The organism is Streptomyces sp. NPDC043952, assembly GCF_056435325.1.
Genome location: NZ_JBWKES010000030.1, coordinates 1 through 57,271, shown reverse-complemented (window position 1 = coordinate 57,271; position 57,271 = coordinate 1). Strand labels below are relative to the sequence as shown.

At 72.7% G+C, this 57,271-nt stretch carries 47 protein-coding genes, 2 tRNA genes and 3 pseudogenes (1 of these 52 cut by a window edge); 16 read left to right on the top strand and 36 right to left on the bottom strand.

From position 1 onward, the window contains the following. From AC069R_RS26825 to AC069R_RS26805, 5 genes are all read right to left on the bottom strand, one after another. Positions 1-291 carry the 5' end (the start) of a tetratricopeptide repeat protein gene (locus AC069R_RS26825; protein ID WP_397984110.1) on the bottom strand. It extends 690 nt beyond the left edge of the window, so the window shows 291 of its 981 coding nt (coding positions 1-291); the start codon lies at positions 289-291; its stop codon lies off the left edge, out of view. A 216-nt stretch (positions 292-507) separates the two neighbouring features. After that, positions 508-810, bottom strand: a complete 303-nt coding sequence (gene rsrA, locus AC069R_RS26820) for a mycothiol system anti-sigma-R factor (RefSeq protein ID WP_478769360.1) — start codon at positions 808-810, stop codon at positions 508-510. Next, entirely contained in the window at positions 807-1,502 is a 696-nt protein-coding gene (gene sigR / locus AC069R_RS26815) for an RNA polymerase sigma factor SigR (protein ID WP_397984112.1), read from the bottom strand. Before sigR ends, rsrA begins: the two co-directional genes overlap by 4 nt. 310 nt (positions 1,503-1,812) lie before the next feature. Next, on the bottom strand, positions 1,813-2,439 hold the full coding sequence (locus AC069R_RS26810) for an alpha/beta hydrolase family protein (protein ID WP_478769359.1): 627 nt from the start codon (positions 2,437-2,439) through the stop codon (positions 1,813-1,815). 1 nt (position 2,440) lies between these two features. Continuing rightward, complete coding sequence (locus AC069R_RS26805) at positions 2,441-3,256, bottom strand: SOS response-associated peptidase (RefSeq protein ID WP_478769358.1); 816 nt, start codon at positions 3,254-3,256, stop codon at positions 2,441-2,443. Positions 3,257-3,306: 50 nt separating this feature from the next. Here AC069R_RS26805 and AC069R_RS26800 point away from each other — a divergent pair, with 50 nt between their 5' ends. The 4 genes from AC069R_RS26800 to AC069R_RS26785 all read left to right on the top strand — a co-directional run bounded on the left by AC069R_RS26800 (position 3,307) and on the right by AC069R_RS26785 (position 6,858). Then, positions 3,307-4,029 (top strand): M50 family metallopeptidase, encoded by a 723-nt coding sequence (locus tag AC069R_RS26800; protein ID WP_478769357.1) that lies wholly within the window; start codon positions 3,307-3,309, stop codon positions 4,027-4,029. 72 nt (positions 4,030-4,101) lie between these two features. Further along, positions 4,102-5,418 (top strand): 3-phosphoshikimate 1-carboxyvinyltransferase, encoded by a 1,317-nt coding sequence (gene aroA, locus AC069R_RS26795; RefSeq protein ID WP_478769356.1) that lies wholly within the window; start codon positions 4,102-4,104, stop codon positions 5,416-5,418. Between the two features lie 8 nt (positions 5,419-5,426). Beyond that, positions 5,427-6,437: a ribosome small subunit-dependent GTPase A gene (gene rsgA, locus AC069R_RS26790; RefSeq protein ID WP_478769355.1), complete on the top strand. Its 1,011-nt coding sequence runs from the start codon at positions 5,427-5,429 to the stop codon at positions 6,435-6,437. A 97-nt stretch (positions 6,438-6,534) separates the two neighbouring features. Further along, on the top strand, positions 6,535-6,858 hold the full coding sequence (locus tag AC069R_RS26785; RefSeq protein ID WP_478769354.1) for a DMT family transporter: 324 nt from the start codon (positions 6,535-6,537) through the stop codon (positions 6,856-6,858). Between the two features lie 105 nt (positions 6,859-6,963). Here AC069R_RS26785 and AC069R_RS26780 read toward each other — a convergent pair whose 3' ends face one another. The 3 genes from AC069R_RS26780 to AC069R_RS26770 are packed head-to-tail and all read right to left on the bottom strand — an operon-like array spanning position 6,964 to position 10,678. Further along, on the bottom strand, positions 6,964-8,754 hold the full coding sequence (locus AC069R_RS26780; RefSeq protein ID WP_478769377.1) for an ABC transporter ATP-binding protein: 1,791 nt from the start codon (positions 8,752-8,754) through the stop codon (positions 6,964-6,966). A 5-nt stretch (positions 8,755-8,759) separates the two neighbouring features. After that, positions 8,760-9,692 (bottom strand): ABC transporter permease, encoded by a 933-nt coding sequence (locus AC069R_RS26775; RefSeq protein ID WP_478769353.1) that lies wholly within the window; start codon positions 9,690-9,692, stop codon positions 8,760-8,762. After that, entirely contained in the window at positions 9,689-10,678 is a 990-nt protein-coding gene (locus AC069R_RS26770) for an ABC transporter permease (RefSeq protein ID WP_478769352.1), read from the bottom strand. The genes AC069R_RS26775 and AC069R_RS26770 overlap by 4 nt, the downstream gene beginning before the upstream one ends. A gap of 133 nt (positions 10,679-10,811) precedes the next feature. On the opposite strand from AC069R_RS26770, the gene AC069R_RS26765 reads away from it, so the two are divergent. Continuing rightward, the gene (locus AC069R_RS26765; protein WP_478769351.1) at positions 10,812-12,500 is read left to right on the top strand and encodes an ABC transporter family substrate-binding protein; all 1,689 of its coding nucleotides are present in this window, start codon (positions 10,812-10,814) and stop codon (positions 12,498-12,500) included. Positions 12,501-12,509: 9 nt separating this feature from the next. On the opposite strand, the gene AC069R_RS26760 is transcribed toward AC069R_RS26765, so the two are convergent. Continuing rightward, complete coding sequence (locus AC069R_RS26760) at positions 12,510-13,103, bottom strand: TetR/AcrR family transcriptional regulator (protein WP_478769350.1); 594 nt, start codon at positions 13,101-13,103, stop codon at positions 12,510-12,512. 299 nt (positions 13,104-13,402) lie between these two features. Between AC069R_RS26760 and hisN the strand changes: the two genes are divergently transcribed. Continuing rightward, on the top strand, positions 13,403-14,203 hold the full coding sequence (hisN, locus tag AC069R_RS26755) for a histidinol-phosphatase (RefSeq protein ID WP_478769349.1): 801 nt from the start codon (positions 13,403-13,405) through the stop codon (positions 14,201-14,203). 150 nt (positions 14,204-14,353) lie between these two features. Then, positions 14,354-14,761: a cyclic nucleotide-binding/CBS domain-containing protein gene (locus AC069R_RS26750; protein WP_397984124.1), complete on the top strand. Its 408-nt coding sequence runs from the start codon at positions 14,354-14,356 to the stop codon at positions 14,759-14,761. A gap of 107 nt (positions 14,762-14,868) precedes the next feature. On the opposite strand, the gene AC069R_RS26745 is transcribed toward AC069R_RS26750, so the two are convergent. Then, a complete protein-coding gene (locus tag AC069R_RS26745; RefSeq protein ID WP_478769348.1) occupies positions 14,869-16,323 on the bottom strand; it encodes a catalase in 1,455 nt (484 codons plus the stop codon). Between the two features lie 145 nt (positions 16,324-16,468). On the opposite strand from AC069R_RS26745, the gene AC069R_RS26740 reads away from it, so the two are divergent. Further along, positions 16,469-16,885, top strand: a complete 417-nt coding sequence (locus AC069R_RS26740; protein WP_085566460.1) for a Fur family transcriptional regulator — start codon at positions 16,469-16,471, stop codon at positions 16,883-16,885. Positions 16,886-17,061: 176 nt separating this feature from the next. On the opposite strand, the gene AC069R_RS26735 is transcribed toward AC069R_RS26740, so the two are convergent. The 4 genes from AC069R_RS26735 to AC069R_RS26720 all read right to left on the bottom strand — a co-directional run bounded on the left by AC069R_RS26735 (position 17,062) and on the right by AC069R_RS26720 (position 22,282). Then, a tRNA-Met gene (locus AC069R_RS26735) sits at positions 17,062-17,135 on the bottom strand. A gap of 72 nt (positions 17,136-17,207) precedes the next feature. Continuing rightward, positions 17,208-19,019, bottom strand: a complete 1,812-nt coding sequence (locus AC069R_RS26730) for a tetratricopeptide repeat protein (RefSeq protein WP_478769347.1) — start codon at positions 19,017-19,019, stop codon at positions 17,208-17,210. Between the two features lie 220 nt (positions 19,020-19,239). Beyond that, positions 19,240-19,313, bottom strand: a tRNA-Met gene (locus tag AC069R_RS26725). 41 nt (positions 19,314-19,354) lie between these two features. Further along, on the bottom strand, positions 19,355-22,282 hold the full coding sequence (locus AC069R_RS26720) for a UPF0182 family membrane protein (protein ID WP_478769376.1): 2,928 nt from the start codon (positions 22,280-22,282) through the stop codon (positions 19,355-19,357). Between the two features lie 164 nt (positions 22,283-22,446). On the opposite strand from AC069R_RS26720, the gene AC069R_RS26715 reads away from it, so the two are divergent. Next, positions 22,447-22,989, top strand: coding sequence for a PPA1309 family protein (locus AC069R_RS26715; RefSeq protein WP_478769346.1), 543 nt, complete (start codon positions 22,447-22,449; stop codon positions 22,987-22,989). 223 nt (positions 22,990-23,212) lie between these two features. On the opposite strand, the gene AC069R_RS26710 is transcribed toward AC069R_RS26715, so the two are convergent. The 4 genes from AC069R_RS26710 to AC069R_RS26695 all read right to left on the bottom strand — a co-directional run bounded on the left by AC069R_RS26710 (position 23,213) and on the right by AC069R_RS26695 (position 26,551). Continuing rightward, positions 23,213-24,310, bottom strand: coding sequence for a YlbL family protein (locus tag AC069R_RS26710; RefSeq protein WP_478769345.1), 1,098 nt, complete (start codon positions 24,308-24,310; stop codon positions 23,213-23,215). A gap of 50 nt (positions 24,311-24,360) precedes the next feature. Then, complete coding sequence (locus tag AC069R_RS26705) at positions 24,361-24,534, bottom strand: hypothetical protein (protein WP_397984129.1); 174 nt, start codon at positions 24,532-24,534, stop codon at positions 24,361-24,363. A 210-nt stretch (positions 24,535-24,744) separates the two neighbouring features. Further along, positions 24,745-25,206 (bottom strand): molybdenum cofactor biosynthesis protein MoaE, encoded by a 462-nt coding sequence (locus AC069R_RS26700; RefSeq protein ID WP_478769344.1) that lies wholly within the window; start codon positions 25,204-25,206, stop codon positions 24,745-24,747. A gap of 220 nt (positions 25,207-25,426) precedes the next feature. After that, positions 25,427-26,551, bottom strand: coding sequence for an SDR family oxidoreductase (locus AC069R_RS26695; protein WP_478769343.1), 1,125 nt, complete (start codon positions 26,549-26,551; stop codon positions 25,427-25,429). A 190-nt stretch (positions 26,552-26,741) separates the two neighbouring features. On the opposite strand from AC069R_RS26695, the gene AC069R_RS26690 reads away from it, so the two are divergent. Together AC069R_RS26690 and AC069R_RS26685 are read left to right on the top strand one after the other, a co-directional pair. Then, positions 26,742-28,199, top strand: a complete 1,458-nt coding sequence (locus AC069R_RS26690) for a zinc-dependent metalloprotease (protein ID WP_478769342.1) — start codon at positions 26,742-26,744, stop codon at positions 28,197-28,199. Next, complete coding sequence (locus AC069R_RS26685; protein ID WP_478769341.1) at positions 28,196-28,717, top strand: NUDIX hydrolase; 522 nt, start codon at positions 28,196-28,198, stop codon at positions 28,715-28,717. The genes AC069R_RS26690 and AC069R_RS26685 overlap by 4 nt, the downstream gene beginning before the upstream one ends. Positions 28,718-28,810: 93 nt before the next feature. Here the strand turns inward: AC069R_RS26685 and AC069R_RS26680 are convergent, their stop codons facing one another. The 4 genes from AC069R_RS26680 to AC069R_RS26665 form a co-directional block, all read right to left on the bottom strand. Continuing rightward, on the bottom strand, positions 28,811-29,566 hold the full coding sequence (locus AC069R_RS26680) for an AIM24 family protein (protein ID WP_478769340.1): 756 nt from the start codon (positions 29,564-29,566) through the stop codon (positions 28,811-28,813). A gap of 17 nt (positions 29,567-29,583) precedes the next feature. Beyond that, positions 29,584-30,264: an AIM24 family protein gene (locus AC069R_RS26675; protein WP_397984135.1), complete on the bottom strand. Its 681-nt coding sequence runs from the start codon at positions 30,262-30,264 to the stop codon at positions 29,584-29,586. A gap of 11 nt (positions 30,265-30,275) precedes the next feature. Continuing rightward, positions 30,276-32,006 carry a TerD family protein gene (locus AC069R_RS26670; RefSeq protein WP_478769339.1) on the bottom strand — a complete coding sequence of 577 codons (1,731 nt, stop codon included), beginning with the start codon at positions 32,004-32,006 and terminating at the stop codon, positions 30,276-30,278. 141 nt (positions 32,007-32,147) lie between these two features. Further along, on the bottom strand, positions 32,148-32,720 hold the full coding sequence (locus tag AC069R_RS26665) for a M48 family metallopeptidase (RefSeq protein WP_397984137.1): 573 nt from the start codon (positions 32,718-32,720) through the stop codon (positions 32,148-32,150). Between the two features lie 207 nt (positions 32,721-32,927). On the opposite strand from AC069R_RS26665, the gene AC069R_RS26660 reads away from it, so the two are divergent. Together AC069R_RS26660 and AC069R_RS26655 are read left to right on the top strand one after the other, a co-directional pair. Continuing rightward, positions 32,928-34,157: a TOMM precursor leader peptide-binding protein gene (locus tag AC069R_RS26660; protein WP_478769338.1), complete on the top strand. Its 1,230-nt coding sequence runs from the start codon at positions 32,928-32,930 to the stop codon at positions 34,155-34,157. Further along, positions 34,150-35,562, top strand: coding sequence for an ABC1 kinase family protein (locus AC069R_RS26655; RefSeq protein ID WP_478769337.1), 1,413 nt, complete (start codon positions 34,150-34,152; stop codon positions 35,560-35,562). Before AC069R_RS26660 ends, AC069R_RS26655 begins: the two co-directional genes overlap by 8 nt. Positions 35,563-35,575: 13 nt before the next feature. Here AC069R_RS26655 and AC069R_RS26650 read toward each other — a convergent pair. From AC069R_RS26650 to AC069R_RS26630, 5 genes and pseudogenes are all read right to left on the bottom strand, one after another. Beyond that, positions 35,576-35,789, bottom strand: a pseudogene (locus AC069R_RS26650) (hypothetical protein). Between the two features lie 159 nt (positions 35,790-35,948). Beyond that, the gene (locus tag AC069R_RS26645) at positions 35,949-36,269 is read right to left on the bottom strand and encodes a hypothetical protein (RefSeq protein WP_478769336.1); all 321 of its coding nucleotides are present in this window, start codon (positions 36,267-36,269) and stop codon (positions 35,949-35,951) included. Next, positions 36,266-36,634 (bottom strand): WhiB family transcriptional regulator, encoded by a 369-nt coding sequence (locus AC069R_RS26640; protein WP_046421414.1) that lies wholly within the window; start codon positions 36,632-36,634, stop codon positions 36,266-36,268. The genes AC069R_RS26645 and AC069R_RS26640 overlap by 4 nt, the downstream gene beginning before the upstream one ends. A gap of 170 nt (positions 36,635-36,804) precedes the next feature. Beyond that, a complete protein-coding gene (locus tag AC069R_RS26635; protein ID WP_478769335.1) occupies positions 36,805-37,128 on the bottom strand; it encodes a hypothetical protein in 324 nt (107 codons plus the stop codon). A gap of 163 nt (positions 37,129-37,291) precedes the next feature. After that, positions 37,292-39,499, bottom strand: coding sequence for an ATP-dependent DNA helicase UvrD2 (locus AC069R_RS26630; RefSeq protein ID WP_478769334.1), 2,208 nt, complete (start codon positions 39,497-39,499; stop codon positions 37,292-37,294). Between the two features lie 262 nt (positions 39,500-39,761). Between AC069R_RS26630 and AC069R_RS26625 the strand changes: the two genes are divergently transcribed. Then, the gene (locus tag AC069R_RS26625; RefSeq protein WP_478769333.1) at positions 39,762-40,004 is read left to right on the top strand and encodes a mycoredoxin; all 243 of its coding nucleotides are present in this window, start codon (positions 39,762-39,764) and stop codon (positions 40,002-40,004) included. Between the two features lie 43 nt (positions 40,005-40,047). Here the strand turns inward: AC069R_RS26625 and AC069R_RS26620 are convergent, their stop codons facing one another. From AC069R_RS26620 to AC069R_RS26595, 6 genes are all read right to left on the bottom strand, one after another. Then, entirely contained in the window at positions 40,048-40,689 is a 642-nt protein-coding gene (locus tag AC069R_RS26620) for a class I SAM-dependent methyltransferase (protein ID WP_478769332.1), read from the bottom strand. Between the two features lie 10 nt (positions 40,690-40,699). Beyond that, on the bottom strand, positions 40,700-41,644 hold the full coding sequence (gene nudC / locus AC069R_RS26615; protein WP_478769331.1) for an NAD(+) diphosphatase: 945 nt from the start codon (positions 41,642-41,644) through the stop codon (positions 40,700-40,702). 179 nt (positions 41,645-41,823) lie between these two features. Next, positions 41,824-43,227: a dipeptidase gene (locus tag AC069R_RS26610; protein WP_478769330.1), complete on the bottom strand. Its 1,404-nt coding sequence runs from the start codon at positions 43,225-43,227 to the stop codon at positions 41,824-41,826. Positions 43,228-43,274: 47 nt separating this feature from the next. After that, the gene (locus AC069R_RS26605) at positions 43,275-46,772 is read right to left on the bottom strand and encodes a UvrD-helicase domain-containing protein (RefSeq protein WP_478769329.1); all 3,498 of its coding nucleotides are present in this window, start codon (positions 46,770-46,772) and stop codon (positions 43,275-43,277) included. A gap of 107 nt (positions 46,773-46,879) precedes the next feature. Continuing rightward, entirely contained in the window at positions 46,880-50,269 is a 3,390-nt protein-coding gene (locus AC069R_RS26600; RefSeq protein ID WP_478769328.1) for an ATP-dependent helicase, read from the bottom strand. A gap of 206 nt (positions 50,270-50,475) precedes the next feature. Then, positions 50,476-50,859, bottom strand: coding sequence for an MGMT family protein (locus tag AC069R_RS26595; protein WP_478769327.1), 384 nt, complete (start codon positions 50,857-50,859; stop codon positions 50,476-50,478). A 186-nt stretch (positions 50,860-51,045) separates the two neighbouring features. On the opposite strand from AC069R_RS26595, the gene AC069R_RS26590 reads away from it, so the two are divergent. Continuing rightward, positions 51,046-53,931, top strand: a complete 2,886-nt coding sequence (locus AC069R_RS26590) for a lysylphosphatidylglycerol synthase transmembrane domain-containing protein (protein WP_478769326.1) — start codon at positions 51,046-51,048, stop codon at positions 53,929-53,931. A 119-nt stretch (positions 53,932-54,050) separates the two neighbouring features. After that, positions 54,051-55,640, top strand: a complete 1,590-nt coding sequence (locus tag AC069R_RS26585; protein WP_478769325.1) for an alpha/beta hydrolase — start codon at positions 54,051-54,053, stop codon at positions 55,638-55,640. Positions 55,641-55,707: 67 nt separating this feature from the next. Here AC069R_RS26585 and AC069R_RS26580 read toward each other — a convergent pair whose 3' ends face one another. The 3 genes and pseudogenes from AC069R_RS26580 to AC069R_RS26570 all read right to left on the bottom strand — a co-directional run. Continuing rightward, positions 55,708-56,691 (bottom strand): alpha/beta hydrolase, encoded by a 984-nt coding sequence (locus tag AC069R_RS26580; RefSeq protein WP_478769324.1) that lies wholly within the window; start codon positions 56,689-56,691, stop codon positions 55,708-55,710. A gap of 241 nt (positions 56,692-56,932) precedes the next feature. After that, a pseudogene (locus AC069R_RS26575) lies at positions 56,933-57,015 on the bottom strand (SCO3933 family regulatory protein); the annotation flags it as partial. Between the two features lie 167 nt (positions 57,016-57,182). Next, positions 57,183-57,271, bottom strand: a pseudogene (locus AC069R_RS26570) (GntR family transcriptional regulator); the annotation flags it as partial.

Here is a 57,271-nt window from a genome sequence, read left to right as displayed (position 1 = left end):
GGCGGTCGCGGCGATGCCCACGTTCCACCAGTCGGGGGCGCCGCTCTCGCGGTCGAGCAGGGCGACGGCGCGCAGCCCGGCGGCGCGGGCCTGCTCCCAGTCGTGCCGGAACTTGTGCAGCAGCGCGAGGTTGAACCAGGACTCGGACAGCCAGGGTTCCAGGTCGGCGGCGCGGGTCAGCAGTTCGCCCGCGTCCTCGTACCGGCCGTCGCCGATGAGCGTGAACGCGCGGTCGGTGGCCTGCCGCCAGGAGGCGGAGGGCCGGTGCCGTCCCTTGCCGAAGATCCTCACGATTCCCGCCTGCCAGTTCCAGTTCCGCACAGTGGGCTGGCTTGTGCCCCCAGGCGCCCTCTCCCTCGCATCCAACCACGTGCGGTGGGAACGGCGCTCATTACCCATGGGTTACCCGGATGCGGGCGGGATCAGACAGTGCCGTACGTCTCGCCGGTACCGGGGGCTGATCCGGGGGCGCGACGGGAAGGTGCGGGGCGCGGGCGGCGCGCGGGCTCAGTTGTCCCGGGCCGTGGTGGTGATGTCGTGGTCGGGCGCGGGCTGTCCGGAGCGGATGAGTTCGAGCCGCCCCATGACCTTGGCGCGCAGGTCGGCGGGCACGTCGTCATGGCCGCAGCACCGCTTGACCAGCTTCTTCACGGCCTCTTCCAGGCCGTACTTCTCCAGGCACGGCGAGCACTCCTCGAAGTGGTGCCGGAACTTGTCGCGGTCGACGTCCGGCATCTCGCTGTCGAGGAACTCGTACAGATGGTCCAGGACCTCACCGCAGTCCGTCTCGTGCGGATCTCCGCAGCTCATGAGCCCGAGCCTTTCGCTTCGTCCGACTCTCCGGCGCCCGCCGGGACCAGCCCGCGCTCACGGGCGTAGTCCTCCAGCATGCCGCGCAGTTGCCGGCGGCCCCGGTGCAGCCGGGACATCACCGTTCCGATGGGTGTCCCCATGATGTCCGCGATCTCCTTGTAGGCAAACCCCTCCACATCCGCGAGATACACGGCGATGCGGAACTCCTCGGGGATCGCCTGGAGCGCTTCCTTCACGTCCGAGTCGGGCAGATGGTCGAGCGCCTGCGACTCGGCGGAGCGCAGCCCCGTCGACATGTGCGACTCGGCACGGGCGAGCTGCCAGTCCTCGATCTCCTCCGCGGCGGAGCGCTGGGGCTCACGCTGCTTCTTGCGGTAGGAGTTGATGAAGGTGTTGGTGAGGATCCGGTACAGCCACGCCTTGAGGTTGGTGCCCTCGCGGAACTGGTGGAAGGAGGCGTAGGCCTTGGCGTACGTCTCCTGCACGAGGTCCTCGGCGTCGGCCGGATTGCGCGTCATGCGCAGGGCGGCCGAGTACATCTGGTCGAGGAACTCGAGTGCGTCCCGCTCGAAGCGCGCGCTGCGCTCCGCGGACGACTCGGCGGACGCCTCCGCACTGGTGCCCCGGCCCTCGGGCTGCTCCGCCTGGCCGTTGTCGGTCCCCGCGTCGGTCCCTGTGACCGGACCCACCTCCTCAAGATTCCGGGCGGGACCGGGAGTGGTCCCACTCGATTCGGAGGATAGAACACGACCCGTGCCCGCCGCCCCTCGAATTGTGGCGGCCTTGGGCGCGTGGAACACCGTCCAGGCCAGCTCAGAGCTGTTCTGGCGGGAATCAAAAGGTGCCGCGTCCAGCGCGTCCTCGCAAGGGCGGTGGTGGGCGGCGGGCGGGCATACGGTCGGACCCATGCGGCGGACTTCCCTTCCCACGACGTCGGTGCCGAGGCCTCAGCACTTCTGTGCGGCACAACAGCGCCCCGACGCGCGGCATTCCCGCGGGTCACGCCAGTGACGCGGTCCACTCCACGACGGCGTCGGTGACGATCTCCAGGGCCCGTTCCTGGCTGGTTGCCGCGCGCTTGGGGACGGCGAAGCCGTGATCGGCGTCCGGCACCTCGACCAGCCGGTAGCCGCCCTCGGGGAACTCGGCCGGCTTGCCGAAGGGGTCGTTGCCGCCCTGGACGACGAGGGTGGGCACGCCCGTGCCCAGCAGTTCCCCGGCGCGGGACTTCTCCGGCTTGCCCGGCGGGTGCAGCGGGAAGCCGAGGGCGAGGACGGCGCGGGCGCCCAGTTCGGCGGCGGTGCGGCAGGCGACGCGGGCGCCGGCGCTGCGGCCACCGGCGATCACCGGCAGCTCCATGCCGGCCAGCGCGGGCCACAGCCCACGCCAGCCGGTGTCCAGCGTCTTCGGGGCGGGCGCCACCTTCCGGCCGGCGACCCGCCAGGGCTGCTCGACGAGGGCCACGCTCACCCCGTGTCCGGGCAGGGCCCCGGCGAGCGCCGTCAGGTCGCGCGCCTCGATGCCGCCGCCCGCGCCGTGGCTCAGCGCGAGGACGGCCCGCGGGTCGGCGGCCCGGTGCCAGGTGATGCGGGCGGTTCCGGCGTCGGTCTCGACAATCTCGATCACGCTAGAAGAGTGTGCCCTCTTCGGGGGCTTCCAGCTCCTTCAGCAGCTCCGGTCCGTTGTTGCGGACGTTGCTGACGGCGGTGGCGACCGGATAGGCGCGCATCAGTCCGGGCGGGGGCGGGGCGAGCAGGGCGCGCAGTTCCTCCGGGTCGGTGCGGGCGGGGTCGAGCCAGGCGTCCCAGCGGTCCGGGGTGAGCATCAGCGGCATCCGGGGGTGGATGTCGGCGAGCGAGCGCGGTCCCTCGGCGGGGGCGGCGGCCAGCGGGGTCCGCTCGGCCTCCGTGGTGATCACCGAGCAGGTGACCCACCAGGCCTGCGGGTGGTCGTCGGGCAGGGTGCGGTCGCGCCAGAACTCGTACAGGCCGGCCATCGCGAACACGGAGCCGTCGGCGGGCAGCACGAAGTACGGCTGCTTGCGGGGCCGCTTCTTCCTGCCCTCGACCTCCAGCTCGCGCTCCTGCCTGCCGGTCACCCACTCGTAGTAGCCGTCGGCGGGCAGGATGCAGCGGCGGGCGGCGAAGGCGCGGCGGTAGGACGGCTTCTCGTGCACGGTCTCCGCGCGTGCGTTGATCATCCGGGCGCCGCCCTCGGGGGTCTTCGACCAGGACGGCACCAGCCCCCACTTGAGCGTCCGCAGCTGGCGAACCGGACGCGGCGAGTCCGCGTCTTTCAAGGGACGGTCGAGCACGGCGTGGACCTCTTTGGTGGGGGCCACGTTGTAGTCCGGCTCCAGGGTCTCCTCGGGCTCCCACTTCTCGATCCCGAACGTCCGGGCGAGGTCCTCGGGCCTACGACTGGCTGCATACCGTCCGCACATACGTGCCACACTGCCAGACTCCGCCCGCCACCAGGGAGCCACTCGGACACATGAACAGCCTCGCCGCCCTCGCGCCGTCCGGCCTCTGGGACCGGCTCACCGGTATCCAGCCCGACCCTGACCTGTGGGTGGTGCTCGCCACTCTGGCCGCCGCGCTGGTGGTGGTCGTACCGCATCCGCTGTGGCGGGTGTCGCGCAACGCGGTCACCATCGCGCACGAGGGCGGCCACGGGCTGATCGCCCTGCTCACCGGCCGGCAGCTCACCGGCATCCGGCTGCACTCCGACACCAGCGGGCTGACGGTGAGCCGGGGCAGGCCGTACGGGCTCGGCATGATCCTCACCGCCGCCGCGGGCTACACCGCGCCCTCGCTGCTCGGCCTCGGCGGCGCCGCCCTGCTCGCCGCGGGCCGCATCACGCTGCTGCTGTGGGCGGCCACCGCCCTGCTGGCGGTGATGCTGGTGATGATCCGCAACGCGTACGGCGTGCTCACCGTGGTGCTCGCGGGCGGGGCGTTCCTGCTGGTGTCGTGGCTCGCGGGGCCGCAGGTGCAGGCGGCGTTCGCGTACGCGGTGGTGTGGTTCCTGCTGCTCGGCGGCGTACGGCCGCCGTTCGAGCTGCAGCGCAAGCGGCGGCGGGGCGAGGCCGGGGACTCGGACGCGGACCAGCTGTCCCGGCTGACGCATGTCCCGGCGGCCCTGTGGCTGTTCCTGTTCCACGCCGTGTCGCTGTGCTCGCTGATCGGCGGCGGGCGGTGGCTGCTGGAGGTCTGAGGGCCGTTCGTCCCGGACGGCGGGCCCGTTGCCGGAAGGTTCGGCTGCCGCCCTCCTTATAAAGTGGGCCCCATGGCCCCGAACACCGCCCCCTCCGCCCTCTGGCCCGCTCCGCACGCGAGCAAAGCCGTCGACGCCACCGTCCATGTGCCGGGGTCCAAGTCGGTCACCAACCGCGCCCTGGTGCTGGCCGCCCTCGCCTCCGAGCCCGGCTGGCTGCGCCGCCCGCTGCGCTCCCGCGACACCCTGCTGATGGCCGGTGCGCTGCGCGCGATGGGCGTGGAGATCGAGGAGGGGGTCGGCCCCGACGGCACCGGCGAGGCCTGGCGGGTGCTGCCGACCGGCCTGCACGGCCCGGCCACGGTGGACGTCGGCAACGCGGGCACCGTGATGCGCTTCCTGCCGCCGGTGGCCGCGCTGGCCGACGGCCCGATCCGGTTCGACGGCGACCCGCGGTCGTACGAGCGTCCGCTGCACGGTGTGATCGACGCGCTGCGGCAGCTCGGCGCGCGGATCGACGACGACGGCCGGGGCGCGCTGCCGCTGACCGTGCACGGCGGCGGGGCGCTGGACGGCGGCCCGGTGTCGATCGACGCGTCGTCCTCCTCGCAGTTCGTCTCCGCGCTGCTGCTCTCGGGCCCCCGCTTCAACCAGGGCGTCGAGGTCCGGCACACCGGTGCGAGCCTGCCCTCGCTGCCGCACATCCGGATGACGGTGGAGATGCTGCGCGCGGTCGGCGCCCAGGTGGACACCCCGGAGTCGGGCGGCGAGCCGAACGTGTGGCGGGTGACGCCGGGCGCGCTGCTCGGCCGGGACCTGACGATCGAGCCGGACCTGTCCAACGCGCAGCCGTTCCTGGCGGCGGCCCTGGTGACCGGCGGCAAGGTGCTGATCCCGGACTGGCCGGAGCGCACCACTCAGCCGGGTGACCGGCTGCGGGAGATCTTCACCGAGATGGGCGGCACCTGCGAACTCACCGATTTCGGGCTGGTGTTCACCGGTTCCGGCGCCCTGCACGGCATCGACGTGGACCTGGGCGACGTCGGCGAGCTGACCCCCGGCATCGCGGCCGTCGCCGCGCTCGCCGACTCCCCCTCGACGCTGCGCGGCGTGGCCCATCTGCGGCTGCACGAGACGGACCGGCTGGCCGCGCTCACCAAGGAGATCAACGAGCTCGGCGGCGATGTCACGGAGACGGCCGACGGTCTGCACATCCGCCCGCGCACCCTGCACGGCGGCACCTTCCACACCTACGAGGACCACCGCATGGCCACCGCCGGCGCGATCATCGGCCTGGCGGTCGAGGGCGTACGCATCGAGAACATCGGGACGACGGCCAAGACCCTGCCGGACTTCCCCGAGCTGTGGACCGGGATGCTCGGGCAGTAGGGAACGCCATGCGCCGCTACGGCAAGCACACCGACGAGGACGACATCCGCTCCCGCCCCAACCGCAAGGGCAACCGGCCGCGGACGAACATCCGGCCCAAGCACGAGGACGCGGCCGAGGGGCTGGTCCTGACCGTGGACCGGGGGCGGCTGACCTGCCTGGTCGAGGACCGGGTGGTGATGGCGATGAAGGCGCGGGAGCTGGGCCGCAAGGCGGCGGTGGTCGGGGACCGGGTGATGCTGGTCGGCGATCTGTCCGGCAAGAAGGACACGCTCGCGCGGATCGTCCGCATCCAGGAGCGCACGTCGGTGCTGCGGCGCACGGCGGACGACGACGATCCGTACGAGCGGGTGGTGGTCGCCAACGCCGATCAGCTGGCGATCGTCACGGCCCTCGCCGATCCCGAGCCGCGTCCCCGGCTGATCGACCGCTGCCTGGTCGCGGCGTTCGACGGCGGGCTGGAACCCCTGCTGGTGATGACCAAGTCGGACCTGGCCCCGCCGGACGAACTCCTGGAGCTGTACGGCCACCTGGACATCCCGTATGTGGTCACCAGCCGCGCGGAACTGGAGAACGGGGACGCGGCGGACCGGGTGCGCGAGCTGCTGGACGGGCGGATCACCGCGTTCGTGGGGCACTCCGGCGTCGGCAAGACGACGCTGGTGAACGCGCTGGTGCCGCGGGAGCGGCGGCGTACGACGGGACATGTCAACGCGGTGACGGGCCGCGGCCGGCACACCACCACCTCGGCGCTTGCGCTGCCGCTGGCGGGCGACGGCGGCTGGGTGATCGACACTCCGGGCGTACGGTCCTTCGGCCTGGCGCATGTCGATCCGTCCCGAGTCATCCACGCCTTCCCCGACCTGGAGCCCGGCACGGCGGACTGCCCGCGCGCGTGCAGCCACGACGAGCCGGACTGCGCGCTGGACGCGTGGGTGGCGGCGGGGCACGCGGACCCGGCGCGGCTGTACTCGCTGCGCCGGCTGCTGGCGACGCGGGAGCGCACGGAAGGCGATTGAGGATCAGGGCCGGTCTTCGCGTTGTTTGCCCGGACGGCGGTGTGGCAAGTGCATAATCGCACCGGGCCGGAGATCCGGATCGACGAGAGGACGGCGCATGGCGTGGCTGCTGGTCATCGTGGCCGGAGTGCTGGAGACCGGCTTCGCCGTGTGCCTCAAGCTCTCCCATGGCTTCACCCGCCTGTGGCCGACCATCGCCTTCGCCTCCTTCGCCCTCGGCAGCTTCGGCCTGCTGACCCTCTCGCTGCGCAAGCTCGACGTCGGCCCCGCGTACGCCGTCTGGACGGGCATCGGCGCGACCGGCACGGCGATCTACGGCATGATCTTCCTGGGGGATGTGGTGTCCACCCTGAAGATCGTGTCGATCAGCTTCGTGATCGTGGGGATCATCGGGTTGCAGCTGTCGGGTTCGGCCCGGTAACGCCCCCGCTGGGCTCGGCGGTGGGTTGCCGGGTGCGTCGTCCGTTCTCGGGTGCGGGTGCGGTGTGGTTGGTCGCGCGGTTCCCCGCGCCCCTTCGGGGGCGCGTTACAGCACCGCTCGTTCTCTCGGGAAGTGGCAGGCGGCGCCGTCGCCGGTGAATTCCGGTGCCTCGTGGGCGCAGCGCTTCTGGTCGTCCGGCGGCAGTTCGGCGTACAGCGGGCAGCGGGGGCGGAAGCGGCAGCCGTCGTACCGCCGGGTCGGGCTCGGGGGGTCGCCGAGGAGGAGGATGCGGGCGCGCCGGCGTGCGCGTTCGCGGACCGGGTCCGGGACGGGGACGGCCGACAGCAGGGCCTGCGTGTAGGGGTGGCGGGGGCGGGCGAAGACCTCGGAGATCGGTCCTGACTCGACCGTGCGGCCCAGGTACACCACGCTCACCCGGTCGGCGATGGCGCGGACGACCGCGAGGTCATGGGAGACGAAGAGGTAGGCGAGGCCCAGCTCCCGCTTGAGTTCCCGCAGCAGGTCGAGGATCTCCGCCTGGACGGAGACGTCGAGCGCGGAGACGGGTTCGTCCAGGACCAGGAGTTCCGGCGAGACGGACAGCGCGCGGGCGATGGCGATCCGCTGGCGCTGGCCACCGGAGAACTCGTGCGGGAAGCGGTCGGCGTGGGCCGGTTCGAGACCGACCCGGCCCAGCAGTTCGGGCACCCGCCGGGAGATCACCGCCCGCTCCGCGCCCTGTGTGCGCAGCGGCTCGGCGATGATGTCGCCGACCGGCATCCGCGGGTCCAGGGAGGCCATCGGGTCCTGGAAGACGATCTGGACGCGCCGCCGCAGCGCCTTCGTCTCCGCCTTGGTGAGCGCGCCCAGCCGCTGCCCGAACAGCTCCACCGAACCGCCTTGCGGCGCCGCGAGTTCGAGCAGTTCGAACAGCGTGGTCGACTTGCCGGACCCGGACTCGCCGACCAGCGCCAGCGTCTCGCCGCGCCGGATGTCGAGGTCCACCCCGTCGACCGCGTACACCGTGCCGGTACGGCGCCTGAGGGCCGTGCCGGTGCGCACGGGGAAGGTGCGGGTCAGGCCGCGCACCTTCAACACCGGCTCCCCGTCGATCGGTTGGGGGTCGAGGGGGGCGTCGATGCGCGGGACCGCCGCGAGCAGCTGCCGGGTGTACGGCTCCCGCGGACTCTCGAACACCTCCCGCACCCCGCCCTGTTCGACCACCCGGCCGGCCCGCATGACCGCCACCCGGTCCGCCATCCCGGCGATCACGCCGAGGTCGTGGCTGACGAGGAGCAGCGCCGCCCCGGTCGCCTCGCGCGCGGTGCGCAGCACATCGAGGATCTGCGCCTGGATGGTGACGTCGAGCGCGGTGGTGGGCTCGTCGGCGAGGATCACGTCCGGGTCGTTCGCCATCGCCATGGCGATCATGGCCCGCTGGCGCATGCCGCCGGAGAACTCGTGCGGGAACGCCCGTGCGCGCAGGGCGGGTTCGGGGATGCCGACGAGGCCGAGCAGCTCGACGGCCCGCTCCCGCGCCCGCTCCCGCGACACGTCCCGGTGGGCCCGTACCGCCTCCGCGATCTGGTCGCCGATCCGGTACACCGGCGTGAACGCGGACAGCGGGTCCTGGAAGACCATCGCGACACGGCCGCCCCGCACGCGGGCCAACTCCCGTTCGCTCGCGCCGAGCAGCTCGGTGCCGTCGAGCCGTACCGAACCCCGTGCCTTCGCGTTGCCGGGCAGCAGTCCCAGCACGGCGAGCGCGGTCGCGGACTTCCCGGAGCCCGACTCGCCGACCAGGCCGAGGACTTCGCCGCGCTCCAGGGTGAGGCTCACGTCCCGTACGGCCGGTACGCCGTCGAACGCGACCTCCAGGCCCCGCACTTCCAGCAGCGCGCTCACCGCCGGCCTCCCTTCGACGTCGGGTCGAGGGCGTCCCGCAGCCCGTCGCCGACCAGATTGACCGCGAGCACGAACACGACGAGCAGCCCGGCGGCGAAGAAGAACATCCACGGATAGGTGATCGCCGCGCCGGTGCCGTCGGCGATCAGCGTGCCCAGCGACACATCGGGCGGCTGCACCCCGAAGCCGAAGTAGGACAGCGCGGTCTCGCTCATCACCGCGCCGCCGACCTGGATGGTCGCGTCGATGATGAGGAAGGAGGCGACATTGGGCAGCACATGCCGCCAGATGACGCGGAAGGGGCCGACGCCCATGTACCGGGCGGCGCGCACGAAGGGCTGCTCCTTCAGGGAGCGGGTCATGGACCGGACGACCCGCGCGGTGATCATCCAGGCGAAGACCGCGAGCAGTCCGACGAACGCCACCCAGCCGCCGGACCGCAGCCGTGGCGAGACGATCGCGATGATCAGGAAGGACGGGAAGACCAGCAGCAGATCGACCAGGAACATCAGCACCCGGTCGGTCCAGCCGCCGAAGTAACCCGCGCAGGCCCCCACGAGCGAGGCGAGACCGGTGGCGAGCACCGCCACCAGCAGGCCGATGATCAGGGACTTCTGGAGCCCGCGGACGGTCTGCGCGAAGACGTCCTGGCCGATGCGGTTGGTGCCCCACCAGTGCGCGGGACCGGGCGCGGCCCGCAGCGCGCCATAGTCGATGTGATCGTACGACCACGGGGTCAGATAGGGCCCGGCGAAGGCGAGCAGAAAGAGCAGCACCAGGACGACGGCCCCGGCGAGCGCGGACCGGTCGCGCAGGAAGCGGCGCAGGACGAGCGCGGCCCGCCCGCTCGGCGCGGCGGCGGCCGGCGCGGGGGCGCCGGTGACCTCGGGGGTCTCGGGAGTCTCGGGGATCTCGGTGAGCGCCGTCATGACGCCTGCCGCACGCGCGGGTCGAGCGCCGCGTGCAGCAGATCGGCGAGGAAGCCGGAGAGCAGCACGATGACGGCGGCGAAGACGTTGACGGCGACGACCGAGTTCACGTCGTCCTTGCCGATGGAGTCGATGAACCACTCCCCCATGCCGTGCCAGCCGAAGATCGTCTCGGTGAAGGTGGCGCCGGTGAACAGGGCGAGGAAGCCGTAGGAGAAGTACGTGGACATGGGGATGAGCGCGGTGCGCAGCCCGTGCCGCAGCAGCACGGCCCGCCGGCCGAGCCCCTTGGCGCGGGCGGTGCGCAGATAGTCGGAGCCGAGCACGTCGAGCATGGTGCTGCGCTGGTAGCGGCTGTAGCCCGCGATGGCGAACAGGGCGACGGAAACGGTGGGCAGCAGCAGATGGACCGACCGGTCCTCCAGGACGGTCCAGAAGCCGCCGTCCAGCCCCGCGCTCTTCTCGCCGGTGAACTGGATGAGATCGGTGCCCGTGCTCCGGTTGAACCAGAGCGCGCCGGTCTTCAGCAGGACGGCCAGCAGGAACACCGGCGTGGACAGCAGCGCGAAGGAGACGACGGTGACCGCGCGGTCGCTGAGCCGGTACTGCCGCACGGCCGTCCACGCGCCGACGAGGACGCCGGTCACCGTGCCGACGACGGTGCCCGCGACCAGCAGCCGCAGGCTGACGCCGATCCGCCGCCCGAACTCGGCGTCGACCGAGGTGCCGTCGATCGTCTCGCCGAGGTCGCCGTGCAGGAAGGCGCGGTCGGCCCAGTGCAGGAAGCGCTGCCGCAGCGGCTGGTGGTCGTCGAGGCCGAGCGCGGCCAGATGGTGGTCCACCGCGGCCGGGGACAGCGGCGGCTGCCGGCCCGCGTAATAGGCGCGCGGATCGAGCGCCAGCGAGGCCAGCAGGTACGACAGGCACACGGCGGCCAGCAGCAGGACGGAGTGGTAGCCGAGACGTTTGGCCAGGTAGAGGGGCACGTCTCACATGGTCCAGTCCTCTTGTTGCCGCACTATGAAGAGAACATGTCAGTAACCTCGGAGGCCTCCCCCGCCCCACCCGCGGCGTTCTACGTTCGGCGCGTCCCCTGTCGACCTCACAAAGGAAACCGACATGCGCCCCACATCCGCCGCAGCCTGGATCGCCGCCACCGCGGCCACCGCGCTCCTGGTGACCGGCTGCGGCTCCACCGGCCAGGACGGCACGCCGAAGAAGGCGGCGCCCGGGGTCGACGGCCAGGACATCGGCGCGCGCCCGCTCGCCGACCTGCGCCAGGGCGGCACGCTGCGGTTGGCGATCGACCAGTGGATCACGCAGTACAACGTCAACGACGTCGACGGTCAGCAGGGCGACGCCCAGGAGATCATCAAGACCGTGATGCCCGACCTGTTCGACTCCGACGCCCAGGGCACCCCGCACGCCAACCCGGACTTCCTGGTCTCCGCGAAGGTGGTCTCCACCAGCCCGCAGGTGATCGAGTACGACCTCAACCCCAAGGCCAAGTGGTCCGACGGCAAGCCGCTGAGCTGGCGCGACTTCCGCGCCCAGTGGCAGGCGCTGAACGGCTCCGACCCGGCCTACGAGGCCGCCGACCCCAGCGGCTACGACCAGATCGCCGACGTGGGGCAGGGCTCCGGGCCGCACGCGGTGAAGGTGACCTTCAAGACGCCGTACGCCGACTGGCAGCGGCTGTTCGACCCGCTGTACCCGGCGCGGTACTACGACAGCCCCGCCAAGTTCCTCAAGAGCTGGGCGGAGAAGGTGCCGGTCTCCGGGAACGCCTTCAAGATCGGCGGCACCGACAAGACCGCGCAGACGATCACGCTCGTACCGGACCCCAAGTGGTGGGGCCGCAAGCCCAAGCTGGACTCGATCGTCTACCGCGTCCTGGACACCTCCGCGCGCCCCGACGCCTATCTCGACAAGGAGATCGACTACACCAGCGCGCTGCTGCCCGAGGACTACCAGCGGCTGGCCAAGGCGCCGGACACGGACATCCGGCGGGGCGCGCGCTGGGACGAGGTGCACATCACGCTCAACGGCGGCCGGGGCCCGCTGAAGGACCTGCGGGTTCGGCAGGCGGTGCAGCACGCCGTGGACCGCCAGGGCATCGACGAGGCGTTCGCCAAGGATCTCTCCTTCCAGCTCAAGCCGCTCGACAACCACTTCTTCATGCCCAACCAGAAGGGCTACAAGGACACTTCGGGCGGGTACGCCGACTACGACGTGGCCGCGGCGAAGAAGCTGCTGGACGCGGCGGGCTGGAAGGACGCCGGCGCGGGCAAGCCGCGCACCAAGGGCGGCAGGCAGCTCACCCTCGACTACGTCCTCAGCGCCGGCAGCACCTCCGCCCAGACCGACCAGGCCCAGCTGGTGCAGCAGCAGCTGGCGCAGGTCGGGATCAAGGTCGAGCTGAAGAAGGTCCCGGCCAACGACTACTTCAACCAGTTCGTCAACCGCGGCAACTTCGACCTCACCAGCTTCCGGAACGTCGACGCCGTCTACCCGTCCATGCTCACCCCGGTGTTCGTCCAGCCCAAGGGGCGCAACCTCTTCCAGAACTTCGGCTCCGTGGGCTCACCGGAGATCGACGCTCTGCTGAAGAAGGCCGGCGAAACCACCGATCACGCGAAGGCCGCGGATCTGTACAACCAGGCCGACACCGAGATCTGGCGCCTCGCCCACTCCATCGAGCTGTACCAGCGCCCGGAGATCCTGGCCGTGCGCTCGGGGCTGGCGAACTTCGGGGCGGAGGGGCTCGCCGACGTCGACTACACGAAGGTGGGCTGGGTGAAGAAGTGACGGCGTAGCTCAGGGCGCCGGGCGGCCGGCGAGGGCCCGGACCAGTCCGGCGACCCCGCCCTCCCCCGGCGGCACCGGGACGCAGGACAGGGCGAGGCGGACGGCCAGTTCGCAGGCGCGGGCGAGTTCGGCGGTGGCGGCGGGGCCGGCGCCGGGTCCGGACAGCGCGGTGACGGCGCGCTCGCCGACCATCCGTACCAGGTCGGGGGGCGAGGGGAGCGGCTGCTCCGGGCGGCGCGGTGCCGGTACCGGCGAGGAGCCGCGCGGCGGCGCGGGGAGCCGTTCGCTCCAGCAGCCGGTGAGCAACGCCCGTACCAGCGCGTCCCGCTGGGCCGCGGTCGCCGTCCACTCGGCGGTGGCGGTGAGCCGCTCCCAGGTGCCGCCGCCACCGGCGAGGGCGCGCTCGACACCGGCGAGGTAGTCGTCGGCGGCCCGCCGCACCAGCGCCCGCGCGAGGCCGTCCTTGCCGCCGAACTCGTTGTACAGGGTCTGCCGGGACACACCCGCCGCGGCGGCCACATCCACCATGCGCACCGCCGGCCACGGCCGGCGCGCCAGGGCCGCGGCGGCGGCGTCCAGCAAGGATTCCCGGGCAGCAGCCATCGTGGCCTCCCTGGGGAAGACGGCGTTCCGCCCAGATTTGACGGACTTTCGGATGATGTCAAGGGGTCGCTCGCCGGGGCGCAGAGGCCGTGGAAAGCCGTGGAAGGCCGCGGAAGGCGTGCGGGTGTGCGGCTGTGCGGTGGCCGCGTGCGGATGTGCGGTACTCGCCCGCGTGCGCGCGGTTGGCCGCCCGCGTGTGCGTCGGCCGCCCGCGCTCCCGTGGGGCGCCGCGGCGACGGGCCCGACACACGCACGCCCCCGGTGGCTGCCGTACCCGGCCAGCCGATAGCGTGACGTCCATGCCGGACTACCTCGACGACCTCCGTCTCGCCCACGTCCTCGCCGACGCGGCCGACGCGGCCACCATGGACCGCTTCAAGGCCCTGGACCTGAAGGTGGAGACGAAGCCGGACATGACGCCGGTGAGCGAAGCGGACAAGGCGGCCGAGGAACTCATCCGCGGCCAGCTCCAGCGCGCCCGCCCCAGAGACTCGGTCCTCGGCGAGGAGTACGGCGTCGAGGGCACCGGCCCCCGCCGCTGGGTGATCGACCCGATCGACGGCACCAAGAACTATGTGCGCGGCGTCCCGGTGTGGGCCACGCTGATCGCGCTGATGGAGGCGGGCGAGGGGGGCCACCACCCCGTCGTGGGCCTGGTCTCCGCCCCCGCCCTCGGCCGACGCTGGTGGGCCGCCAAGGGCCACGGCGCCTTCACCGGCCGCAATCTGACCGCCGCGAGCCGGCTCCACGTCTCCGGCGTCAGCACCCTCGCGGACGCCTCCTTCGCCTACTCGTCGCTGTCCGGCTGGGAGGAGCAGGACCGCCTCGACGGCTTCCTCGACCTCTCCCGCCAGGTGTGGCGCACCCGCGCGTACGGCGATTTCTGGCCGTACATGATGGTCGCCGAGGGCTCCGTGGACATCTGCGCGGAACCGGAGCTGTCGCTGTGGGACATGGCCGCCCCCGCGATCGTCGTCACCGAGGCGGGCGGCACCTTCACCGGTCTCGACGGCCGCCCCGGACCGCACAGCGGCAACGCGGCGGCGTCCAACGGACTGCTGCACGACGAGTTGCTGGGGTATCTCAACCGGCGCCAGTGAGACGCACGGGGCGCTTGCGCACGCCCCCCGGCGGGCCACGCGCGCCCTCTTGTTGCCCTGGTCTTGACCTGAGACGCTGAAGCCACCCCCACTTGTGAATTTGTGAATCCGGGGACAAGGCCCCCGGACCCCCAGGAGGTGGCCCCACCCATGCTGGTCCGCGACGCCATGAGCACGGTGATTCTCACCCTCGGCCCCGCCCACACCCTCCGTGAGGCGGCCACACTGATGTCCGCCCGGCGCATCGGCGCCGCCGTCGTCTTCGATCCGGACGCGGGCGGCATCGGCATCCTCACCGAGCGCGACATCCTCAACTCCGTCGGCCTCGGCCAGAACCCGGACGTCGAGCGCGCCCACGCCCACACCACCACCGACGTCGTCTTCGCGGCGCCGACGTGGACGCTGGAGGAGGCCGCCGGTGCCATGGCGCACGGCGGCTTCCGGCATCTGATCGTCCTCGACCGGGGCGAGGTCGCGGGGATCGTCTCGGTCCGGGACATCATCCGCTGCTGGTCCCCGGCCCGCGCACCGGCCCCGCTGGCCAGAGCGGGCTCCTGACCGGTCCGGGGCGCCGCGCGCGGGGCCCGGACACGGCGAACGGGCCGGACCCCGAGCACCAGGGATCCGGCCCGCCCGGCGGACGAATGCCGCCGTCTGGGTCGCGCTCAGTCGCGCAGCGCCCGCACCGCCGCCTCCAGCCGCTTGCCGAAGTCGGCGTCCGCGGCCGCGAAGTTGCCGATCGCGCGCTCCGCGATGTCCTCGCGCGAGACCTGGGAGATCGACCCGGCGAGGTTGGCGATCAGCCGCTCCTTCTCCGGCTCCGTCATCAGCCGGTAGAGGTTCCCGGCCTGCACGAAGTCGTCGTCCTCGGCGTGCCGCGGGGTCGGGTGGTCGCCGGTGCCGGCGGTGAAGCCGTCGTACGGCTGCCACAGCGCCCGGCCGGTCTGCGCGGGCCCCCCGAAGCTGTTGGGCTCGTAGTTCTTGGCGCCGCCGTGCCGCCCGTCGTAGAGGTGGCCGTCGCGGGAGTTCGTGCGGGCCTCGGTGGCGTGCGGGCGGTTGACCGGCAGGTGGTCGGCGTTGATGCCGACGCGGTAGCGGTGCGCGTCGCCGTACGCGAACAGCCGGCCCTGGAGCATCTTGTCCGGCGAGGGACCGATGCCCGGCACGAAGTGCGAGGGGCTGAAGATCGACTGCTCGACCTCGGCGAAGACGTTGCGCGGGTTGCGGTTGAGCTCCAGCTTGCCGATCTCGACGACCGGGTAGTCCGCGTGCGGCCACACCTTGGTCAGGTCGAACGGGTTGAAGCGGTACGTCGCCGCGTCCGCCGCCGGCATGATCTGCACGCCCACGGTCCAGCTCGGGAACTCGCCCCGCTCGATCGCCTGGCGCAGATCGCGCTGGTGGGAGTCCGGGTCGGTGCCCGCGAGCACCGCGGCCTCACCGGCGGTGAGGTTCTTGATGCCCTGGTCGGTCTTGAAGTGGTACTTGACCCAGAAGACCTCGCCCGCCTCGTTGTTCCACTGGAAGGTGTGCGAGCCGAAGCCGTCCATGTGCCGGTACGACGCCGGGATGCCGCGGTCGCCGAACAGCCAGGTCACCTGGTGGGTCGCCTCCGGCGACAGCCCCCAGAAGTCCCATACGTTGTCGGCCTCCTGGCTGCCCGTGTAGGGGTCGCGCTTCTGGGTGTGGATGAAGTCGGGGAACTTGATCGCGTCCCGGATGAAGAAGACCGGGGTGTTGTTGCCGACGAGGTCGTAGTTGCCCTCCTCGGTGTAGAACTTCACCGCGAAACCGCGCGGGTCGCGGACCGCGTCCGCCGCGCCCAGGTTCCCGGCCACCGTCGAGAAGCGCAGGAAGACCTCGGTCTCCTTGCCGACCTCGGAGAGGAAGGCGGCCCTGGTGTACGGCGTGACGTCCGCGGTCACCGTGAAGGTGCCGTAGGCGCCGGCGCCGCGGGCGTGCACGACCCGCTCCGGGATGCGCTCCCGGTTGAAGTGGGCCAGCTTCTCCAGCAGCAGCTGGTCCTGGACCAGTACGGGGCCGCCGACGCCCGCCGTCTCGCTGTTCTGGTTGTCGGCGACCGGAGCCCCGGCCTCCGTGGTGAGCGGTCCCTGCGTCACGTGCGCCTCCTGCGTCTACGCCGGCCAATCCTGTCCCTTGGCCAAAGCCGTCACCGATCCTACATTGGACTAAGTCCAAGTCAAGCAGGGTTCCAAACTCACACCTATTCCCGTCCTGGTCCCCTCTGCTGTTAGGCTGGTAGCCATGAGCGACCTTCTGGAACGGCTGCGTGGACGCGGATGGCGGATGACCGCGCAGCGACGCGTGGTGGCCGAGGTCCTCGACGGCGAGCACGTGCACATGACGGCCGACGAGGTCCACGCGCGGGCTGTCGCGAAGCTGCCGGAGATCTCCCGCGCGACCGTCTACAACACCCTGGGCGAGCTGGTCACGCTCGGCGAGGTGCTGGAGGTCTCCACCGACAAGCGCGCCAAGCGGTACGACCCGAACGCACACCGGCCGCACCACCACCTGGTCTGCGCCCGCTGCGGCGCGATCCGCGACGTCCACCCCACGGGCAACCCGCTGGCCGACCTCCCCGACACCGAGCGCTTCGGCTTCACGGTGTCGGACGTCGAGGTGACGTACCGGGGGCTGTGCCCGGAGTGCGCGGGCGCGTGACGGCCCGGCGGTTCACGGAATGACGGAGGGGGCGCGAGCCCCCTCCCTTTTTCGCCCCACCTACGGGCTCCCTTTTTCGCCCCCCCTGTGGGCTCCTCTTTTCGCGCCCCGCGGGGACCGCGCGCATACGACCGAGGGCCGGAACCCATTTCTGGATTCCGGCCCTCGGCCTTCAGTAGCGGGGACAGGATTTGAACCTGCGACCTCTGGGTTATGAGCCCAGCGAGCTACCGAGCTGCTCCACCCCGCGTCGGTGAACACGACATTACGCGAGGGAAGCCGATGGAAGCAAACCCATTCGAGGCCGAGTGACCAGGGCCACTCACGCGGACAGCTCCTCGCGCAGCGCGTCCCGCAGCCGGCCCGCCCGCTCGGTGACCTCCGCGGGCCCCAGCTCCGCCGCGCGCGTCGCCCAGCGCTGCCCCTCGTCGAGGTCGCCGCGGCGGGCACAGACGAGGGCGAGGCGCAGGGCCGCACGGCCGTGGCCGTCGTCGGCCGCGCGCGTCCACCACACCACGGCCTCCGGCTCGCTCCCCTCGCGGGCCAGCAGCAGCCCCAGGTTGAACGCCCCGTTGCGCGAGCCTGCCTCCGCCGCCGCCCGGTACCAGCGCGCCGCCTCGACCACGTCCCCGCGCGCCGAGGCGAGCATGCCGACCCGCACCTGCGCCCGGCGGTGCCCCTGCTCGGCCGCCCGCTCGTACCACTCCTCGCACTCGGCCTTCTCCTGGACGCTCTCCCCCAGCTCGTGCGCGGGGCGCGGGGGGCGGCGGGCGTCCAGCAGCGCGGCCAGCCGGTAGGCCGCCTCCGCGCTGCCGCCCCCCGCCGCGCACCGCAGATGCCGCTCGGCCGCCCGCTCGTCGCCCTCGCGCAGCCGCGCCATGCCGACCTGGAGCGCGGCCTCGGTGTGCCCGGCCGAGGCCGCCCGCTCGTACCAGCGCAGCGCCATGGCCTCCTCGCCACGCCCGGCGTACAGGATGCCGAGGTTGAACGCCGCGTCCACGCTCCCCGCCTCGGCCGCCTTGGAGAACCACGGCTCCGCGCCGGAGGTGTCGCCGACCTGGAGCAGCAGGATGGCCAGCGCGTTCGCGGCCTCCCGGTGCCCGGCGTACGCGGCGCGCCGGTACCACTGCTCGGCCTGGGCGGTGCGGCCCTGCTCGGCGCAGAGCAGCCCGAGGTTGTACGCGCCGTTGTCGTCCCCCGCGTCCAGCGCCGCCCGGTACCAGCGCTCGGCGGTCTGGGTCTCGCCCCGCTCGGCGTGCAGCGCGCCGAGCGCGTTGGCCGCGTTGCCGTCGCCCTCCTGCGCGGCGCGCAGCCACCAGACGGCCGCGCTCTCGGTGTCCCCGGCATCCCGCAGCAGGAAGCCGAGGGCGCAGGCGGCCCGCGGTTCGCCGTCCTTGGCAGAGGTCAGGTACCAGCGCCCGGCCTCCTTCAGCTCCCCGCGCTGCTCCAGGATCGCCCCGAGGTGCAGGGCGGCCCGCCGGTGCCCGCGCGCGGCGGCCTGCCGGTACCACTGCTCGGCCTCCGCGACAGCGTTGTCACCCCCGCCCTCGCCCCGGTCGCCGGCCTCCCGGTCGAGCGCACGCGCGATCCGGTACGCCGCCTCCCGGTGCCCGCGCTCGGCGGCGAGCCGCATCCAGTGCCCGGCCGCCGCGTCCCCGCGGTGCTCCAGCAGGTCGGCGAGCGCGTAGGCGCCGAGAACATGGCCCTGCTCGGCGGACTGGCGCAGCCAGTACTCGGCGGCCGGTTCGTCCCCGCGTTCGCGGTGGTAGCGGCCGAGTGCGTGCGCGGCGGCCGCGGAACCGGCGACGGCGGCGATCCGCCACCACCCGGCGGCCTCCTCGGCATACCCCCGCTGGTGCAGCAGGACGCCCAGGTTGTTGGCGGCGGCCCGGTCACCGGCCGCGGTGGCGGCCCGCAGATGGGTCTCGGCACCGTCGAGGTCGCCGCGGCGCAGCAGCATGGCGCCGAGGACGCTGGACGCCTCCGCGTCACCGCTGCGCGCGGCGAGCGCGAGGCGCACCTCGTCGGCGGCTTCGGCCATGTCGCCCACCTCGTCGCGGGCCGGCCCCTCACCGGAAGTCTGTACAAATCGCCCTGACTCGAACAGAGTTGCCTTGTCCCCCATAACGTCCATCGTCGCACCACCCGCAACCTGGGTACACCCGGTATACCCCACCCCGTGAGGTCACTTCAGCGTTTTGTCGACATGCCCACAGGACGACAAGTCAAACACACAGCGCCCCGCTCCTCACGGCGGCGCGGCGCGAACTCCTTCCCCAACTTGTGTTCGCGCGCGGCGAGTTCACACACCACGAAGGCCCGGATCCGTAAAGGATCCGGGCCTTCGATATCAGTAGCGGGGACAGGATTTGAACCTGCGACCTCTGGGTTATGAGCCCAGCGAGCTACCGAGCTGCTCCACCCCGCGCCGTTGTGAGCCAACCGTATCACGGTGCGGGGCGGTCGTGATCAGCCCTTCTTTTTCGGCTGCTCCTGCTGCTTCTGCTGCTTCTCCTGCTGCTGCTTCTGTGCGTCCTGGGCCCGTTGCAGCGCCGCCTTGAGGTCCTTCTGCGCCTTCGCGTACGCGTCCCAGTCGGGGCCGCCGGACTGCTTCAGGGCCCGCTGCCCGGCGTCGAACGCCTTCTGAGCGTCGGCCAGGTCCTGCTGGACGTCCGGGTCGCTCGCCGCGGGCGGGGCGGCGGGCGGGGCCTTGGAGCCGCTGTCCGACGAGCCGGCCGCGGCGGAGCTGGTGCCGAACACCTTGTCCAGCGCCTCGCCGAGCGTGTTCTCGAACGCCGGCGGCCGGTCCCCGTAGGTGACCAGCACCTTGCGCTGCAAGGGGAGTTTCAGTCCGCCGCCGCGTACATAGACCGGCTCCACGTAGAGCAGCCCGCCGTCCAGCGGCACGGTCAGCAGATTTCCGTACTCCACCTCGGAGTCGCCGCCCTTGAGGAGCTTGATCGCGGCGGCGACGTCCTGTTCGGAGTTGAACTGGCTCTGGACCTGTTTCGGCCCGTCGACCGTCGTACTGGTCGGCAGCTTCAGGATTCTGATCTTGCCGTAGTCCTTGCTGTCCGCCTCGGAATCGACCGACATGAAGGCGCTGAGGTTGTCCCGGCCGCTCGGGGTGAACGTGGTGGACAGCGAGAACGCCTGCTTGCTCTGACCGGGCATCTTCATGCTCAGGTAGTACGGCGGCACCGCGTCGCCCGACTTGTTGGTCGGGTCGTCCGGCACCTGCCACACCTCGCTGCCGGTGAGGAAGGTCTGCGGGTCCGTCACGTGATAGCGGGTGAGCAGCTCGCGCTGGACCTTGAACAGGTCCTGGGGATAGCGCAGATGGGACAGCAACTGCGGGGAGATCGCGCTCTTGGGCAGCACCGTGCCGGGAAACGCCTTCATCCAGGTCTTCAGCACCGGGTCCGCGGTGTCCCACTGGTACAGCTTGACCTCGCCGGTGTACGCGTCGACGGTCGCCTTCACCGAGTTGCGGATGTAGTTGACCTGGTTCTGCGGGGCCACCACGCTGCGGTTGTCGCTGCCGGCGGTCAGCGAGTCGGCCGTGGTGTCGCCGAGGGTCGTACGGGAGGAGTACGGGTAGCCGTTCGACGTCGTGTAGCCGTCGACGATCCACTGTATGCGGCCCTTGACGACGGCCGGGTAGGCGTCGCCGTCGATGGTCAGCCAGGGGGCGACCGCCTCGACGCGCTCCTTGGGCGTGCGGTTGTACAGGATCCGCGAGCCCTTGCCGATCGCGCCCGAGTACAGGATCTGCGGCTCGTTGAACGCCATCGCGTACGCCGCCCGGTTGAGCGGGTTGTCGAGGTTCACACCGCTCTTGCCGGTGTAACTGGTGGTCACCTCACCGTTGTTGTCCGTGGGGCGGTCGATCTCCTTCTGGGGGCCGCCGACGATGGAGTACGTGGTGGTCTTCTCGCCGTAGTAGACCCGCTGCTCGTAGGTGCCCAGGTCGCCCTTGGACGGCAGGTCGGACTCGGTGAAGACGGGCTGGCCGTCGGCCGCCTCGGTGCCCTTGGCGGCGACCACGCCGTAGCCGTGCGTGTAACGGAAGTGGTCGTTGATCCAGTTGTGCTTGATGCCCTTGCCGTCGAGGTTCAGCTCGCGCACGCCGATGACGGTGTCCTGGAGCTTGCCGTCCTTGGTGGGGTACCGGTCGACGTCGAGGTTGGCCGGGAACCCGTAGTAGTCCTTCATCTGCTGCGCCTGCTGGAACGTCGGCGAGACGATGTTCGGGTCCATGATCCGGATGCTCGCCGCGTCGTCCACGTCCGCGCGCAGCTTGGCCTTGTCCGTGGTGGTGGACTTGCCGTCGTACGGGGTGACCTCGGTGTCGTCGATGCCGTACGCCGCGCGGGTCGCCGTGAGGTTCTTCTGGACGTACGGGGCTTCCTTGGCCTGTTCGTTGGGCTCGACCTGGAACTTCTGCACGATCGCCGGGTAAAGCCCGCCGATCAGGATCGCCGACAGGACCATCAGGCCGAAGCCGATGACGGGCAGCTGCCAGGTGCGCCGCCACAGGGTGGCGAAGAACAGCAGGGCGCAGATGACGGCGATGCAGAACAGGATCGTCTTGGCCGGCAGATAGGCGTTGGCATCGACATAGCGCAGCCCTGTCCAGTCGCCGGTGTCCTTGAAGGCGCTGGACTTCACCGCCAGGCCATACCGGTCGAGCCAGTAGGCGACCGCCTTGAGGGCGACGAACAGGCCGAGCAGCACCGAGAGGTGCCCGGTCGCGGCGGCGGTGGCGCGCGCGCCGGGGCTGGTCAGACGCAGCCCGCCGTACAGGTAGTGCGTGAAGGCGGCGGCGATCAGGCACAGGATGACGGCGGCGAAGCCGAAGGCCAGCAGGAACCGGAACCAGGGCAGATCGAAGGCGTAGAAGGCGATGTCGAGGTGGAACTGGGGGTCCTTCTTGTGGAAGGGCACTCCGTTCACCCACATCAGCCAGGTGCGCCACTGGCCGGCCGCCGAGGCGCCCGCGATCAGCCCGACCAGGGCGCAGACACCGACCAGCAGCCAGGTCTTGTACGGCGCGAGGCCCATCCGGTAGCGGTCCAGGCTCTGCTGCTCCATGGACATGGCGCTCAGCGGGGGCCGCAGCCGGTGGGCCAGCCAGATGTTGACGCCGACCACGGACGCGGCCAGCAGACCGAAGACGAAGAACAGCCCGATCTTGGTCCACAGGGTGGTGGTGAACACGGACGAGTAGTGCACCGACCGGTACCAGAGCCAGTTCGTCCAGAAGCCGGCGAACATGCTGAAAGTCATACCGAGGGCGGCGAGCACGCCCAGCGTCAGGAGCAGGACCCTCACCCGCCGGGACGGTCGGCCCGCCCCCGTCCGTGGCCCCGCAGGGCCTTGGCCGCGGTCCGGCATCTGGAAAGCCAAGGTGCGCCCCTCGAAATTCGCTCTCGATCCCTCGGGCCCCCGTGCTCCGCGGGCCCCGGTGGCCCCCCGTGATCGCGGGCCGACACATATGCAACTTACTCAGGCCCTGCTCGGTTCCCGATTCCGGTGGGGAACGAGGCAGGATTGTGACCATGTCCAACACTCCCATGGCAGCGAGCCCGCTCACCCGGGCCGTACTCGAGATCGACGAGTACGCCTCCGGCCTCGGCTGGGACCAGCCCGCTCGCCTCTTCGCCCTCGTAGACACCGCCCGGCTGCGCAGCCAGGAGCCCGCGCTCGCGGCCCAGCTGGGCCTGGAGGACGAGTCCGAGACCGCCGGTCTCACCCCGATCGAGCAGGACGAGATCCCGTCCGGCAAGCCGCTCGACGAGTTCCTCGCCACCATCGCCTGGCCCGACGCGGTGGCCGGCTGCGCGCTCACGGTGGAGCGGCTGATGCTGCCGCCGTCCGCCGAGGCGCAGGTCCCGAAGAACCTCAGCGAGGCCAAGCTGGCCAAGTGGGTGGCGGACCACCCCGAGCGCCAGGAGGTGCGGATGACGGTGGCGGTGCTGCGCGGCGGCGCCCGCGAGTCGGCGCTGCGGCTGCGCGAGAAGGACTCCCCGACGGAGGTCCTCACCGGCCCCGACCTGGTGCCGGGCCTCGCGGACGCCCTGACGGCGACGTTCGCCGACTGATCTCCCGCCGACTGATCTTCTTGTACGACAGCAGGGGCGCCGCCGGCATTTGCCGCTGGGGGCGCCCCTGTTCCTTGGCGCGGCGCAGGGGGCTTGCGACGGCACTCGGGGGCGTGCCACGGCGCGGGGAGCCAGCGACGGCACCGAGGGCTTGTCACGGCACCGGGGGACGCCCTCGGCCCGAGCGGCGGCCCCCGGTCATGTCACGTCGCTCCGGCCGGCCTCAGCCCTTGGCCGTGCACTTCGGCAGGGCCGCGGTGTTTCCGTCGCGGATGTCCTTGAGCGCGGCCAGCGCGTCCTTGATCGTCTTCACCTTGACCAGGGTGAGCCCGCCCGGCTTGTCCGCGGCGGCCTCGGCGCAGTTGTCGGCGGGCGTCAGGAAGTACTGGGCGCCCTTGTTCCGCGCGCCGACGGTCTTCATGTCGACCCCGCCGATCGGCCCGACGGTGCCGTTGTCGTCGATGGTGCCGGTGCCGGCCACGAACTTGCCGCCGGTCAGGTCGCCGGGTGTGAGCTTGTCGTAGATGCCGAGTGCGAACATCAGACCGGCGCTGGGCCCGCCGACATCGGCGAGCTTGATGTCGATCGTGAACGGAAACGTGTGATCGGTCCCGGCCGAGATGCCGACGATGGCCCGCTTGGGCCCGCTGTCGTCGGAGGCGGCGGTGGTGATCGTGACGTCCTGGGTCTTCACGGCCGTCTTGTGGGCCTTCTCGGCGGCGGCCTGCTCCTTGGCGGGGACGACGGTGAAGACCACCTTCTGGCCCGCCTTGTGCTTGGTGACGAAACCGGCGACGTCGGAGGGCTGCCGGACCGCGTGGCCGTCGACCGCCTTGATCACGTCACCGGCGTGCAGCCTGCCCTCGGCCGGGGAGCCCTTGACCACGGTGGAGACGATCACCCAGGACTTCACCGGGACGTTCAGCTGCTTCAGGGCGGCGACCTTGGCGCTCTCCTGGGACTGGCTGAACTCCTCGGCGTTCTGCTGGGAGGACTGCTCCTCCGTCGTCCCCTTCGGGTAGAGCGTGTCGTGCGGCACGACCTTGCTGTCGCGCGACAGCCAGCCGTAGACGGCCTCCACCAGGTTCATCCGGAAGTCCACGCTGGTCACGCGCACGGTGGTCATGTTCAGGTGACCGTCCGTCGGGTACGTCTTGCGGCCGGAGATCTGGAGCACCGGCTCGCCCTGATGGTCCCCGAGCGTGTTCACGGTCGGGCCGGGGGACATCTCCGCGTACGGCACGGGGATGAGCACTCCGGCGCACAGGAGCGCGATCAGCATCAGGGTGGAGGCGAGCATCGTCGCGGTGCGGCGTGGCATGCCCCGACAGTACGTGACACGTCTGTCGGCGCACTGTCAGGGCACCCCTGTCAGACGCCGCCCGCGCCCGTGGTGGACCGCTCCATCGCCTCGCGGAACCGGGCGTATCCATCCAGCTCGGGCCCGTCGCTACGGGCCCTGCGCGTCCTGTTGGCCCAACTGCCCCACAGCCCGCCGCCGACCGCACCCATGAGCGGAATCAGCAGCCAGACAAGCGCGCCCATGCCGACCTCCCAACACTGTGAGCGTCCGCAACTGACTGATCAGCAGATTAACCATCCGCACCCACAACGCTCACGTGCGGGGGGCGGTTACGCAACCGGAGACAGTGATGGGCCGGGAGTGACCGGTTCGGCGCAGCGCTCCGCCCCGTTTCGACAGGTCTCGCCCGTTTTCGGCGCGTCCCGGTCCGCTTCAGCGCGCCCCCGTCCGCTTCAGCAGGCGCCGACCCACTCCTCCGTGCCGTCCGAGAACTTCTGGTGCTTCCAGATGGGTACCTCGTGCTTGATGTCGTCGATCAGCTTCCGGCACGCCTCGAAGGCCTCCGCGCGGTGCGGGCATGCCACGGCGACGACCACTGCCATGTCCCCCACGCCCAGCTCCCCGACCCGGTGCACGGCCGCCAGGGCCCGCACGGGATGGTTTGCGACGACCTTCTCGGCGATCCGCCGCATCTCGGCCTCGGCACTGGGATGGCAGGAGTAGCCGAGCGCGTCCACGTCGGCGCCCCCGTCGTGGTTGCGCACCGTCCCGACGAACAGCGCGATCCCGCCGGCCGCCGCGTCGCCGACCGCCCGGAACACCTCGTCCACCGAGAGCGCGCTCTCCCGGACGCCGATCAGCTTGACGGGATCCTGCGCGGCCCGCTCGCCGGGGTGCTCGCTCATCTCAGCCATGCCCCCATCGTGCCGCACGGCCGGGACGGCGAGGAATACGAGGTTCACCCGGCGCGAACGCGGTCGTATTGGATGCTCGTACGGACGGGTTGGATGCTCGTATCGGACGGGACCGGCCGCGATGCCCGTACGGCCGCGGCCGGCCTGACGCCCGTACGGCCGCGGCCTGCCCGGACGCCCATACCGCCGCGGCCCACCCGGACGCCCGTACGGACGCCGCCTACCGCCGGCGCGCCTTGCGGGCCCGCCGTACCACCGCGGCCGCGCCCAGCAGGGCGACCGTCGCGCCGGCCGCGCCCGCCGCCGTGGCGTCCTTGCGGCCGAGCCGCCGGCCGGCCACCGTATGCCGCCCGGAGACCTCCTCCAGCAGCTCCGCGAGGACGTCCTCGTTGGTCCACTTCGGCCGCCATCCCGCGTCGTGCAGCCGGCTCCCGCTGACCACCCACGGGTACATCGTGTAGGCCAGGTCGCCCGCCGGGGACGGGGTGAGCCCGATCCGGTGCAACCGGGCCGCCGCGCCGAGCGCGACCGCCGAGGGCAGCTCCATGCGCCGGATGCCGCTGAGCTCCTCGACCTCCTCCTGCTCCAGCCACCCGTCGCAGCCGACCGCCAGCTCCCCCTCGACCTTCTCCAGGACGGCGTACTCCAGGGCCCCGCACAGATCCTCGACATGGCAGAACTGCCACGCGGGCCGCGACCCGGCCACTACAAGGAGCCGCGGTGACTCGAAGTACCTGGTCAGCGCGGTGTCCGTGCCGCCGACGAGCACGGCGGGGCGTACGACGGTGACGTTCAGACCGGGGTGTGCGCGGGGCGCGCGCCGGGCGAGGCGCTCGATCTCCAGCAGGTCCCCGACGCCGGTCGCCTCGGCCGTCGCCCGCAGCTCGGCGTCCTCCGACAGCGGCAGCTCGTTGTCCGGCAGCGCGCCGTAGACCATCGCGGAGGTGCACAGCACCACCCGGTGCACGCCGGCCGCCGCCGCGGCGGTCAGCACGGTCTGCGTCCCCCGGACGTTGTAAGCGGTCCGCGCGGCCGCGTCGCTGCCGAGATCCAGGTCGAGCGCGAGGTGGACGACCACGTCGGCGCCGCGCAGTTTGTCGGCGATGGCCGGATCGCGGACGTCCAGGATGTGCCACTGCGCCTCTTCGCACTCCCCGCGCCGCTCGTCGATCGCGACGACCCGCCGGATCTCCTCCGACGCGGCGAGCCGCGCCGTGAGCAGGGCTCCGACGCCGGTCGCGGCGCCGGTGACCGCCACGACGGGCCCGCGCACGGCGGGTCTGCGCCCGGCGGACGCCTCTGAGTGGTTTCGCGCTGCGCGAACCTGCGGATCTGGGGAACTCACCCGGCATCTCCAGCGGTTGTCTTCTGTACGGGCGCGGTGACGCGCGCGTACGAGGTGCATCCATCCTGCCGCAGGGCTCCCGCGGGCGGAGCATCGAGGCCCGATCGGGTCCGGGTGTCTACGCTGGGTGGTGTTGTCGGGCAGCCGCGCCGCCGGAGAAGACCGGTGGCCTTACCAGCCGAGGAATCCCGTGAGTGACACCCCATTCGGTTTCGGCCTTCCGCCGGAGGAGCCGGAGGACGGCGACGAGGGCAAGAAGAAGGACCAGCAGAGCGGTGGTGAGCAGGGACCGGCCAACCCGTTCGGTTTCGGCGGTATGCCCGGAGCCGGTGGCTTTGGCGGCCCCGGCGCCGGCAATCCGCTCGCTGCCATGTTCGGTTCGCTGAACCCCACCGACCTCGGTGCCGCGTTCCAGCAGCTGGGCCAGATGCTCTCCTACGAGGGCGGCCCGGTGAACTGGGACATGGCCAAGCAGATCGCCCGCCAGACGGTCGCCCAGGGCACCGCGGACGGCACCAAGGACGCCAGCGTCGGCCCGTCCGAGCGCAAGGCCGTGGAGGAGGCCGTACGCCTGGCCGATCTGTGGCTGGACGACGCCACCTCCCTGCCGTCGGGCTCCGCCTCGGCCGTCGCCTGGTCGCGCGCGGAGTGGGTCGAGGCGACCCTGCCCGCGTGGCGCGAGCTGGTCGACCCGGTCGCCGAGCGGGTCGGCGCGGCCATGGGCGATGTGCTGCCCGAGGAGATGCAGGCCATGGCGGGCCCGCTGATCGGCATGATGCGCTCGATGGGCGGCGCCATGTTCGGCACGCAGATCGGGCAGGCCGTCGGTGTGCTCGCGGGCGAGGTCGTCGGCTCCACGGACATCGGCCTGCCGCTCGGCCCGGCCCGCAAGGCCGCGCTGCTGCCGGCCAACGTGGAGGCGTTCGGCAAGGACCTGGGCGTGCCGCTGGACGAGGTCCGGCTCTACCTGGCCCTGCGCGAGGCGGCCCACCAGCGCCTGTTCGCGCATGTGCCGTGGCTGCGCTCGCACCTGTTCGGCGCGGTCGACGGCTATGCGCGCGGCATCAAGGTCGACACCGCCAAGCTGGAGGACGTGGTCGGCCAGTTCGACCCGCAGAACCCGGAGCAGCTTCAGGACGCGCTCCAGCAGGGCATGTTCCAGCCCGAGGACACGCCCGAGCAGAAGGCCGCCCTGGCGCGCCTGGAGACCGCTCTGGCGCTCGTGGAGGGCTGGGTGGACGCGGTGGTCCACGCCGCCGCCAAGCCCCGGCTGTCGTCCGCCGACGCGCTGCGCGAGACCCTGCGCCGCCGCCGCGCCACCGGTGGCCCGGCCGAGCAGACGTTCGCCACGCTGATCGGCCTGGAGCTGCGCCCCCGCCGGCTGCGCGACGCCTCCCGCCTGTGGGCCTCGCTCACCGACGCGCGCGGCGTCGACGGCCGGGACGCCCTGTGGCACCACCCGGACATGCTGCCGACCGCGACCGACCTGGACGACCCGGACGGCTTCGTGCACCGCGAGCAGCTGGACTTCTCCGAGCTGGACAAGATGCTCGGCGAGGCCGCCGGCAAGCCGGACCTGCGCAAGGACGCCGAGAAGGACGACAAGGACGGCAAGGGCGACAAGGCCGGGGGCGACGACACAGAGTGAGCCTGTACGACGACGCGGTCCTCGTCCTCAAGGGGTACGAGGGCCAGGACGAGCTGCGCCAGTCCTACCTGGACCACCTGGCGGCCCACCCCGACGGCATGTGGAAGGCCTGTCACGCGGGCCATGTCACGGCGAGCGCCCTGGTGATCGACCCCGAGCGCGGCCGGGTGCTGCTCACCCTCCACCGCAAGCTGCGGATGTGGCTCCAGATGGGCGGCCACTGCGAGCCGGGCGACGCGACCGTGGCGGCGGCCGCGCTGCGCGAGGCGACCGAGGAGTCGGGCATGGCGGGGCTGACGCTGCTGCCCGGCGGCCCGGTGCGCCTGGACCGGCATCCGATCCCGTCGCCGTGCCACTGGCACTACGACGTCCAGTACGCGGCGCTGGCCCCCTCCGGCGCCGTCGCGGCGATCAGCGACGAGTCCCTGGACCTGCGCTGGTTCGGCTACGACGAGGTCGCGAGCGTGGCCGACGAGTCGGTCGTACGACTCCTGGCCGCGGCCCACGCGAGGCTGTGAGCCGGTAAGGGGCGACCGCCATGGCGATCGCCCCTTACTTGCTCTACGGGTGGGCGTTCTGCTTCTGCCCTACGGGTGTGCGTCTCCCGGCGGTCAGCTCCAGACGTTGCCCTGGTTGGCGCCGCGCGCCCCGTGCTGGCCCATGCCGAACTGGGCGGCGAGGCCCTGACCGATCACCGCGTGCTGCGGCGGCAGCAGCTCGCTGGGCTGGACCAGCGCGAACCCGGAGCCCATGAAGCTCAGCTCCCAGCCCTCACCGGTGTTGCCGCGCCTGCGCCACACCCCGGAGGAGTGCGTCTGGGCCTGCATCTGCACACGCAGCCCGGTCGACCAGGCCACGATCGCGTCGGCGTCGCAGTTGACGTACCGGTCCGGGGTGACCTGCATCAGCAGCGGCGACCCCGAGGTCATCAGGGCGACCCGGCCGCGCCCGGTGATGTTGAGCTGGTACTTCCCGGAGCCGGAGATGCCGTAGAGGCTGTCGACGGCGATGACCTCGTGGTGCAGCGAGGAGTCCATGGCGAGGACGTAGGAGCTGTCGACGGTCAGCCCGTCCTGCTCCACGTCCATGATGTGCACGTGCTGGGCGAGGTTGGCCAGATAGACCGTGCCCTGGCCGTGGCAGCGCATCAGGTCCAGGCCCTCGCCGGTGTGGGCACGCGCGCGCCGCTGGTTGCCACTGCGGTACTCGGCGTCGAACTCGACCAGGCCCTGGTAGGCGACCATGGTGCCCTTGCGGGCCAGGAGGTCGTCGTGGCCCTCCAGGACGACGCGCAGCAGCTGCGCGTTCTGGAGGCTCCAGCGCTCCTGCGTCTGATTGTCGTTGTAGGCGAAAATCGGGCTCTGCATGGTGTGTTGACTCCCCCTCAGCCCCGGACCCGCAGGCGGTCGGTGCTGTCCTCGCTGGGCTGGACGACGACGATGCCCTGTCCGGAGAAGGCCATCTGGTAGGCCTCGCCGCTGCCCCGGCCGATCAGCGACTGCGCCTTGAAGCTGCGCTTGCCCTTGACCTTGAGGTTCGGCGACCAGGCGACGAGCGCGTCCGGGTCCACGTACGTCTCGTCCTCGCCGCCGCCGCAGTCCACGACGATCGGCGTGCCGCGGGAGGTCAGGGCGACCCAGCCCTGCCCGGAGATCCGCGTGTTCCACAGGCCCTGCCCGGCGAACTTCGCGAGCCCCTTGACCCGCTCCACACCCCAGCTCAGGTGGGCGTCGAAGGCGAGCAGGTTGGTGGCGTTGACGGAGATGCCGTCGCCGTCGAGGTTGATCACGACGACGTTCGCGCCGTAGTCGGCGAGATAGAGCAGCCCGTCCCCGGAGCACTTCATCAGCGGGGCGCCCTCGCCGGTGATCCAGTCGCGGGCGATCTGGCGGACGGCCGGCGGGTTGGGCTCGTACTGCACGAAGCCCTCGTAGGCGACCATCGAGCCCACGCGCGCGAAGAGGTCGTTGCCGGTCTGCATGGCGACCTTGAGCATGTAGTCGCCGTGGTTCGCCATACGGGCGGTGACGGGTGCGGGAGCGAAGCCCGCGAGCGGCTGGTTCATGACGGGCTCCCTCAGACCTCGTACGGCTGGACGACGATGAAGTTGCCGGGCGCGCCCCGGAACTGGAGGTTGACGCTCTCGCCGGTGTCGCCGGGGTAGGCGTTGCGGCGCATGCGGACCTGGCTGGAGACGATCACCTGGGCGGCCGCCGACCAGGCCACCACCGCGTTGCAGTCGGCGAAGGTGATCGGGGTGACCGGCAGCACCACGGGCGTGCCGTGCGTCTTGACGACGATGGTGCCGGTGCCCTGGAACTGCATCGTGAACAGCGCGCCGCCGGGAATGCCGTGGCCCTCGATGCGGCGGACCTCGTACTGGAGGGTCTCGTCGAAGGCGAGCACGTTCTCGGCGGACACGCAGATCGCGTCGCCCTGGAGCTCGATCGGGTGCAGGTTGGTGGCGTTCTCGGCGAGGAACACCTGGCCCTGGCCGGTGCAGCGCATCAGCTGCATCTCCTGGCCGGTGGTGTTGCCGACGATGCGTCCGGCGAAACCGGCGCCCTTGTAGCCGAAGTCGACCTTGCCCTGGTAGAGCACCATGCTGCCCTGCTTGGCCAGCACCGGCTGTCCGCCGATGCCGAGGTCGACGCGCATGAGCTTCTTGTTCTGCTGCGTCCAGCGCTGCCCGGTGGGCGTCTCCTTGAACTTCTGGAGCGCGACGCCCACACCGGCACCGCCCTGCGGGGCGCCCTGGGGCACACCGTAGGAGGCGGCCTGCTGGCCGGGGATCTGCCCGTAGCCCGGCGGCATGGGCGCGCCGGACTGTCCGCCGTAGCCGGGCGGCATCGGGGCGGCAGGCCGGCCGCCGTAGGAGGGCTGCGGGGGCTGGCCGTACGACGGCTGCTGCGGCGGCTGCCCGTACGGCGCGGGGGCCGGGGCAGGCGGCGGGACGGGGGGCGGGACGGTGCCCGTCGGCCCGGCGGGCGGGGTCAGGGGTGCGATCACCGTCGGGGCGCCGTGCACGTCCGGCGCGGTCGGGGCCGGGGGCGGGGTCTGGCCGGGGGGTGTGAACCCTTGCGGGGGTGTGTTGCCGGCCGGCGGGGCGTAGCCCTGGGCGGCGGGCTGGGGGGCCGCGGGGGCGGGCGCCGGGGCGGGGCCCGGCGGGGCGGCGAAGGCGGGCGGGGCGGCGGCCTCGGCGGGCGGGGCGAACGCGGGCGGGGCGAAGCCGGGGGCACCGGACTGGGGCTGCGGCTCCGGCGCGGCGGGCGCCTCCTCCTCCAGCACCTCGCCGCCGAAGTTCTTCAGCAGCGCCTCCAGGCCGCCGTCGAAGCCCTGTCCGACCGCGGCGAACCGCCATCCGTCCTTGAAGTAGATGTCGCCGAGCATGACGGCCCGCTCGGTGGAGAACTCCGCGCCGGTGAAGGAGTACCGGGCGACCTCCTCGCCGCCCGCGACGATCCGCAGGTAACCGGGGCCGACCTGCGACATCTGCCCGGCGCCGTCGAGCGTCGCCGTGAAGGACAGCTTGCGGATCCGCTCCGGGAGGCGGTCGAGCGTGACCCGGAACGACTCCGTGTCGCCCGCCTGGGCCCCGAGCAGCTGGATGGACTCCTCCGGCGATTTCGGCTGGTTGAAGAAGACGAAGTAGCGGTCGTCCGAGAGCCGTTCCTCGGCGTCCAGGCCGAAGCAGCTGATGTCGAAAGTCAGTCCGGGGCCGGCGATCTGCACGCCTACGTACAGATCGGTGCCCGCCGTGAGGTCGCTGATCCTGGCCTTGTGGCCGCGTTGGAATTCCCTGGCCATGCGCTACGACCGTCCCCCATCCCGAAATATGAGTGCGTCGCGCCAGGCTAACGGCTGTGTCCGGTCATCACTCCGGCCGGTCCCCGTCGGTACAGACCCGGTACACAACCGATTCCGGCCACACACACGCGGGCCTCGGGATCACTCGCCCTGTGCGTCGGGCACATGCGGCAGCCGTGCGGCGGCGACCACGCCCTCCAGATAGCCGCGGGCCCGCTCGGTGCGCGGATACGCCTCCAGCAGCCGCCAGAAGTCGGGACCGTGGCCGGGGACCAGGAGGTGCGCCAGTTCGTGGCAGAGCACGTAGTCGATGACGTACTCGGGCATGCCCTGGAGCCGGTGGGAGAGGCGGATGCTGCCCTCGGCCGGGGTGCACGAGCCCCAGCGGGTGTTCTGGTTGGTGACCCAGCGCACGGAGGCCGGGCGGGCGCTGCCGTCGAAGAACTGCGCCGACAGCCGCTCGGCGCGCTCGGCCAGTTCGGCGTCACCGAGCACCCGCCGGCTCTCCTGGGCGGCGAGTTTGTCGAGCATGACGGTCACCCAGCGCTGCTCCTCCGCCTTCGACATCCGGGCGGGGATCAGTACGACCGTACGATCGCCCTCACGGTACGCGGAGACCGTGCGGCGGCGTCGGGCACTCCTGCGGACCTCGATCGCGCTCGTCGCGCTGCGCTCTGTCTTTCCGGCGCGGTGCTGCAAGGGGTCGGCGGACACGCCCCGACGTTACCCGCTGAGCAGGGGCAAAGTCCCGGCTCCCGGACGGTTCGCCGTGCCTGCCGGTTCATATGAAGATCACCGCCGCCTGTGGATAACTTTCCACGCCTCGCGGGCCGAGCGGGCATGCTGGCAGGCGTCGGCGGAACACGACCGATCCGCCGATGTCCTGACAGTCATGCCGATACAGGGAAATGGGGGCCTGTCATGCATCCGGTGGTGAAACCCGCGCTGCGCCGCGGCTGGCGTGATCTCGGCACGGTGCAGTTCGGGATGACGCCCGCGCACGCGCTGACACTGGGCCCGATGGACACCGCCACCAGCCGCTTCCTGGACCTGCTCAACGGCACCCGCGGGCTGCCGCTGCTGCGCGCCGAGGGCCGCCGGCTGAAGCTGCCGGAGGGCCGGGTCGACACTCTGGTGGACCGGCTGGCCCGCGCGGGCCTCGTGGACGACGCGCGCGGCGGCGGACCGGCCGCGGACGCGCTGCGCGGGAGGACGGAGGTGCTGCGGCGGCTGCGCCCCGACCTCGCCTCGCTCTCCCTGACCTCGCCGGAGCCGGGCGGCGCGCTGGCCCGGCTGGCCGCCCGCCGCGCGCTGCGGGTCCGGGTGCTCGGCGCGGGACGGGTGGGGGCCGTGGTGGCGGCGGTGCTGTCGGGCGCGGGCGTCGGCGAGGTGGAGGTGCGCGATGAGGGGCGGGTGCGGCCGTGGGACGTGGCACCGGGCGGACTGCCCGCCGAGTCGGTCGGTGACCTGCGGGCCGCGGCGGCAGCGGCGGCCGTCCGCCGGGCCGCCCCGGACCGCCCGCCCCGCCATGCCCACTCCCCCGGCTCCGGCGCCGGGGAACCCGGCCTCTCCCTGGTGATCCTCGCGCCACGGGACGAGGTGGCCGTGCACGCCCCGGACCCGCGCGCCGCGCAGCCGCTGCTCGCCTCGGGCACCCCGCATCTGTACGCGGGTGTGGTGGAGGGCACAGGAGTCGTCGGCCCGCTGGTGCTGCCCGGCGAGACGGCCTGCGCCGGCTGTCTGCACGAGTCGCGCACGGACCGGGACCCGGCCTGGCCCCGACTGCTCGCCCAGTGGCGCTCCGGCGCCGGAACCCGCCCGGTCGGGGCCTGTGACCTGGCCCTTTCCACGGCGGTCGCCGGACTGGCCGCCGCCCACGCCCTGGCCTTCCTGGACGGCGCGTCGCCCTCCGCGGCGGGCGCCCGCTGGGAGGTGTCCCTACCCGGTCTGAACTGGCATTCCCGCCCCCTCCCGCCGCACCCGGCCTGCCGCTGCGGCGCGGCGGACAGGGCGGGTGACAAAGCAGACGGGGCACACTCCGCAATCCGCGGGCCCGCACGCGCGACAATGGCGGTGCAACGGCCGTCGACGGAGCGGGCACGCGAAGCGGGCGCGGCACGGCCGACAGGGACTTGGAGGGCGCATGTCTGATCTTCCCCGCAAGGCGGTCACCCGGACCGCCAAGCTCGCCGCGCTCCCGCTGGGCTTCGCCGGCCGGGCGACCTGGGGGCTGGGCAAGCGGATCGTGGGCGAATCCGCGGAGATCGTCGGCCGGGAGCTGCAACAGCGCACGGCGGAGCAGCTTTTCAAGGTGCTGGGCGAGCTGAAAGGCGGGGCCATGAAGTTCGGGCAGGCCCTGTCCGTCTTCGAGTCCGCGCTGCCCGAGGAGGTCGCCGGACCCTATCGGGTGGCCCTGACCAAGCTCCAGGAGGCGGCCCCGCCGATGCCGACCCGTACGGTGCACGCGGTGCTCACCGAGCGGCTCGGGCCGGACTGGCGGGAGCTGTTCGAGGAGTTCGAGGACAAGCCGGCGGCCGCGGCCTCGATCGGCCAGGTGCACCGGGCGGTGTGGCACGACGGCCGCGAGGTGGCGGTCAAGGTGCAGTATCCGGGCGCCGGCGAGGCCCTGCTGTCCGACCTCGTCCAACTGGGCCGCTTCGCCCGGCTGTTGGGGCCGCTCATTCCGGGCGTAGACATAAAGCCGCTGATCGCGGAGTTGCGGGACCGGGTCTCCGAGGAGCTGGACTACGCCCTGGAGGCCGCCGCGCAGACGGCGCACGCGCGGGAGTTCGCGGGCGATCCGGACGTGGTGGTCCCGGCGGTGGTGCACCAGTGCGAGCAGGTGCTGGTGACGGAGTGGATCGACGGCATCCCGCTGTCGGAGATCATCGCCGACGGCACGCCGGAGCAGCGGGACCGGGCCGGTCAGCTACTCGCCCGCTTCCTGTTCTCGGGCCCGGCCCGCACCGGGCTGCTGCACGCCGACCCGCATCCGGGCAACTTCCGGCTGCTGCCGGGCGGCCCGGACGGCGAGGACGACTGGCGGCTCGGGGTCCTGGACTTCGGCACGGTCGACCGGCTTCCCGGAGGGCTGCCGACACCGATCGGGATCTCCCTGCGGCTGACGCTGGACGGCGACGCGGAGACGGTCTACGGGCTGCTGTGCGAGGAGGGATTCGTCAAGGAATCCATAGAGCTCGATCCCGACGCGGTGCTCGACTATCTGCTGCCGATCATCGAACCGGCCCGCGTGGACGCGTTCACCTTCACCCGCTCCTGGATGCGCAGCCAGGCCGCCCGCATCGCCGACCCGCGTTCCCCCGCCTACCAACTCGGCAAGCAGCTCAACCTGCCCCCCGCCTACCTCCTCATCCATCGCGTCACCCTCAGCACCATCGGTGTCCTGTGCCAGCTGGGCGCCACGGTCCGCCTCCGCGAGGAGCTGGAGTCCTGGCTGCCGGGCTTCTTCCTGACGGACGATGCGGAAGCTCTGGAGGAGACGGAGGAGGAGCACCTGGAAGGCGACGTCGCCGAGGAGTCCGCGGCGGAGGCGTGACCCCGGTGGTGGATCACCACCAGTCGGAGTCCAGGCGGCCCTCGATGGCGCGGAGGTTGTCGCGGGAGCAGGCGGCGCAGAAGTAGCGGGGGACGCCGTCTTCCACGGAGCAGGTCCAGGTGGCGGGGTGGGGGGGCGGGGGCGGGGACACCGCAGCGGGCGCACACGAGGGGGGCCGGGCGCTCCGTGCGGCCGCCCTGATCGCTTCCTGAGGGAAGACTCGTCACCCGGTGACGATAACTCCGTGGCCGGCGGGCAGCACGCAGAACGCACCGCGGGGGCCGGTCCGTTCGGCCGGACCGGCCCCCGCGGGAAGTCACCGCATCGGTCGGGTCCTCCCCCGCGCGGGGAGGCACCTTTTTTCTCGTATGCGGTCTCTGCGGTCGCTACTGCATGACGGCCATGGCGAGCGCGCGGCGGGCGCGCAGGGAGGCGCGTTCGGCGCGGCGCTGCATGCGCTGGGCGACGGCCAGGCGGTTGGCCTGGCGTTGCCGCCGGGCCTCATGGAGGCGCTCGTGCATATGCGCACGGGCCAGGGCTTCTTGCATGAGTTGCATCTCTCGGGTCCTGTTCTGGCGGGCTTCGGTCGCGCCGGAGGTGGAGTCTGGGGTCACGGAGCCTGCGGGCTCGCTGGTGGACGGCTTCATCGGGGCCTGCTTCTTGGGGTCGTGCGTGAGGGGACGGTCGATCGTTCCGGTGGTGTTCATGCTGTGACCGGGTTCTTCCGCGGGCGGCCACGCGGCCGCTTCCGGGCGACGACGACACCCTGGACGAACAGCTCGCCACCCCAGACGCCCCAGGGCTCACGCCGCTCCTTCGCCCCGGCGAGGCAGGCCTCCATCAGGGGGCAGGTGCGGCAGAGGGACTTGGCGTACTCCACGTCCGTGGGCGACTCGGCGAAGAAGACCTCCGGGTCGTAGGAGCGGCACGGGACGGGTACGCCAAGGTTCTCGATGGCGTCGTCGAGCGCGGTGAGCGCGGTGAGCGGGATCAAGGTGGAGTCCTCCGTGAGGCCGGGCGGGGGGATCGTTTGCGAAGGCGGTACGGACGGGGCGTGCGCTTCGAGTTGCACGGGTGGTCTTCCTCGTCTGGTCGTCCGGCCGGTTGACCGGGTGTCGGCTGGTACCGGGTTCTTTTCTTGTCCCGAGGCCCCTTCGCGCCGTCCTTCCCGTTCGGGAAAAACTGAAGGGCCGCGGATCCCGGATGGGGTTCCGCGGCCCTGAAGGCGCCGGCCTGATCGAGTCAGGCTGGATAACTCCAGGGTTTTGGCCCACGGAAGGCCCACATCTGGTGGTGCTGCGTCGTCTGCTTCCGGAATCCGGCACCAGTCGCCGTGAAGGCATAGGCAGTTGCCTGCGCCTCTACTGCTCCCAGTGCCTTGGTCGGTCGCTCATTGCGCTCGTCGCGGACGGGAAGGCCCGCGACGGGCAGGGAGGACGCCGGGCGCGCGGCACGGATGCCGGACAGACCGGTGCCCCGGTCGAGGACGCCGAGCAGGCAGAGGGAGACGGCCGAGCGATCGGTCAGTTTGGCCGTGCGGATGTCGCTGACGTTGATGCTGATCACTGGACTCGCCTCCTCTCGGCGTCTCAGGGACCGGTGAACCGGTCCGTTTCGTATATGCAAGTACATCACGGAGAGCGGGCCTTGGAGAAGGCCGCTGCTTCCGTGCCTAGAACCTATGGGGATTCCCGGCGCATGCGCAAACTATTTTTGCGACGAGTTCGCATCAGTCCGCCTCGATCTCGCCATCAAGCTCCTGACCTGCGCAGATGGCCAGAACTTCGGCTCCGTAGCTGCGCAGCTTGCGGCTGAGGACGCCGGGGATGCGGGAGAGTTCGGCGGCGCTGTCCGGGCGGGCCTCGGCGATGGCCATCAGGGTGCGGTCGGTGAAGACGCAGAAGTCCGGCTGCCCGCTGTGGGCGGCCTGGATCGCGCGCCATGCGCGCAACCGCTCGTACAGCCCCTCGTCCATGTCGGAGGGGCAGTCCTCGCAGCGCATCAGCTTCATCTCGCCGGCGTCGGTGAGGGTGCGGCCGCAGACCCGGCAGCGGGCCGGGCTGCGCTGGGCGCGCCGGGGCACCGCGGTGGTGTCCGCGCCCCGGATGCCGCGCTCGACGCCTCCGGTGGACCCGGCGCTGCGGCCGACGGTGGGAGTGGTGCCGGGGCGCAGTCCGTCGAGGAAACGGCTGGCCCTGCGGCTGTGGCGGCCGCCGGGTGAGCGGGTGAGGGACCAGGAGAGGTGCAGGCGCTCGCGGGCGCGGGTGACGCCGACGTACAGGAGGCGGCGCTCCTCCTCGATCTGCTCGTCGGTCCTGGCGTAGCTGATGGGCAGCATGCCCTCGGCGACGCCCACCAGGAAGACGACGTCCCATTCCAGGCCCTTGGCCGCGTGCAGGGAGGCGAGGGTGACGCCCTGGACGGTGGGGGCGTGCTGGGCGCCCGCCCGCTCGTCCAGTTCGGCGACGAAGTCGGCGAGGGTGGCGCCGGGGCGGGCGGCGGCGAGGTCCTGGGCAAGGCTGACCAGGGCGGCGAGGGATTCCCAGCGCTCTCGGACGGCGCCGGAGCCCGCCGGGGGCTCGGGGGTCCAGCCGCCCTCGCCGGACAGCACGGCGCGCACCTGGGAGGGCAGGTCCACGACGTCGTCCAGGAGGGAGTCGTTGCCCCCGAAGCGGGCGGCGCCGCGCAGGGCGGCGCCGGCCTTGCGCACCTCGGGCCGGTCGAAGAAGCGCTCGGCGCCGCGCAGCTGGTAGGGGACGCCCGCGTCGGCGAGTGCCTGCTCGTAGGTCTCGGACTGGGAGTTGGTGCGGAACAGGACGGCGATCTCGGCGGCGGGGACGCCGGCGTCGATCAGCTCGCGGATGCGGCGGGCGGCGCCCTCGGCCTCGGCGGGCTCGTCGGTGTACTCGGTGTAGACGGGTTCGGGGCCGGCGGGGCGCTGGGAGACGAGTTCCAGCCGGTGGTCGGCGGCGCGGCCGTGGGCCTGGGCGAGCAGGCCGTTGGCGAGGCGGACGACCTGGGGGGTGGAGCGGTAGTCGCGGACGAGCTTGACGACGGTGGCGCCGGGGTGGCGGGCACGGAAGTCGAGCAGATGGTCGGGCGTTGCTCCGGTGAACGAGTAGATGGTCTGGCTGGCGTCGCCGACCACGCACAGGTCGTCGCGGTCGCCGAGCCAGAGTTCCAGCAGGCGCTGCTGGAGGGGGCTGACGTCCTGGTACTCGTCGACCACGAAGTGCTGGTACTGGGCGCGCACCTGTTCGGCGATGTCCTGGCGGTCCTGGAGGACGGCGACGGTGAGCAGCAGGACGTCCTCGAAGTCGATCACCGCGCGCTCGCGTTTGAGGTCCTCGTACGCCGCGTACAGGTGGGCGATCTCGGTGGGGTCGCGGGGGGCTTCGCGGCCGGCCTTCGCGGCCGCGTACGGATAGTCGGCGGGGATGGTCTGGGTGACCTTGCACCATTCGATCTCGGCGGTGACATCGCGCAGCTCGCCGCGGTCGAGCCGGGTGCCGAGGCGGGCGGCCGCGTCGCCGACGAGCTGGACCTTGCGGTCGACCAGCCGGGGCAGGCTGCCACCGACGGCTTTCGGCCAGAAGTACTGGAGCTGGCGCAGGGCCGCGGAGTGGAAGGTGCGGGCCTGGACGCCCTGGGCGCCGAGCTGGCGCAGCCGGCCGCGCATCTCGCCCGCGGCGCGGTTGGTGAAGGTGACGGCGAGCACGCTGGCGGGCTGGAGGATGCCGGAGCGCACCCCGTAGGCGATGCGGTGGGTGATCGCGCGGGTCTTGCCGGTGCCCGCACCGGCCAGCACGCACACCGGGCCACGCAGGGTGGTGGCCACTTCGCGCTGCTCGGGGTCGAGCCCTTCGAGCACCGCGTCGGCCGAGTCCGGGACGTCCGGTACCTGCGGGAGGAGGGTGGAGTGCGTTGCTGCTGTCACACAGCCATGCTGCCAGGTCGCGCGGGACGGCCGCGGCGGTTGTCCACAGGCGGGACCTCATAGTCGTACGAGTACGTCCGGCGTCAGGGCCTCATGCCTCCGGTGTCGCAGCGGGCGGGTCCGGGCCGGGCGCCCGCCTCCGCCGGGAACGCCCAGGTAGAGGCCACGCGGCCCCGCATACCCCCGGCGGGAATGGTGGAGCGTTCCCCCGCGTTCCCTCTCCGGACGACCTTTACCGAGTTGCCTGAGGAGCGCGAGAGACATGCAGGGCACTGTGACGATGTACAGCACGACGTGGTGCGGGTACTGCCGTCGGCTCAAGAGTCAGATGGACCGGGAGGGCATCGCCTACACCGAGGTCAACATCGAGCAGGACCCCGAGTCGGCGGCCTTCGTGGAGAAGGCGAATGGCGGAAACCAGACGGTCCCGACCGTGCTTTTCGCGGACGGCAGCACGCTGACGAATCCCTCGCTGGCCCAGGTCAAGCAGAAGCTCGCGGCGTAACGCGCCCGAGCGGGTAAACGGCGGTTCCCGGGCCCGAAGCGGCTCAGGAGCCGCCGTTTCCCGTGCCGGGAGCGGTGCCGGGGGCCGTCGGCGGCTTGTCCCACACCAGCACGTACCGCCACAGCAGCCGGCGCCGGAAGCGGCAGCCCGGCAGCAGGCGGCGGGCGAGCGCGCGGACCTCGCCCCAGTGCAGCTCGGTGTCCCGCACCGGCATGCCCGCCGGGCCGCGCTTGCCGCCGCGCAGCCGGGCGTACAGCCGGCTCACCGGGAGCCCGCAGCCGCTGATCACCCAGTCCAGGAGCGTGTGGTTACGGGCCAGGCCGACGACGACCAGGCGGCCGCCGGGCGCGAGCAGCCGGGTCAGGCCGGTGATCGCCGCCGCGAACGGGGCGTGGTGGACGACGGCGACCGCGGTGACGAAGTCGTGGGCACCGAGCGAGGGGCCGTCGAGATAGTCGGCCTGTATGAAGGTCACGTTCCGGGGCGGCCCGGCCTCGCGGGCCTGGCGGATCATCTCCGGTGAGCGGTCCACGGCCGTGACCCGCTCGGCACGGGCCGCGAGCTTGCGGGCCAGGAGGCCGTCGCCGCAGCCGACGTCCAGGGCCGTGCGGCAGCCGGGCGGTACGGCGGCCAGCACGGCCCGGTGGTAGTGGACGTTGTGGTTCCCGTACGGGTCCCGGCCCACCCGTAGTTCCTCAGACGAAACTGCGTGTCGGCAGCGGCTTGCCGTACCACATCTCGATCAGGCGGGCGGCGATGGAGATGCCGAAGGGCGGCAGGACCGTGCCGGACTCGAAGGCCTCGTGCAGTTCCTGGCGGGAGAACCAGCGGGCCTCGGAGATCTCGTCGCCGTCCACATTGATCTCGGTGGTGGTGGCGCGGGCCATGAAGCCGAGCATCAGGCTGGACGGGAAGGGCCAGGGCTGGCTCGCCACGTACTCGACGCCGCCGACGGTGACGCCGACCTCCTCGGCGACCTCGCGGCGCACCGCGCGCTCGATGGACTCGCCGGGCTCCACGAAGCCGGCCAGCGTGGAGAAGCGGCCCTCCGGCCAGTGCACCTGGCGGCCGAGCAGGATCCGGTCCTCCGCGTCGGTCACGGCCATGATCACGGCGGGGTCGGTGCGCGGGTAGTGCTCGGCGCCGCAGGCCTGGCAGCGGCGGATGTGCCCGGCCGCGGCGATCACGGTCCGCTCGCCGCAGCGGGAGCAGAAGCGGTGGGTGCGCTGCCAGTTCTCCAGGCCGACCGCGTGCACCATGAGCGCGGTGTCGCGCGGGGACAGCAGCAGACCCGCCTCGCGCAGGCCCGCCGGGCGCGCGGACTGGTCGATGCGGCCGGGCAGCGCGTCCTTCTGGAGCGCGAAGTAGGCGACGCCGTCCTCGTCGATGCCGAGGAAGTAGCGGTGCGCCTCGGTGAGCGGGGCCTCGAAGGAGGGGGTCATGACGAGTTCGGTGCGGCCGTCGGCCGTCTCGTCGACGAGCACCTGGCCGCCGGAGACCACGAAACAGCGGGTCGAGGGGTGGCTCCACGCCGCCGCGAGCCAGGCCTCGTCCAGCCGGTGGTGGGCGGCGCGGTCGATGCCGCCGGTGGCGGTCAGCGAGATGGGTCGGTCGGCTGTGTCGTCGGTCCAGGTGGTCACGGGTGCTTCCAACTCCCCCAGTACGGCGGTTCTCGGTTCGGCGGGCGGTTCGGGCGGACGTGGCACGGCGTACGACGGGACTGCGTGGCGTACGACGGGACGCACCGGGTCGGGCGCGGGCGGGGCGGTGTCTCCAGTGTGCCTCCCGCCCGTGGCGCCCTTCCCCACGGCGGCGCTGGTCAGGGCGTGGGCCGCCAGTTCTCGGCCAGGTCGGCCCACAGGTAGGCGCTGGTCTCGACGCCCTTGAGGAGGAGGTCCAGCTCCACCTTCTCGTTGGGCGCGTGCCAGCCGTCGGAGGGGACGGAGATCCCCAGGAAGAGTACGGGGGTGCCGAGGACCTCCTGGAGGTCGGCGGCGGGTCCGGAGCCGCCCTCGCGGGTGAAGCGGACCGGGCCCTCGAAGGCGCGGCCCATGGCGCGGGCGACGGACTCCAGGGCCGGGTGGTCGAGCGGGGTGAGGCAGGGGCGGGTGGCCGACCCGAACTCGATCTCGCAGCGGATGCCGGCGGGCACCTGCTCGGCGGCCCAGGCGCGGACGGCCTTCTCGACGTGGTCGGGGTCCTGGCCCGCGACCAGCCGGAAGGACAGCTTCACCAGGGCGGCGGACGGGATGATCGTCTTGCTGCCGGGGCCCTGGTAGCCGCCGCCGATGCCGTTGACCTCGGCGGTCGGGCGGGCCCAGATGCGCTCCAGGGTGGTGTGCCCGGCCTCGCCCGCGGTCGCGCGGGATTTGGCGGTACGCAGCCAGCGCTCCTCGTCGAAGGGCAGCTCGGCGAAGAGTTCGCGCTCCCGGTCGGTCAGCTCCACGACACCGTCGTAGAAGCCGGGGACGGCCACCCGCCCCCGCTCGTCGTGCAGGGCGGCGACCAGGCGGGCGACGGCGGTGGCCGGGTTGGGCACGGCGCCGCCGAAGGAACCGGAGTGGATGTCCTGGTCGGGGCCGTACAGCCGGATCTCGCACTCGGCCAGGCCGCGCATGCCGGTGCACACGGTCGGGGTGTCCTCGGCCCACATGCCGGTGTCGGAGACGATCACGGCATCCGCCGCCAGGCGCCCGGCCCGCTCCTCCACCAGGGCCCGGAAGTGCGGGGAGCCGGACTCCTCCTCGCCCTCGATCAGCAGCTTCAGGTTGACCGCGGGGGCGGTGCGGCCGGTGGCGGCGAGGTGGGCGCGGACGCCGAGGGTGTGGAAGAAGACCTGGCCCTTGTCGTCGGCGGCGCCGCGCGCGTAGAGGCGGTTGCCGCGGACGACGGGCTCGAAGGGCTCGCTGTCCCAGCCGTCCTCGCGGGCGGCGGGCTGCACGTCATGGTGGCCGTAGACCAGCACGGTCGGCGCGGCCGGGTCGCCGGAGGGCCACTCGGCGAAGACGGCCGGGGCGCCCGCGGTGGGCCAGACCTCGACGGTCGGGAAGCCGGTCTCCGTCAGCTTCCCGGCCAGCCAGTCGGCGCTGCGCCGCACGTCGGGCGCGTGGCCGGGCTGGGCCGACACGGAGGGGATGCGCAGCCATGCGGCGAGGTCGTCGAGGAAGGCGGCGCGGTGCTGCTCGATGTACGTGCGGACGGCGCTGTCCGGGGTCTGGCTCATGCTCACGAGCCTATCGGCCCGCGCCCCGGTCCTCGGCGGGCGGTTCGTCACACTCGGGGGGCGCGCTGGATCACGTTCTCCTCGCTGTCGGCTGCCGTGGAGCCGCCGGTGAGCAGCCGCTCCAGCGCGGCCCGGTCCGGCAGGTCCGGGGGGCGTACGGCCTCCCCGGTGCGCACGTACAGGAACGTGGCGGTGACCGCGTCGAGCGGGACGCCCTGCTGTTCGGCCCAGGCCAGCCGGTACACGGCGAGCTGGAGCGGGTCGGCGGTGTGCTCCCGGCCGGTCTTCCAGTCCACGATCTCGTACGTCGCCGCCGCGCCCTCGCCCTCCCGGTAGACGGCGTCGATCCGGCCGCGCACGACCCGCCCGGCGAGGACGAGCTGGACCGGCTCCTCGACGCGGTACGGCGTGCGCCGGGCGTACTCGGTGCGTTCGAAGGCCTCCTTGAGCGCTTCCAGGTCCTCTTCGTCGGCGATCTCGGCGTCGGTGCCCGGCAGCTCGTCGGGTTCCAGCAGGGGCAGCGCCAGCTCCTCGTAGCGCGATTCCACCCAGGCGTGGAAGCGGGTGCCCCGGCGTGCGGCGGGCTGCGGGGGGCGCGGCATGGGGCGCGCGAGCTCCTGTGCGAGCCCGTCCGGGTCCTCGGCCAGCCGCAGCAGCTGGGTGGCGGTCAGCGTCGCGGGCAGGGGCACGTCGGTGACGGCGCGGCGGGCGAGCAGCAGCTCCCCGGCGAGCGCGTCCAGATCCCGGTCCCAGGAGGCGATCAGCCGGGCCTCCTCCGGGGTGAGGGCCGGGCGGGGGTCCGGGGCGGCGGGGGCGGCGGCCTGGTGGGGGATGGCGGGGGCGGCGCCGGGGGGCGCGTGGTGCGGCTCGGCGTCGTACGGGTCTTCGTACGGTGGCTCGTCGCAGGGCGGGGCCTCGTCGTACGGCGGTTCTTGATGCGGCTCGTCGTACGGCGGTTCCTCGTACGGCTCGTCGTACGGGGGCTCCTCCGGTGGGGGCGGCCAGTCCGGGTCCTCGGCGGCGGCCGGGTCGGCGGGGGCGGGGCCGGGGGTCCGGAGGGTGCCGAGGTGGGCGAGGACCGTCTCGGCGGCGGCGCGGCGGCGGGCGAAGGCGTCGGCGTCCAGGGGCAGCGGCCAGGCCAGGTCGGCGCCGGTCTGATGGAGGGCCGGGTTCTCCTCGTCGTCGGCGGGCTCCTCGGCCCAGACCTCGATCTCGCCGTACCCGGCGGCGCAGTGCGCGTACAGGGCCTGGAGGAAGTCGGAGGGGCCGCGCTTCTTCTTCTGGCTGGGGCCCCACCAGTGGCCGGAGCCGAGCAGGAGGGAGCGGGGGCGGGTGAAGGTGACGTAGCCGAGGCGGAGTTCCTCGGTGCGCTGGTGCTCCTTCATGGCCTCGTGGAACGCCTTCATGCCGCGCGTGTCCCAGCCGTCCACGTCGGGCAGGGTGGCGGCGTCGCCGCGCAGGGCGTGCGGCAGCACCTTGGGCTGCGCGGTCCACTTGTCGCGGCCCCGGTCGCCGGGGAAGGTGCCGGTGACCAGTCCCGGCACCGCCACGACGTCCCATTCCAGGCCCTTGGACTTGTGCGCGGTGAGCACCTTGACGGTGTTCTCGCCGCCGGGCAGGGCGTTGTCCAGGCCCTTCTCGTACTGGGCGGCGGTGCGCAGGAAGCCGAGGAAGGCGAGCAGGGTGGCCTCGCCGTCGCCCGCGGCGAAGGCGGCGGCGACGTCGAGGAAGTTGGCCAGGGTCTCGCGGCGGCGGGCGGCCAGCGCGCCGGGGGACGCCGACAGCTCCACCTCCAGGCCGGTGACGGCGAGGACGCGGTGCAGGACGTCCATCAGCGGGTCGGACAATGCGCGGCGCAGATCGCGCAGTTCGCCGGCGAGGCGGGCGAAGCGCACGCGGGCGTCCGGGGAGAACGGCAGCCCGTCCTCGTCGCCGCCGTGGGCGTCCAGGAAGGTGTCCAGGGCGTCGGCGAGCGATATCACCTCGGCCGGGTCGGTGCCCTCCACCGCGGCGGCGAGCCGGCGGTCCGGGTCGTCGGTGTCACCGGCGCCCGCGTGGGCGACGAGCAGGCGGGCGCGGCGGCCGAGCAGGGCGAGGTCGCGGGGGCCGATGCGCCAGCGGGGGCCGGTCAGCAGCCGTACCAGGCTCGCGTTGGCGCCGGGGTCCTGAAGGACCTCGCAGACGGCGACCAGGTCGGCGACCTCGGGCAGGTGCAGCAGCCCGGACAGGCCGACCACCTCGACGGGGACCTCGCGGGCGACGAGGGCGCCCTGGATCGCGGCGAAGTCGGCGGCCGTACGGCACAGCACGGCGATCTCGCCGGGTGCGGTGCCGGTGCGCACGAGGTGGGCGACGGAGTCGGCGAGCCAGTCCAGCTCCTCGGCGTGGGTGGGCAGCAGGGCGCAGCGGACCAGGCCGTCGCGCTCGGCGCCGGGGGCCGGGCGCAGCGCCTCGACGCCCGCGTGCAGGGCGCGCAGCGGGGCGGCGAGTCCGTTGGCGAGGTCGAGGAGGCGGCCGCCGCTGCGGCGGTTCTCGCTGAGCGCCTGGCGGGTGGCGGGGCGGCCGTCGGCGTGGCGGAAGTGGTCGGGGAAGTCGTCCAGGTTGGCGACGGAGGCGCCGCGCCAGCCGTAGATGGCCTGGCAGGGGTCGCCGACGGCGGTCACCGGGTGGCCGGTGCCGGCGCCGAACAGGCCCGCGAGCAGGACGCGTTGGGCGACGGAGGTGTCCTGGTACTCGTCCAGGAGGACCACCCGGAACTCCTCGCGCAGCAGGCGGCCCACCTCGGGCAGCGCCGCGAGGCGGGCGGACAGGGCGATCTGGTCGCCGAAGTCGAGCAGGTCGCGTTCGCGTTTGGCGGCGCGGTAGCGCTGGACCAGTTCGGCGAGTTCACGGCGGGCGGTCGCGGTCTCGGGGACCTTGCGCAGGTCGGCGTTGCCGAGCTTGGCGCCGTCGAGGGTGCGCAGCAGCTCCGCGTCCCAGGAGCGCAGTGTCCCCGGCTCCACCAGGTGTTCGGAGAGTTCGGAGTCGAGGGCGAGCAGGTCGCTGACGAGGTCGGCGAAGGAGCGGGTGAGGGCCGGGTAGGGGCCGGGGGCCTCGCGCAGCACGCGGGCGGCGAGCTGGTAGCGGGTGGCATCGGCGAGGAGGCGGGAGGCGGGCTCCAGGCCGATGCGCAGGCCGTGGTCGGTGAGGAGGCGGCCGGCGAAGGAGTGGTACGTGGAGATGACCGGCTCGCCCGGCGGGTTGTCCGGGTCGATCGCATCGGGGTCGGTGACGCCCGCCTTGACCAGGGCCTTGCGGACGCGTTCGGCCAGCTCGCCCGCGGCCTTGTTGGTGAAGGTCAGCCCGAGGACCTGCTCGGGGGCGACCTGTCCGGTGCCGACCAGCCAGACCACGCGGGCCGCCATGACGGTCGTCTTGCCCGACCCCGCACCGGCCACGATCACCTGCGGGGCGGGCGGCGCGGTGATGCAGGCCGTCTGCTCCGGGGTGAAGGGGATGCCGAGGAGCGCCTTGAGCTGCTCGGGATCGGTGAGAGGGGCGGGCATGTCCAAAAAGGTAGCGGGGGGCACTGACAATCCCGTGCGCGCCGATCCTCGGGGCGGGGGTCCGCGCAGGTCAGGGGCGTGGGAAGGGGTACGCGGGGTGCCGTACGTCACTCCACCACGTGCCGCCCCTCCGGGCGTGCGCTGCACGAGGCGCGGAAGGCGCAGTGGGAGCAGTGCTGGCCGGGGCTCGGGGCGAACCGCTCGTCCAGGACCTTTCCGGCGGCGGTGGCCAGCAGTTCGCCGACCCACTCCCCCGTGAGCGGCTGCTGGCTCTGCACCCTGGGCAGGGTCTCGCCGCCGTCCCGCTTGGCGGCGCCCTGCCGCAGGTGCACCAGTTCGGCGCCGCCGGGCTCGGGGCGGGCGCCGTCGAAGGCCGCGTCCACGGCGCCCTCGCGGACGGCGAGCTGGTAGACGGCGAGCTGGGGGTGGCGCTCCACCTCGCGCGCGGTGGGCGCCTGCTTGCCGGTCTTGAAGTCGACCACGTAGGCGCGGCCCTCGGCGTCCGTCTCCACCCGGTCCATCTGGCCGCGGATGCGGACCTGGTAGTCACCCGCCTCCAGGGTGACGTCGAAGTCCTGCTCGCTGGCGACGGAGGCACGGGTGGCGCGGTTCATCACGTGCCAGTTGAGAAAGCGTTCGAGTGCCGCGCGGGCGTTGTCCTTCTCCTGGTGTGACTTCCAGGGCGCGTCGAAGGCGAGCGCGTTCCACACCGAGTCCAGGCGCTCCATGAGGACGTCCAGGTCGGCCGGGGTGCGCCCGGAGGCGACCTCGTCGGCGAGGACGTGCACGACATTGCCGAAGCCCTGGGCGGTGGTGGCGGGCGCGTCGGCCTTCACCTCGCGGCCCAGGAACCACTGGAGGGCGCAGGTGTTGGCGAGCTGGTCGAGGGCGCTGCCGGACAGCACGACGGGCTGGTCGCGGTGGCGCAGCGGCACCTTGCTCTCGGTCGGCTCGAACATGCCCCACCAGCGGGAGGGGTGCGCGGCCGGTACGAGGGGGCGGTCGTCCTCGTCGGTGAGCGCGGCGAGCCGGGCCAGCCGGCGGGCGGCGGCCTCGCGCAGGGCGGGGGAGGCGTCCGGATCGACGGTGGTGGCGCGCAGCTCGGCGACCAAAGCGGCGACGGCCAGCGGGCGGCGGGGCCGGCCGGTGACGTCCCGCGGCTCGACGCCCAGCTCGGTCAGGAAGCGGGAGGGCTGGTCGCCGTCCTCGGCGGGCGCCTTCACGGCGGTGACGACCAGGCGGTCGCGCGCGCGGGTGGCGGCGGCGTAGAACAGCCTGCGCTCCTCGGCGAGCAGCGCGCCCGGAGTGAGCGGTTCGGCGAGTCCGTCGCGGCCGATGCGGTCGGCCTCCAGGAGCGAGCCCCGGCGCCTGAGGTCCGGCCACAGGCCCTCCTGGACACCGGCGACGACGACCAGGCGCCACTCCAGGCCCTTGGCGCGGTGCGCGGTCATCAGGCGGACGGCGTCGGGCCGTACCGCGCGGCGGGTCAGCGTGTCGGCGGCGATGTCCTCGGCCTCGATCTCGGCCAGGAAGTTCAGGGCGCCCCGGCCGCCGGTGCGCTCCTCGGCGCGCGCGGCGGTGGCGAACAGGGCGCATACGGCGTCCAGGTCCCGGTCGGCGTTGCGGCCGGCCGCGCCGCCGCGGCGGGCGGCGCGCTCCAGGCGGCCGGGCCAGGGGGTGCCGGTCCACAGGTCCCACAGCGCCTCCTCGGCGGTGCCGCCGTTCGCGAGGCGCTCGCGGGCCGTGCGCAGGAGTGCGCCGAGGCGCTGGGCGCCGCGGGCGTACGCCGGGTCGTGCACCGCCAGCCGCTCCGGCTCGGCGAGCGCCCGCGTGAGCAGCTCGTCCGAGGGCGGCGGCACCATGTTCCCGCCGGCCCGCTCCTCCTCCCGCAACGCCCGCCCCAGCCGGCGCAGATCGGCGGCGTCCATCCCGGCGAGCGGCGAGGCGAGCAGGGTGAGCGCGGTCTCGGTGTCGAGCCAGGGGGGCTGCTGTGCCGCGGCGTCCGGGGAATCCGGCGCTCCCGGCGCGGGCTCATCCGCGCCCCGGTCCGCCACGTCCCGGCCCCGGCCCTGGGCCCCCCGGTCCGTCTCCCCCCGCCCCCGTGCCTCCGCCGTCGCCACCGCGCGCAGGGCCGTCAGCAGGGGGGCGACCGCCGGTTCGTGGCGCAGGGGGAGGTCGTCGCCGTCGATGTCCAGGGGGACGCCCGCCGCGGTCAGCGCGCGGCGCAGGGTCGGCAGGGAGCGGGCGCCGGCGCGGACCAGGACGGCCATCTCGCGCCAGGGCAGGCCGTCCTCCAGGTGGGCGCGGCGCAGGATGTCCGCGATGTTGTCCAGCTCGGTGCCCGGCGTCGGGTACGTGCAGACCTCGACCCGGCCGCCGTCCCGCGCCGCGGCCGGCTCCCGGTGGGCGCGCACCTTGTCGGCGGGCAGCCGGGGCAGCGGCATGCGCTGGGTGATCAGCCGGGTCGCGGCCAGCAGGTTCGCGCCGGAGCGGCGGTTGGTGCGCAGCACGTGCACGGGCGCCGGTGTGCCGTCGGCGCGCGGGAAGGACTGGGGGAAGTCGAGGATGCCGTTCACGTCGGCGCCCCGGAAGGTGTAGATCGACTGGTCGGGGTCGCCGAGCGCGACCAGGGTGCGGCCGCCGCCTGCCAGGGCGTGCAGGAGCCGTACCTGGGCGGGGTCGGTGTCCTGGTACTCGTCCACGTACACGGCGTCGTACCGCCCGGCCAGGTCCGCGGCGACCTCCGGGCGGCGGGCGAGCAGGACCGCGCGGTGCACCAGCTCGGCGTAGTCGATCACGCCCTGGAGGTCGAGCACGTCCAGGTACTCGGCGAGGAACGCGGCGGCCGCGCGCCAGTCGGGGCGGCCGATGCGGCGGGCGAACGCGTCCAGGGCGTCCGGCGCGAGGCCCAGCTCGCGGCTGCGGGCGAGGACGGCGCGGACCTCGTCGGCGAAGCCGCGCGTGGTCAGGCAGGCGCGCAGTTCGTCCGGCCAGCGCACGTGGGTCAGCCCCAGCCGCTCCAGCTCGGGCTGCCCGGCCAGCAGCTCGCGGACGGTGACGTCCTGCTCGGGCCCGGAGAGCAGCCGCAGCGGCTCCACGAACAGCCCGCTGTCCTGGTGGGCGCGGACCAGGGCGTAGCTGTACGAGTGGAACGTGGTCGCGCGCGGGGCGCGGGCCGCGCCGATGCGCAGGGCCATCCGGTCGCGCAGGTCGACGGCGGCCCGGCGGCTGAACGTGAGCACCAGGAGGCGGTCCGGGTCGGCGCCGCGGGCGATCCGCGCGGCCACCGACTCGACCAGGGTCGTCGTCTTGCCGGTGCCCGGTCCCGCGAGCACGAGCAGGGGACCCGAGCGGTGGTCAACCACGGCGCGCTGGGCGGCGTCCAGAACAGGAGGAGCCGTGCGGGCCGCCGGGGTGCGGACCAGGCGGTAAGCGCCACGGCTCCCCCGCCGCGCCTCGGGGTGCGGCGGATGTCCGGTGGAGGAAGAGGAGCTCACGTGGTTGGCCGGTCCTGGTGGTCGTACTGCTGGTGGTGCGGGCGGGCGGGCGGTCACGCGCGCGGGGCGGGGTGCTCCGGGTGAGGTGGGCACGGGCCGCCGGCGCGATACCGCCGACTGTCGAACGTACGGCATGCCACGGATGTCCCGGCCATCACCCGTACGGGCTACAGGTTGCCGCCGACCGCCCCCTATGGCGGAAGCTGTCAGGTGTGACCCGTGTCCGCACCGCCGTCCCACCGAGCCCGCCGCATGTCGAGTCGCGGCAGGTGGCCCCCGGCACTCCTGCCCGCCTCGCGCAGCGGTGTGCCCTCGGCGCGGTAGTGCGCGAGCGCGCGCAGTTCGTGACCCGGCAGCAGCACCCCGTCGGACCGTACGACGCGCCACCACGGCACCGCGCCGCCGTACAGGGACATCACCCGGCCGACCTGGCGCGGGCCGCCCTCCTCCAGCCACTCGGCGACATCGCCGTACGTCATGACCCGTCCCGGCGGGATCAGCTCGGCGACCTCCAGGACCCGCTCGGCGTACTCGGGCAGGTCGTCCGGGGGCGTCTCGCGGGGTCCCGCGCCGGGGCTCTGCTCGCTCATTCGCCCCATCCTGCCGCACCCCGCCGACATCGCGGAGCGCGGTGCGGTGAACGCCCCTCTCGCCCCCGGACGGCACTTCCGGCAGACTGTGCGACCGCGCATCCGCACCCTGGCGCGCCCGTGTGTCGGTGGGGCATGCCACCATCGTGCGGGCGGTGACCGGTGATACGAGACCAAGAAGAGATCATGAATCAGCAGGGAGTGCACCCCGAGGGCGGGTCGGGCACCCCTGGCGCCGGCGCACGCCCGGACACCGGCCGTAAGGGCGAGGGCGGCCAGGACGCCCACCGGGATCCGCAGCCCGCGGAGACGGAACGCACCGAGGCGGAACGCACCGAGGGGGCGCACATCCCGCAGAACCCGCCGACCGACCGGAGCGGCTCCACAGGCGACGCGGACGACGGCGATCCGCACGCGGAACCACACGCCGACCACCAGGACCCCGTGGAGGGCGACGAGCCGCTGCTCCCCGCGCGGGTGCACCGGCCCTCGGATCTGATGCGGCTCCTGGTCGGGCTGCTCGCCATCGCGGTGCTGCTCGCCATCGCCGCGTTCGCGCACGGCACCACCTCGGGCCTCGAACAGGACATCAACAAGGGCACCGGGCAGGCCCCCGATCTGCTGATCAGATTCGCGGGGCTGGCCTCCAGCATCGCGATCCTGCTGGTCCCGGTCGCCTTCGCGATCGAACGGCTGGTCAAACGCGACGGGCTGCGCATCGCCGACGGCGTCCTCGCCGCCGTCCTGGCGCACGGGGTGACGCTCGCCACCGACCTGTGGGTCGCGCGGGCCGCGCCCGGCTCGATCCAGGACGCCCTGACCCAGCCCTCACCGGTCGACGTACACGCCCTGACCGACCCGGTGCACGGCTATCTGGCGCCCGTCATCGCCTATATGACGGCCGTCGGCATGTCCCGCCGGCCCCGCTGGCGCTCGGTGCTGTGGATCGTGCTGCTGCTCGACGCCTTCTCCATGCTGGTCACCGGCTACACGACCGCCTTCTCCATCGTCCTGACGGTGCTGATCGGCTGGTCGGTGGCGTACGGCACGCTGTACGCGGTCGGCTCCCCCAACGTCCGCCCCACCGGCCAGACCCTGATGGCCGGGCTGCGCCACGTCGGCTTCCGCCCGGTCGGCGCGGCCCGCGAGGAGGTCGTGGAGAGCGAGAACGGCGACCGGGGCCGGCGCTACTTCGTCACCCTGGAGGACGGCCCGCCGCTGGACGTCACCGTCGTGGACCGGGAGCAGCAGGCCCAGGGCTTCTTCTACCGGGCCTGGCGCAACCTCACCCTGCGCGGCTTCGCCACCCGCTCCAGCCTCCAGTCGCTGCGCCAGGCGCTGGAGCAGGAGGCGCTGCTGGCCTACGCGGCGATCGCGGCGGGCGCCAACGCGCCGAAGCTGATCGCCACCTCGGAGCTGGGCCCGGACGCGGTGATGCTGGTCTACGAGCACACCGGCGGACGCACCCTGGACGCGCTGGCGGACGAGGAGATCACCGACGAGCTGCTGCGCGGCACCTGGTCGCAGGTGCGCGCGCTCCAGTCGCGGCGCATCGCGCACCGCAGGCTGGCCGGGGACGCGATCCTGGTGAGCGACTCCGGCGAGGTGATCCTCACCGAGCTGCGCGGCGGCGAGATCGCGGCCGGCGACCTGCTGCTGCGGATGGACGTGGCCCAGCTGCTGACCACGCTGGGCCTGCGGGTCGGCGCCGAACGCGCGGTGGCCTCGGCGGTCGAGGTGCTCGGGCCGGACACGGTCGCCGACTGTCTGCCGATGCTCCAGCCGATCGCGCTCACCCGCTCCACCCGCAACACCCTGCGCCGGCTGGGCCGCGAGCGTGCCGAGCGGGAGCGGGAGGCGGTCCTGGAGGCGTCCCGGCAGGCCAAGCTGGCCCGGCTGCGGGAGGCCGCGGCGGCGAACGGGACGACGCTCACCGAGGACGCGGACACCGACGAGCAGCTCGACAGGCTCCACAAACTCGACAAGTCCGACAAGAAGGTCGTACGAGCGGAGCAGCGGGCCGAGCGGCGGGCGATCGACGAGGCCATAGAGGAGGCCCGCGAGGAGGACCTGCTCACCCAGATCCGGCACCAGGTGCTGCGCATCCGACCGCAGGCCCCGGTGCAGCCGGCCCGCCTGGAGCGGGTGCGCCCGCGCACGCTGATCAGCTTCATCGCCGGCGCGATCGGCGCGTACTTCCTGCTGACACAGCTCACCCACATCCAGTTCGGCACGCTGTTCGCGCAGGCCCAGTGGGGCTGGGTGATCGCGGCGGCGCTGTTCTCGGCGGTCAGCTATGTGGCGGCGGCGATGGCGCTGCTGGGGTTCGTGCCGGAGCGGGTGCCGTTCCCGCGGACGGTGGCGGCGCAGGTCGCCGGGTCCTTCGTGAAGATCGTGGCGCCGGCCGCGGTCGGCGGGGTGGCGCTGAACACGCGCTTCCTCCAGCGCGCGGGCGTGCGTCCGGGGCTCGCGGTGGCGAGCGTCGGCGCCTCGCAACTGTTCGGGCTCGGCTGCCACATCCTGATGCTGCTGTCCTTCGGCTATCTGACCGGCACCGAGAAGACGCCGACGCTGTCGCCGTCCCGGACCGTCATCGCGGGTCTGCTGACCGTGGCGGTGCTGGTGCTGGTGGTGACCTCGGTGCCGTTCCTGCGGAAGTTCGTGGTCACCCGCGTCAGGTCGCTGTTCGCCGGAGTCGTGCCGCGCATGCTCGATGTGCTCCAGCGGCCGCAGAAGCTGGTCACCGGCATCGGCGGCATGCTGCTGCTGACCGCCTGCTTCGTCATGTGCCTCGACGCCTCCGTGCGGGCCTTCGGCGACGGCACCACCTCGCTGAGCATCGCCAGCGTCGCGGTCGTCTTCCTCGCCGGCAACGCGCTCGGTTCGGCGGCGCCCACCCCCGGCGGTGTGGGCGCGGTCGAGGCCAGCCTCACCCTCGGCCTGATCGCCTTCGGGCTGCCCAAGGAGGTCGCGGCCCCCGCCGTCCTGCTGTTCCGGCTGATGACGCTGTGGCTGCCGGTGCTGCCGGGGTGGCTGGCCTTCAATCACCTGACCCGTAAGGGAGCCCTGTAGATCACCGGGCGCCCCGCAGGCGAGCCCCGTAGGCCGTCGCGGGGGCGTGCGCGGGAGCGTCGTACCTCGTACGGCCCGCGCCCCGCGCGGCCCGGCGTGCGCGCCCGCAGGATGGGGACATGGCCTTTCCCTCCCGGCTGCGAGCCGCCGCTCCCCCCTGGCCGCGTACCACCGCCCTGACGACGGCCGCCGTGCTGCTGGCCGCCCTGCTGGCGGGCTGCGGTGACGACGATGTCCGCACCGGCGTCGGCGCGTCCCTGACGTCCCTCACGACGCAGACGCTGGACTGGACGGCCTGCCCGGCCCCGAGCGAGGCGGAGGGCGGCGGGGGCGCGCCCTCGCCGCTGCCGAACGGCACCACCTGGGAGTGCGCCACCATGCGGGCGCCCCTGGACTGGAGCAGGCCGCGGGGGTCCACCATCGGCATCGCCCTGATCCGGGCCAGGGCCAGCGGTCCGGCGAGCGAGCGGATCGGCTCGCTGATCTTCAACTTCGGCGGGCCCGGCGGCAGCGGCGTCACCGCGCTGCCCGCGTTCGCCCAGGACTACGCGACCCTGCGCACCCGCTACGACCTGGTCAGCTTCGATCCGCGCGGGGTGGGCCGCAGCGCGCCGGTGAAGTGCAAGACGGACGCCCAGCTCGACACGTTCTTCCAGCAGGACGCGACCCCGGACAACGCGACCGAGCGCAGCCGACTCGTCCAGCGCACCCGGAACTTCAACGCGGGCTGCGAACGCGACTCCGGGCAGGTGCTGCCGCATGTGCGCACCACCGACGCGGCCCGCGACATCGACCTGATGCGGCGGGTGCTCGGCGACCGAAAGCTGCACTACTTCGGCATCTCGTACGGCACCCAACTCGGCGGAGTCTACGCCCACTTGTTCCCCACGCACGTCGGGCGGGCGGTGTTCGACGGGGTGGTGGACCCCACCCAGGACCCCGAGCAGAGCGCGCTCGGCCAGGCGAAGGGCTTCCAGCTCGCGCTCGGCAACTTCGCCGAGGACTGCGTCTCCAAGCCGGACGGCTGTCCGATCGGCGACACCCGGCAGGACGTCGAGAACCGCATCGCGAAACTCCTGGCCGACCTGGAGAAGAAGCCCATTCCGGGCATCGCCCCGCGCCTGCTCACCCAGACCGCGGCGACCAACGGCATCGCGCAGTCCCTGTACTCCAAGGACTTCTGGGAGTACCTCACCGAGGGCCTGGAGCAGGCGTACGACGGTGACGGCAAGGTGCTGATGGTGCTGTCCGACGCGATGAACGGCCGCGACGAGAACGGCCACTACAGCAACATCACCTCGGCCAACGTGGCGATCAACTGCGCGGACGAGAAGCCCCGTTACACCGTCGCCGACGTCCAGCGCGTGCTCCCCGCGTTCCGCGCCGCCTCGCCGCTGTTCGGGGACTTCCTGGCCTGGGGCATGATCGGCTGCACCGACTGGGCCGTGCCCGGCGCCGCCGACCACCCCGATGTCAGCGCCCCCGGCGCGGCGCCGATCCTGGTCGTCGGCAACACGGGCGACCCCGCCACCCCCTACGAGGGCGCGCGGCGGATGGCGGAGGCCCTCGGCAAGGGCGTCGGCGTCCAGCTGACGTTCAAGGGCCAGGGGCACGGGGCGTACGACAGCAAGGACCCGTGTGTGCAGAGCAAGGTGAACGCGTACCTGCTCGACGGGACGATCCCGAAGGCGGGCGCGGTCTGCGCCTGAGCCGTACGCGAGCCGGCCCGGAAGGGGAAACCCCTCCGGTCCGGCCGGCGCCCGCGCCCCCGCCGGGTCACACCGTGCCGAGCGCCCCGCGCAGCACGGCGACGGCCTGGGCGATGGCGGCCTCGGCGGCGCGGGTCCCGCGCAGCGCGTCGAGCATCACGAAGTCGTGGATGATGCCCTGGTAGCGCACGGCGGTCACCGGCACCCCGGCGGCCCGCAGCCGGGCGGCGTACGCCTCGCCCTCGTCCCGCAGCACATCGGCCTCACCGGTGATGACCAGCGCCGGGGGCAGCCCGGTGAGCTGCTCGGTGGTGGCGCGCAGCGGCGACGCGGTGATCTCGGCGCGCTGCTGCTCGTCGGTCGTGTACTGGTCCCAGAACCACCGCATGGCGTCGCGGCGCAGGAAGTAGCCCTCGGCGAACCGGTGGTACGACGGGGTGTCGAAGGACGCGTCGGTGACCGGGTAGAACAGCACCTGCTGGACCAGCGGGACGTCGCCGCGCTCCTTGGCCATCAGGGTGAGCGCCGCCGCCATGTTGCCGCCGACGGAGTCGCCCGCGACCGCGATCCGGGCGGCGTCCAGGCCGCGCGCGGCGCCCTCGCGGACGACCCACTGGGCGACGGCGTAGTTCTGCTCGATGGCGACCGGGTAGCGGGCCTCGGGCGAGAGGTCGTACTCGGGGAAGACGACGGCCGCGCGGGCGCCGACGGCCAGTTCGCGGACCAGGCGGTCGTGGGTGTGCGCGTTGCCGAACACCCAGCCGGCGCCGTGGAGGTAGACGATCACCGGGAGGGTGCCGGTGACCCCGGCCGGGCGGACGATACGGGCGCGGACGGAGCCGGTGGGCCCGCCCTGCACGTTCACCCACTCCTCGTCGACAGACGGCTTCCCGCTCCCCCCGGACTGCACCTCGTCGACGGCCTTGCGGCCCTCGACCGGGCCGAGGTCGAAGAGGTACGGCGGGTTCGCGGTGGCCTCGGCGAAGGCGGCGGCGGCCGGCTCCAGCACCGGGCGGGCGGTGGTCTCGGACGTCTCGAACATCTCGGACATGAGGAGCTCCTGGCTGTCGGGCCGGCGGCCGGATCGGCCAGGCGGCGGTACGACAAGGAAGGTAGCACTCGATTTAGTTGTGCACAACTATCTAGCGGCAGGACGGACCGAGGGCGGCAAAAAGCCCGCGGCCCTGAACTCGGTTCAGGGCCGCGGGCTTTGGAGCGGAGGTCGGTCAGTAGACGCCGATGGTCATCAGCGCCTCACCGCTGTTGGCGTCCTTGGCGAGCTCGCCCGTCTACCGGTCGCGGACCTTCGACTCAGGGGCCTCGGTGAGGTGAGGAGGATCGTTGCTCCGGAGGTCTCCACGCGGATGGTGCGCAAGGCACACTCCTATCTACTCGTCTATACAAGATGGGTACTGCGAACCCCTTGATCGGGATCGCGGAATCACCTTGCCATACAACTCGCCCACTCGTCTATACGAGTAAGCGTGTTGGGGGGTACGAGTTCGGGAGGACGTCCCCGCGCACCACCGCAAATCGTGACGATCAGGTCGCCGGAAGCTGATACGAGAGGACGTAGGCGTCCGCCGCCATCACCGTGTCGCAGACCTCGACGGCCCGCCCCTCGGTGTCGA

Bases quoted from the DNA above. Each gene is read 5' to 3' on its own strand.
- rsgA (WP_478769355.1), top strand. From the start codon at position 5,427: ATGCGCCGCTACGGCAAGCACACCGACGAGGACGACATCCGCTCCCGC.
- AC069R_RS26765 (WP_478769351.1), top strand. From the start codon at position 10,812: ATGCGCCCCACATCCGCCGCAGCCTGGATCGCCGCCACCGCGGCCACC.
- AC069R_RS26625 (WP_478769333.1), top strand. From the start codon at position 39,762: ATGCAGGGCACTGTGACGATGTACAGCACGACGTGGTGCGGGTACTGC.
- AC069R_RS26705 (WP_397984129.1), bottom strand. From the start codon at position 24,534: ATGGGCGCGCTTGTCTGGCTGCTGATTCCGCTCATGGGTGCGGTCGGC.
- AC069R_RS26730 (WP_478769347.1), bottom strand. From the start codon at position 19,019: ATGGACGTTATGGGGGACAAGGCAACTCTGTTCGAGTCAGGGCGATTT.
- AC069R_RS26715 (WP_478769346.1), top strand. From the start codon at position 22,447: ATGTCCAACACTCCCATGGCAGCGAGCCCGCTCACCCGGGCCGTACTC.
- aroA (WP_478769356.1), top strand. From the start codon at position 4,102: ATGGCCCCGAACACCGCCCCCTCCGCCCTCTGGCCCGCTCCGCACGCG.
- AC069R_RS26800 (WP_478769357.1), top strand. From the start codon at position 3,307: ATGAACAGCCTCGCCGCCCTCGCGCCGTCCGGCCTCTGGGACCGGCTC.
- AC069R_RS26645 (WP_478769336.1), bottom strand. From the start codon at position 36,269: ATGAACACCACCGGAACGATCGACCGTCCCCTCACGCACGACCCCAAG.
- AC069R_RS26655 (WP_478769337.1), top strand. From the start codon at position 34,150: ATGTCTGATCTTCCCCGCAAGGCGGTCACCCGGACCGCCAAGCTCGCC.
- AC069R_RS26595 (WP_478769327.1), bottom strand. From the start codon at position 50,859: ATGAGCGAGCAGAGCCCCGGCGCGGGACCCCGCGAGACGCCCCCGGAC.
- AC069R_RS26605 (WP_478769329.1), bottom strand. From the start codon at position 46,772: ATGCCCGCCCCTCTCACCGATCCCGAGCAGCTCAAGGCGCTCCTCGGC.
- AC069R_RS26805 (WP_478769358.1), bottom strand. From the start codon at position 3,256: ATGTGCGGACGGTATGCAGCCAGTCGTAGGCCCGAGGACCTCGCCCGG.
- AC069R_RS26660 (WP_478769338.1), top strand. From the start codon at position 32,928: ATGCATCCGGTGGTGAAACCCGCGCTGCGCCGCGGCTGGCGTGATCTC.
- AC069R_RS26585 (WP_478769325.1), top strand. From the start codon at position 54,051: ATGGCCTTTCCCTCCCGGCTGCGAGCCGCCGCTCCCCCCTGGCCGCGT.
- AC069R_RS26775 (WP_478769353.1), bottom strand. From the start codon at position 9,692: ATGACGGCGCTCACCGAGATCCCCGAGACTCCCGAGACCCCCGAGGTC.
- AC069R_RS26720 (WP_478769376.1), bottom strand. From the start codon at position 22,282: ATGCCGGACCGCGGCCAAGGCCCTGCGGGGCCACGGACGGGGGCGGGC.
- AC069R_RS26760 (WP_478769350.1), bottom strand. From the start codon at position 13,103: ATGGCTGCTGCCCGGGAATCCTTGCTGGACGCCGCCGCCGCGGCCCTG.
- AC069R_RS26785 (WP_478769354.1), top strand. From the start codon at position 6,535: ATGGCGTGGCTGCTGGTCATCGTGGCCGGAGTGCTGGAGACCGGCTTC.
- hisN (WP_478769349.1), top strand. From the start codon at position 13,403: ATGCCGGACTACCTCGACGACCTCCGTCTCGCCCACGTCCTCGCCGAC.
- AC069R_RS26670 (WP_478769339.1), bottom strand. From the start codon at position 32,006: ATGGCCAGGGAATTCCAACGCGGCCACAAGGCCAGGATCAGCGACCTC.
- AC069R_RS26675 (WP_397984135.1), bottom strand. From the start codon at position 30,264: ATGAACCAGCCGCTCGCGGGCTTCGCTCCCGCACCCGTCACCGCCCGT.
- AC069R_RS26580 (WP_478769324.1), bottom strand. From the start codon at position 56,691: ATGTCCGAGATGTTCGAGACGTCCGAGACCACCGCCCGCCCGGTGCTG.
- AC069R_RS26680 (WP_478769340.1), bottom strand. From the start codon at position 29,566: ATGCAGAGCCCGATTTTCGCCTACAACGACAATCAGACGCAGGAGCGC.
- AC069R_RS26590 (WP_478769326.1), top strand. From the start codon at position 51,046: ATGAATCAGCAGGGAGTGCACCCCGAGGGCGGGTCGGGCACCCCTGGC.
- AC069R_RS26700 (WP_478769344.1), bottom strand. From the start codon at position 25,206: ATGGCTGAGATGAGCGAGCACCCCGGCGAGCGGGCCGCGCAGGATCCC.
- AC069R_RS26750 (WP_397984124.1), top strand. From the start codon at position 14,354: ATGCTGGTCCGCGACGCCATGAGCACGGTGATTCTCACCCTCGGCCCC.
- AC069R_RS26710 (WP_478769345.1), bottom strand. From the start codon at position 24,310: ATGCCACGCCGCACCGCGACGATGCTCGCCTCCACCCTGATGCTGATC.
- AC069R_RS26740 (WP_085566460.1), top strand. From the start codon at position 16,469: ATGAGCGACCTTCTGGAACGGCTGCGTGGACGCGGATGGCGGATGACC.
- AC069R_RS26610 (WP_478769330.1), bottom strand. From the start codon at position 43,227: ATGAGCCAGACCCCGGACAGCGCCGTCCGCACGTACATCGAGCAGCAC.
- rsrA (WP_478769360.1), bottom strand. From the start codon at position 810: ATGAGCTGCGGAGATCCGCACGAGACGGACTGCGGTGAGGTCCTGGAC.